Source organism: Brucella tritici (assembly GCF_902825325.1).
Taxonomy (GTDB): domain Bacteria; phylum Pseudomonadota; class Alphaproteobacteria; order Rhizobiales; family Rhizobiaceae; genus Brucella.
In genome coordinates, this window is the sequence record NZ_CADEAR010000009.1 from 115,343 (window position 1) to 173,013 (window position 57,671).

Here is a 57,671-nt window from a genome sequence, read left to right on the forward strand (position 1 = left end):
CTATGTGACAGCTTCCACGAAGCTTCTAGCGCCGATTGCGCGTGCCCATCAGTATGTCACTTTCACCACGCCGCCGGCATTGCAGTCGGCGATTGCCGTTGGGCTTTCGTTACCTAATAGCTACTTCATTGAGCTCAGGGCATCCCTGGCATCGCGACGGGATCTTCTGGTTGATGGACTGAAATCTGCAGGTTTTGATGTCGTGGCGGTCCCTGCCACCTATTTCGTAGTGGCCGATATAGAGGCGCTCGATCCAGAAGGCGATGATCTCGACTTTTGTCGACGGTTGACGCTTGAAGCAGGTGTAACTCCGGTTCCCATCTCATCTTTTTATGGTGCGCGCGATGTGCGCAGCCATGTCCGTTTCTGTTTCGCCAAGCGCGAAGAAACGCTGCTTGAGGCCGTTTCACGGTTGGTTCGCTGGACCAATAAGCACAATTGGCGCGCCGCATCATAGGCGCGTTCGGAAATCACTACAGGGAAAACAAGATGCATTCAGTTTCATTTTTGCGTGGTGCAGTCACCGCAGCACTCTTTTCAGTGCTCGTCGCTTCACCAGCGCTCGCGGAAAAAATCCGGTTTGGTGTGACGTCGGGACCGCATGCGGAAATCGCCGCAGCACTCGCGCCCGTTGCCAAGGCAAAGGGGCTGGATATCGAGATTGTGGAGTTTTCGGACGGCGCACTGATCGACCCGGCAACAAATGACGGCGATCTCGACGCCAATGGCTTTCAGCATACGCCTTATTTCGATCAGCAGAACAAGGATCGAGGTCTCAACCTCGTGTCCGTTGGTGGACGCACGGTGTTGCTGCCGATGGCTGGTTACTCGCGCAAGTACAAATCTCTTGCTGAATTGCCTGAGGGGGCGCAAATTTCTGTCCCCAACGATCCCAGCAATGCGGGTCGCGCCTTGAAGCTTCTTGAAGCAGGCGGGGTTATCAAGCTGACGCCGGGTGTGACTTTCAATGCAACTGAACTCGATATTGTCGATAATCCGAAGAAGGTCAAAATCATTCCGATGGAAACAGCCCAGCTTCCGCGCTCGCTGGAAGACGTGGATTTTTCCGTTATCACTTCCCATTTTGCACTGAGTGCCGGGTTGGTTCCGACCCGTGATGCGATCCTGATCGAAGACCAGCTATCCGATTATTTCTGCCTGCTCGCTGTTGCAGAAAAGAACAAGGATGCCCACTGGGTCAAGACGTTGGTCGAAGCCTATAAGTCTCCTGATGTCAAAGCCTTCATCGAGAAGAAATTCGATGGCAACATCATAGCGGGTTGGTGAGATGAACGTGCTGGTGCGGAGCGAATCTGTGTCGAAAGTGGTGCCGGACGAAACGGGTTCGGTTCCGCCAATTATCGACATACGCTCGCTGACAAAAACCTATGATGAGAAGGCTGGGGCGGTTATCGATGATGTCTCGCTCAAAATCACGAGGGGAACAATCCATGGCATCATTGGTCGTTCTGGTGCTGGAAAAAGTACGCTCGTGCGCTGCCTGAACGGTCTTGTGCATCCAAGCAAAGGAGAAATCTTTGTTTCAGGACGTGAGATCACAACATTGCGTCAAGACGAATTGCGACAAGTTCGTCGTGAAGTATCAATGGTATTTCAGCACTTTAGTCTCCTGTCTTCACGAACTGCTTTTGGAAATATAGCGCTGCCGTTGGAGCTCGCAGGCATTGGTCGTAGCGCCATAAGAACTCGGGTGAACGATCTGCTCGATCTGGTGGGCCTAAAGGGAAAGGCCGGTGCCTATCCATCGGAATTGTCTGGTGGTCAGAAACAGCGTGTGGGTATCGCGCGGGCATTGGCTCTGGAACCGAGCGTTTTGCTGTCCGATGAGGCGACATCGGCGCTTGATCCCGAAACCACAGAACAAATTCTTTCGTTATTGAAAGATATTAATCAGCGGCTGGGACTGACGATTGTGCTCATTACGCATGAAATGGATGTGGTGCGCCAAATCGCAGACCATGTGACGGTTCTTGATGGCGGCAAAGTCGTTGAAAGCGGAGCAACGTTCGACGTATTTGCCTTTCCGCAATCCCCTATCGCCCGGTCGTTTCTGGCAAGCATCGTCGCCCACGATTTACCGCCGGAAGTATCGCAGCGGTTGCTTCTACAACCTGTTGTCGGGTCAGACCCGGTCCTGCGTATCATATTTTCTGGTGAAGCCGCCCATGAACCGGTCGTTGCGACGCTCGTGAGACGCTTCGGGATAAATCCGAACATACTGCATGGGCGCATAGACTATATCGGTGGCAAACCTCTCGGCATCATGACACTCATTGCTGAGGGCGGTTCGGCCGATCTCGCGGACGTCTGCAATTATCTTTCTTCACTCAATCTTCATGGAGAGGTCATCGGTCATGTTGTCCGATCTGCTTCCACCGGCGCTCGTCGGGCTTTTGCTTGAATCGCTGAAGCAGACGGCCACTATGGTGGCCGCATCTGCCATTTTGTCCACTTTGATCGGCCTGCCGCTCGGTGTTGCACTTGTTGTCACCAGTCCGGGGCAGTTTCTTGAGCGCTCGGTTTTCAATCGCGTTGCAGGCACTATCGTCAATTTGGTTCGATCTACACCGTTTATCATTCTGATGGTGGCTATCATTCCGTTGACGCGTCTGATCGTAGGAACAACCGTTGGTACTTATGCTGCCGTCGTGCCGCTGACAGTGGCCATCACCCCTCTCTATGCGCGTCTCGCCGAAACCGCGATGCGTGAAGTAGACCAAAGCCTGATTGAAGCCGCCGAAAGCATGGGCGCTACACCCATTCAGATCATCCTCAAGGTGCTGTTGCCTGAAGCGCTGCCCGGAATCATTGCAGGGCAAACGGTTACACTTGTCAGTCTTGTTGGATATTCTGCGATGGCAGGAACAGTTGGCGGTGGCGGTTTGGGCGATCTCGGAATTCGCTTCGGATATCAGCGCTTTATGCCGGAAGTTATGGTCGCTGTTGTCATCATTCTGGTTGCAATCGTGCAATCCATTCAGATCACGGGCGACCACGCCGCTCGTTTCGTCAATCACCGCGTGGCGCGCAGCCGTCGCTCACGCTGAGAGTTTTTCAGGAGGTTTCAATGACTATACACACCACGCCGATCAATCTGCCCTTGCTTGATTTATCCCGTTTCAACGGAAGTGTGGAAGAGCGCAGCAGTTTCATAGAGGAGCTTCGCCGGACGCTTCACGACCATGGCTTTTTTTACCTGACAGGGCATGGCGTCGATCCGAAACTTGTGGAAGACGTAGTTGCGACTGCAAAGAGATTTTTCGCGCTTCCTGCGGAAGAAAAACTCAAGATCGAAATGGTGAAATCATCCCATTTTCGCGGTTATAATCGTGCTGGTTTTGAACGTACTCGTGGCCAGCAGGATTGGCGCGAGCAGCTCGATATCAACACGGAATCGGAGCCCGCTGAGATTGGTCCCGATAGCCCGGCATGGAAGCGTCTGATCGGCCCGAACCAATGGCCGGAAGCACTGCCCCAACTTAAGCCTTTGCTGCTTGCCTATCAGGCTGAGGTCACGCGCGTTGGCATTGATATTCTGAAGGCCATTGCCGCGGCTTTGGGACAATCGGAAGACTTCTTCGCTCAAATTTATGAGCCGCATCCATCCCAACTCCTGAAGATTATCCGTTATCCGGGGCGCGACGTGGCGGAAAGCGAGCAAGGAGTAGGGGCACATAAGGACGGCGGTTTCGTTACCGTGCTGCTGCAGGATGTCGTCCCCGGCCTGCGTGTTCAGCGGGAAGATGGAGAATGGATTGATGCGCCCCCGGTTCCTGGCACTTTTGTTATCAACACGGGAGAATTGCTTGAACTTGCCACCAATGGGTTCGTGCGGGCGGATGTACACGGCGTTGTTGCACCTCCAGCTGGCGTGGAGCGCTTTTCCGTCGCCTTCTTCCTGGGTGCTCGATACGATGCAACTATTCCGGTTATAGATTTGCCGGATGAGTTGAAGACCAAGGAGCGCGGCGTCACAGTCGATGCGCTGAATCCAATCTTCCGGGAGGTCGGTGCAAATAATCTCAAAAGTCGCCTCCGGTCGCATCCAGATGTTGCGCGCGCTCATCATGCGGATTTACTGACGCCTGAACAATTGGGAGATCGCACAACCGGATCGGCATATTGAGAGATTGATCGTCTTTTCATGGCGTCACGGTCGCGTGATCGTGGCGCATTGTTTAACCCATCCCTTGACGATTAAAGTGCGCTGGTCGCATAAGTCGCCAAGGAACGGGCCGGGGGTATGCCATTGATCCGCGTTTTCGTGGATCAAGCGACACTCTAACGAGTGACGCCGCTTATATTTCGCCGGATTGCAGAGATTTAAAAGCTGCGATTGCTGGCAGGGCGGCGATGAGAGGGGAGGCAGTTCGGTGTCAGTTTTTGACGATTTGTTAGGAAAACGTTACGTCCTCTTTGCAAAAGTTTCGGCAAATTGATCGTACAGTTGTCATTTTGAACAATTTATCCCCTTTAAATTTAACAAATCCACGGCTTGATCAGTCAAAGCATCGATGGAAATCTCCCTTACCTTATATAAGCGTGACGTAGGGAGGGGATCGCTGAAATGCCTGTAATGCCCGAATTGTGTGCCGATACCATAGTATATAACGGTACGATCTGGTGTGGATATGAAGAGGGCACGGTCGAAGCCCTGGCTATCTGGCAAGGAAAGGTTCTTGCAACGGGTACACGGGACCAGATTTGGTCTTTGAAGGGCGATAATACGCGTTTGATCGATCTCAAAGGGCGCTTTGCGACGCCTGGACTGAACGACGCTCACCTGCATCTCATTTCCGTGGGACTGACACTCAAGTGGATCGACGCGACGCCGCAAGCGGCACCCACATTGCAAAGTTTGCTCGATGCCATTCGCGAACAGGCTGCTTCTGCACCTCCGGGGGCATGGATCAGGGCGCGCGGCTATGACCAGACGAAGCTCGATGTCGGTCGCCATCCGCATAAGTCGGAACTTGATGCTGTTGCTCCAAACAATCCCGTCATGGTGGTACGCGCATGCGGCCATGTTTCGATCTTCAATTCAAAGGCATTTGAACTGGCAGGTATTGACGAAAGTTCACCTGTGCCAGAGGGCGGGCTGATCGAGCAGAAAAATGGCACTCTGACTGGTATGGTTGCCGAGAATGCTCAAGGGGCTGTCCGCAAGGCTATCCCCAAGGCAACGACGGAAGAGATGATCGAGGCCATTGAGGCTGCGGGAAATCTGCTTCTTTCCTATGGCATAACCAGCGTCATGGACGCCGCTGTCGGTCAGGTCGCAGGATTCGATGAAATCCGCGCCTATAATCTCGCCAAGCTGGATAAGCGTTTGCCAGTGCGCACCTGGCTCGTGCTGCTCGGCGATCCGGGGCCTTCCATCGTAGAGGAATGCTATAATGCCGGTCTTGTGTCCGGCGTTGGTGATGACATGCTGACGGTCGGCGCTGTCAAGATTTTCCTCGACGGCTCTGCAGGCGGACGAACTGCATGGATGAGCAAGCCGTATCTCGGCGACGATAACAATATTGGTGTCCAGATATTGCCGGACGCGGAACTGGAAGCGCTGGTGCTGAATACCCATAAAAAGGGCTATCAACTGGCGTGCCATGCTATCGGCGACGCAGCCATCGGCCAGTTGATCACGGCGTATGAAAAGGCGCTCGCTGCTTATCCCGATCCAGATCGCCGCCATCGTATCGAACATTGCGGTTTCTCTACGGCGGAACAGCATGATCGGATGAAAAAGGCTGGCATTTATCCATGCCCACAGCAGGTCTTCATCTACGACTTTGGTGATGCCTACATTTCTGTTCTCGGCGAAGAGCGCGCAATTTCAAGCTACCCGCTGAAAACCTGGAAAGATCTGGGCTTCAAGCCTGCGACTGGCAGTGATTCACCGGTTTGTCATCCGAATCCCTACCCGAACATCTATTCAATGCTGACGCGCGAAACGGGCAAGGGAACAGTGATGGATGCTCGCGAATGCGTGACCATTGAAGAGGCCCTGCAGGTCTACACTGAGTTTGGTGCCTTCTCTCAGAAACTGGAGAATGTGAAGGGTAAGCTTGTACCTGGACAGGTTGCTGATATTGCGGTCTTTTCACGCAATATGCTCACCGCGAAGCCGGAAGAGATTCTCAACGACACGCATTGTGTTCTTACCGTGCGTGACGGTGAGGTCGTATTCGAACGGTCATGAAATACATGTTCCCGGTTTCCGGGGGCGATAAAAAGAATTGAAGCTAAACGCTTCGGGGCAATTTCGGGCAGCGAAGTTTCGGCAGAACTGCCCGAACGAACGGTTCATCTGAATCGAAAGAATGATACTTGAAGGGGAACAATATGAGAAAATTTGCATTGCTGGCGGCGCTGTCTGCAGTTCTGTTGGCCGGAACGGCAGCTTATGCTGCGGACGAGCCGCGTTCGGGAGGAGTCATCAATTTTGTCGCACCTTACGGCGACAGCTTCTCGACGCTCGACATTCAGGCTTCGCCTGCCACGCAGGACGAGTTCTACGCCAAGGCTATTCACCGCACGCTCTATGATTGGGATGCCGATCTCAACAAGCCGGTGCTCGGTCTTGCAACTGATGTGACGGTGTCCGACGACAGGCTCGTCTATACCTACAAGCTTCGTCAGGATGCATTTTTCCACAACGGCAAGCCTTTGACAGCCGATGACATCATCTGGAGTTACACCCGGATAATGGACCCGAAAAAGGCGTTCCCACCGGCACGTTACATTGCTGAGATCAAAGGGGCTGAAGAATATACGCAGGGCAAGGCCAAGGAAATTTCCGGTCTGAAGAAGATTGATGACCATACGCTCGAAATCACGCTGAAGCAGCCAATCGATCCGGGCTTCCAGTTTATGCGCAACAATACCGCCATTTACCCGGCGGGTGAGGGCGATAGCGAGGAGTTCCAGCGTCACCCGATTGGTCTCGGGCCATATAAGTTTGCGGAATATGTTCCTGGCTCCCGCCTGACAGTCGAGAAGTGGGATAAGTACTACGAAAAGGGCAAGCCCTACGCCGACAAGATCAACATCATGATCATGGGTGACGCGGCCGCCCGCGACGTTGCGTTCCGCAACAAGGAAATCGACGTAGCAGTGCTCGGGCCGGCACAATATACCGCCTATCTTGCCGATCCCGAACTGGCGAAGAATATGGTCGAGGTGGCTGAGGTATATACGCGTGCTGTCGGCTTTAATCCGGATTTTAAGCCGTTCCAGGACAAGCGTGTTCGTCAGGCAATCAACTACGCCATCGATAGCGATCTCATCATCAAGCGCCTTGTCAAAGATAAGGCTTATCGTGCTGTTGGTTGGCTTCCGAACTCATCGCCAGCCTTCGACAAGGATGCGAAACCTTATCCGTATGATCCTGAAAAAGCAAAAGCTTTGCTTGCTGAGGCTGGGTATCCTGACGGCTTCGAGTTTGAGCTGACGGCAACGCAGAACGAGAGCTGGGGCTTGACCATTGTTCAGGCGATCATTCCAATGCTCGCCAAAGTCGGTATCAAGGTGAAGGCAAAGCCAGTCGAAGCGTCGGTACTTGCGGATGTGGTTCCGGCTGGTAATTTCCAGGCCTATATGTGGTCGCTCGAAAGCGGTCCGGATGCACTAACTGCCATGCAGTGCTTCTATTCCACGACCCCACAATCTGCGTGTAACTACCAGAAATTCTCCAACCCGGAATTCGACAAGATTGTCGATGAGGCAAAGGTGGCGAAAACCGAAGAAGAGAAGAACGAACTTCTGAAGAAGGCCAACAATCTGTTGCAGGAAGAAGCGCCGGTGTGGTTCTTCAACTACAACAAGGCGGTCATGGCACATCAGCCATGGTTGCATGGTCTGCAGCCGAACTCGGCAGAGCTCGCAGTTCAGTCCTATGAAAAGCTGTGGGTTGATGACACGGTTCCGTCCGGTCGCTAGTTCCGGCTGATCTGGATCGGCCCGCTCGTCATCGGGCGGGCCATTGATCCCCTTTGCTCCAGCGTCTTTTGCGCTGATCCGAAAGGAGGACCATGTGCTCTACTTTATTCTTCGGCGCGTCCTGCAGATGATACCGACGGTTGTCGCTGTGTCATTGTTGATCTTCGTCATTTTCAGTGTTGTTCCGGGCAGCATCGCTTCTGGCCTAATTGCCAATGGCAAGGGCATGAACGACCCCAAAATGGTTGAAAAGATCACCCAGGAATTCGGCCTCGACAAGCCAGTCCATGTGCGTTTTGGCAATTATCTGATTCAACTGGCGCAGTTTGATCTCGGTACGTCCTATCGATCAAGGCAGCCGGTTGTCTCGCTTATTCAGGAGCGCATGTGGCCCACGCTGAAGCTTGCTTTTGCGGCCATGGGGTTTGCAATCCTGATAGGCGTACCGCTCGGATTTCTCGCCGCACTGAAACCTGGAAGCATTCTCGATAGCGTGACCATGATTGGAGCGGTCTCGGGCCTTTCGCTGCCGCAATTTTGGCTGGGACTGCTGGCCATGTATCTATTTGCACTGACACTTGGATGGTTGCCGAGCTTTGGCTATGGTGATGGTGGTATCCGAAACATTATCCTCCCAGCGCTGACCTTGGGTGTTGCGCCTCTGGCATTACTTGCAAGGACAACGCGCGCAGCCGTGCTGGAAGTGATGGGCGCTGACTTCATCCGTACTGCCCGCTCGAAAGGTATGAGCAGCTTTCGATTGGTGAAATGGCACGTCATGCGCAATGCGCTGGTGCTGATTATCACGACCATCGGCCTACAGTTCGGATCGATGATGGGGCAGGCCGTGGTGGTGGAGAAGCTATTCTCGTGGCCGGGTCTTGGCTCCTTGCTGATCGATAGCGTTTCTTTGCGCGACATTCCCGTCGTGCAGGGGGCAATTCTCGTAATCGTATTGTGGTTTCTGGTCATCAATACGATTGTTGACATTCTCTACGCGGTTATCGACCCGCGCATAAGCCACGAGTAAGCCCATGAAGCTGCGTTTCAATCTCGCATTCGGCGGGTTCGTGTGTATTGTCATTGTGGCAGCGGCTGTCTTTGCGCCATTGCTGGCACACTATAATCCGGTTCTTGATGCCGACCTGATGAATGCCGAACTTCCGCCTGATGCACAGTTCTGGTTCGGCACGGATGCACAAGGCCGCGATGTTTATTCGCGCATCCTCTATGGTGCGCAAGTATCTTTGACTGTTGGTGTCGTCTCGCAATGCATCAACACTGTTATCGGTCTGTGTTTTGGCATTTCGGCCGGTTATTTCGGCGGATGGTGGGACGATTTCGTCAATGGCCTCACCAATCTGATGCTGGCAATTCCGTCGCTGATCTTTGCGCTGGCAATCATGGCTGTCCTTGGCCCTGGCTTGCCGAGCCTGCTGCTCGCACTTGGTCTGACGAACTGGTCCTGGACTTGCCGCATTGCGCGGAGTTCTACACTGTCGCTCAAAAAGCAGGGCTATATTCAGGCGGCCAAGATGCTCGGTTATAGCGATGTCCGCATCATGATCACGCAGATCGTGCCAAACATGATCGGGCCTATTCTTGTGATAGGCACGCTCGGAATGGGCGATGCAATTCTTGCGGAGGCAGCACTTTCCTATCTCGGACTCGGGATCAGTCCACCTGATCCAAGCTGGGGCAATATGCTCACTGATGCGCGCGAGTTGATCGTTAATGCGCCTTGGGCTGCAGTGTTTCCCGGTCTGGCCATCTTCTTCACTGTACTTGGGCTCAACCTGTTCGGTGACGGTCTTCGCGACTGGCTCGACCCGCATATGAGGACCCGCAAGGTATGAGCGAACAAGCACTTCTTGAGGTAGAAAACCTTCGGATCGATATCGTCTCCGGTTCGAGCAAACATAATGTGGTCGAGGATGTATCGTTCACTATTGGAGCTGGCGAGACATTCGGTCTGGTCGGAGAGTCCGGTTGTGGAAAAAGCATCACCGCGCTGTCGATGATCGGGCTTTTGCGCAAGCCGCTGTCGATAACCGGAGGAGCGATCCGCTTTAAAGGGCAAGACCTGCGATCCATTTCGTCGCGCGAAATGCGCAAGCTGCGTGGCAATCGTATAGCGATGATCTTTCAGGAGCCGATGACTGCTCTCAATCCGTTGTCGCCAGTAGGTCGGCAGATTGCGGAAATGTTCGTGCTGCATCAAGGTGCCACTTGGCACGAGGCTGAGCGCAAGGCGGTCGAAGCGCTTGCGAGTGTTCAAGTTCCTGCGCCAGAGCAACGTGTGAAGAACTATCCGCATCAGATGTCGGGTGGTATGCGTCAGCGCGTGATGATTGCTATTGCACTTGCATGCAACCCTGATCTGCTGATCGCTGATGAACCCACGACCGCACTCGATGTGACGGTTCAGGCGGAAATTTTGCGTCTGATGCAAGAACTTTGCACAGCGCGAGGGACTTCCGTTCTGATGATCAGTCACGATCTGGGAGTCATTGCGAAAATGTGCCGTCGCGTGGGTGTCATGTACGCAGGACATCTGGTCGAAGAACGCATAACAGCAGGTCTGTTCCACCATCCGGCGCACCCTTATGCGCATGGTCTTCTGGCTTCTCTCCCGCACCTCGGTTCGCGTCAGAAGGAGGGGCAGTTGCGGTTACAGGAAATCGAAGGTGTTGTGCCGTCGATTTCCGCTTTTCCAAAAGGCTGCAGATTCGAGCCGCGTTGCACGCGCGCGACCGATGTTTGTCGTGCGCAAAAGCCGGGCTGGACGCCACTTGAGGATGCCGGTGTGGTGAGGTGTTTCCATCATGAATGATATGCATTCAACCAAACTGGTAGAACCATTGGTCCGTATTGACGATGTCTGTGTTTACTTCCCTGTGAGCGGTGGCATTTTCAGTCCTTCCAAGCAATTGTTGCGCGCCGTTAACAATCTCAGCCTGACTCTTAACAAGGGTGAGTGCCTTTCGATTGTGGGAGAATCTGGTTGCGGTAAGTCTACACTTGCACTGTCCATCGTCGGTTTGCAGAAGCCGACCAGTGGGCAGATCTATTTCGAAGGACGTCCGATCACCGGAAAGAACGAACCATCCCGGTTGGAACGGGCCAAGATGGCGCAAATGGTCTTTCAGGACCCATTCGCTTCACTGAACCCGCGGCAGACAGTCTACACGTCGCTGGCCGCGCCTTTGCGACTTCACGGCGTGACATCGCGCAGCGAGGTTGATGGACGTATTGAAGAAATTTTGTGTCTCGTCGGTTTGAAGCCCGAGCAGGCAAAGCGTTTTCCGCACGAGTTTTCCGGCGGCCAACGTCAGCGTATCGGGATTGCGAGAGCACTGTTACTTAACCCGAAAGTTATCGTTCTTGATGAACCGGTTTCGGCGCTTGATGTTTCAATCCGAGCACAAATCATCAATCTGCTGCTGGAGTTGAAAGAGCGACTTGGCCTTTCCTACATCATGATCAGCCATGATTTGAGCGTCGTTGAGCACATGAGTGATCGTGTAGCCGTGATGTATTTTGGCCAGATTGTCGAAAGCGGTCCGTGGGACCGGATTTTCTCAAATCCGACGCATCCTTATACACGGCGACTGATTTCAGCCATCCCCGATCCGATGACGGAATTGGCGGGCGGTCGTCTAATCGACGACACCAACCCGCCTCGTGCACCAGACGGTTATGCGTTTTACCCCGAAAGCTTCGGTACGCACGACGTTCATGAAGTGCCGCCACCGACGCAGTTCATAGATATTGGCGGCGATCAGCGCATTCGAGTTATCGGGAAAAATTAACTTCGAGTAAAAGACTAAAAAGCGCCGCTAAACGGCGCTTTTTTATTGTCATCTTATTGGTTAGCCGCTGATAAGCTTTACTTCCATGAAATCTTCCAGACCCCATTTCCCGCCTTCGCGACCATTACCCGATTGCTTGTATCCTCCAAACGGGCTGCCCGGTGCACGCGATGTGCCGTTGATCTGCACCATACCTGCACGCAATTTGCGGGCCACGCGTTTTGCGCGTTCTGGACTACCAGTCTGAATATAGGCTGCAAGTCCATATGGCGTGTCGTTGGCAATGGCAATGGCTTCTTCTTCCGTATCGAAAGGGATCATTGCAAGCACCGGCCCGAAGATTTCTTCGCGAGCAATCGTCATGTCATTGTTCACATCGGCAAAGACGGTTGGTTTGACGAAGTCACCTTCGGTGAACCCGTCTGGGCGCCCTGTACCACCTGCCACAAGCCGTGCACCTTCATCAATGCCCTTCTGGATCAGCTGTTGAACTTTCTCGAACTGGATCGAGGAAGAAAGCGGGCCAATGTGATCGCCTTCCGTGGCTGGGTCGCCGACCTTGGTGTCTGCGGTCACCTTCTTGGCGATTTCCACGGCCTTGTCGTAAACGGAGCGCTCCACCAGCATGCGCGTTGGCGCATTACAGGACTGTCCGGTATTCTCAAAGCAATGCGCAAGGCTACGTGCCATGGTCTTTTCCAGATCGGTATCCGCAAAAACGATGTTCGGTGACTTGCCGCCAAGTTCCAGCGAAACGCGCTTTACCGTTGCTGCTGCGGCCCGCGAAACTGCCGTCCCCGCGCGGGTCGAGCCGGTGAAGGACATCATGTCGACGTCTGGGTGTTGCGACAACGCTTCTCCAACAACGGTGCCTTCCCCATTGACGAGATTGAAAACACCTTTCGGGAAGCCTGCCTGATCCACAAATTCAGCAAACAGCATAGCCGACATCGGCGCGATTTCGGACGGCTTCAGGATGACGGTGCAGCCAACAGCAAGCGCAGGAATAACTTTCAGCGCGATCTGGTTCATTGGCCAATTCCATGGCGTAATAAGGCCACAAACACCGATCGGTTCGCGCACGACCATCTGGTTGGGGTGTTTCGGAGAAAGGATCTCTTCGAACTCGAAGTTTTCGAAGGCCGCGATGAAAGCCTTGGTATGAGAGAGGCCCGCAGCAGCCTGCGATTCACGTGCAAGTGTGATTGGTGCACCCATTTCGAGTGAAATTGCCTTGGCCATTTCCTCCAGACGGGTTTCGTAAATTTCCACTAACCGCCGGATATAGCCGATGCGTTCTTCAGCTGGCGTTTCGCTCCAGGACGGAAAAGCCTTGCGTGCGGCTGCGACCGCGAGATCAATGTCCTTTGAAGAACCCGCAGAAATGACGGCATAAGGCTTTTCGTTGGCGGGATTGATGACCTCAATGGTCCTGGCGTCTATTGGAGCGCGCCACGCTCCATCAATATAGAAGTCGGTTTTCTGGTCGAGGTTTTTCTGAAGCATCGTGCCGTCCTCCGTCGCACTTAATGTTCAGGGTCAGTATATGCCAACCCGATTTGAACTCGACACTAATGCGCCGATATGGCGGCGTCAAAACAGAAGGGTGCATGGAAACATCAATTTTTCTTATTCATTATCGTAGGCTTCGACATTGAAGCCGAGCGCGACCAATCCTTCCTCCAGATAATCTCCCAGAAGTGGTGTGCCGATGAGATACTTGGCTTCGCGGCCATTGTCGCGATCGGCGGCGGTTGAGAGGGCTTCGTCCCATTCATCGGCGCTGAAGTCGCCGCGACCTACCCACATAAGCGCAAGCAATTCCTGCCGCTCATCGATATTCAGGGAGCGGATAGCCGCAAAAAGTTCTTTGCGAGTTGGGTTTGCTAGAGAGGCATCGAGAATATCAACTTCATTGTCGTCGCTGGCGTTAGAACCGGATTCTTCATCGGTTGCGGGAACCTGAACATCATATTCTCGAGCTTTCGCAATGATAAATTCCAGATTCTCGATATTGTTAACCAGCTCGACCACGCTTGCCTCCTTCACCTTGGTTATTTGGCAAACAACGCTTTCGCAAAGGCTTGGTTCCGGCTTTCTCAGGGAGCTGGATCAGCTTCGCGCAGCCTGTAGCCGACGCCTGTTTCGGTTAGAATATAATGCGGCTGATCCGGGGATTTTTCAATCTTCTGTCGTAGCTGGCGGACATAGATGCGAAGATATTGAACGTCAGCTGCGGGTCCCCAAACCTGATTTAGAATATAATCATGTGTCAGCACTTTTCCAGAATGCTGTACGAGAAGGCGCAGAATGTCATATTCCTTCGGTGACAATTTAACTTCGTCGCCGTTGAGTTTCACAATGCGGCGAACAAGATCGACCGTAAGGCCGCCGCTCTGGAAAAGCGGCTTTTCTCCCTGCTGTTGCAGTCTGTGGCGTAATGCGACCCGTAAACGCGCGGCAAGTTCTTTCATACCGAAGGGTTTCGGGACGTAATCATCAGCCCCTTCTTCAAGTGCACGGACGATCCCCGCTTCGTCGGTGCGGCTTGAGAGGATGAGAATGGGCAAGGTCACGCCGTTCTCTCTCCAGCGTTGCAGCAAAGCGTGCCCGTCAGTATCGGGAAGCCCCAGATCGAGTAGCACGATATCGGGCTTTTCCGTTGCAATGTGCGCGTCAGCTTCGCCGCCGTTCACCGCCTCGACAACGGTATAGCCTTCGGTCGTCAGTCCAACCCGCAGTAACTTCCGGATGGCCGGTTCATCGTCGACAACAAGAATTTTCAATTTCGGATCGTTCATGAGCTTCTGTCAATTTCATCAGCCGGGACGGGCAATGTGATTGTAAAAATGGCACCAGCGCCTTCATGCCGATTGCTTGCCCGAATAGAACCTCCCATTGCTTCGATGAAACCACGAGCGATGGAAAGCCCCAGTCCGGTTCCGGCCTGCACATGGTCACCTTTACGAACACGATAGAATGTATCGAACACACGTTCCAGATCATTCGGGGGAATACCAGGCCCCCAATCGCTGATTTCGAGTGTCATACGAGACGGTCCAGCATGGGCCTTAATCGTAACCGGTGTGTTTTCAGGGGCGTATTTCGCTGCATTGTCGAACAAATTGAACAGGACCTGCTCGAACAGAACGGCATCAAGCTGAACCATGGGCAAATCAGCTGGGACAGAAATATTGACCTGATGATGGGCCAATATTTTGGCCGCACGATTGAGTGCAGCCCCAATGAGGTCGCCAACATAGTAAAGTGACAGATTGGGCTTCATCGTACCCGCTTCGATCCGCGTCATATCGAGGAGGTTTGCGATGAAACGGTTTAAGCGCTCCGATTGGTCCACCACGGTTGCGACCAGATCGGACCGATCGGCATCTGGCAATGAGCTGGAATAATCACGCAAGGTTGTAGCGGCACCAAGAATTGCGGCAAGCGGGGTCTTCAGATCGTGGGAGATTGAAGTAAGGAGAGCTGAACGCAGCTTGTCGGCTTCCGCTGCCAGCTTGGCTCGCTCCACATCACCAACAAGCTGAACGCGTTCGATAGCAATTGCGGCCTGATCGGCCAAGGCTTCTAAGAGGCGTTGTTGTTCTGGCGTGAGGATGGGCCCCATGCGGTCATTGTCGAGGCCGATCACGCCCACGGATGTTCGTGCTGTTTTGAGAGGCAGATAGAGCCGCTTGGCACCCGGCAGCGTATTGGCACCACGTCCGGCCGGGAGATCGTGTTCCCATGTCCAGTGTGCGGCAGCGATATCCGCATCATCAAGCGTGTCATCCGGAGGATAACCGCCCCTGACTGCAATTGTGTTTCCTTCAGGAAGAAGGATCACGACGCGGACCCTGAGCATCGACGCGATCTGGAATGCGGTTGCCCAAAGCACGTCGTCAAGTGAGCCTGTCCCGGCCAGCTTTTTGCTGAAAAGATACAGGTCTTCCGTCATGCGTGCACGCTGGCGCGCGGCTGCGGCTTGGCGCTGTACTCGGCTTGCCAGATTGCTGGCAATGAAACTCACAAACAGAAAGAAAATTAGTGCTACGACGCTTTCGGGATCGGCGATAGACAATGTGTAGAGTGGTGAAAGAAAGAAGAAATTATAGGCAAAGGCGCTAAGCACCGATGAAAAAAGTGCTGGCCAGAGGCCGAGGGTAACTGCAACACCAAGGACGCCGACAACAAATACAAGAGCTATGCTGCGCACGTCCAAAAACTGGTCGAGCAGCAACCCAGCGATAAGTGCTATGCCCGTCATGGCAATACCGATCAGATACGGTCGGATATCGAGCGTTGCCTTCTGCCTGGCTGTGCTGACCTTGCGGCTGGTTCCTCCGTATTCGTGCTCGGCACCTGCCGTAATATGAATATCGATGGCACCGGAAAGCCGGACGAGCTCGCGCGCAATGGAGCCGTCGATCATCTCACGCCAGCGCGACTTTATGGATTTTCCGGCGACGATCTGAGTGAAGTTGTGGGCTGAAGCGTAGCGAACAATATCTTCAGCGACGGACTGGCCCGGAATGATGATTGTTTCCCCGCCAAGCTGTTCGGCGAGCCTTAGTGCTGTCGCGAGCCTGTCCTTAGCTTCTTCAGTAAGCCCAGCGGAACGTGCGGTTTCGATATGAATGGCCGCCCAAGGTGCGCGAAGACGATCTGCAAGCCGACGCGCGTAACGAACCAGCGATACACTACGGGGACGCTCGTCGATGGCAACCAAAATGCGGTCGCCAGCGGCCCACGGCCCTTCGATAGCATGGGCTCGCATATGGCTGAGAAGTTGCTCGTCCACACGCTGGGCGGTACGACGGAGCGCCAGTTCTCGTAGTGCTGTCAGATTTCCCGGAGAAAAATAATTGCGGATTGCCCGTTTTGCAGTTTTCGGGAGATAAATCTTGCCTTCATTGAGGCGCTTGATGAGATCATTCGGCGTGAGATCGATCAATTCGATGTCGTCGGCACGGTCGATGATACTGTCGGGCACTGTTTCGCGTACCCGGATGCGGGTGATTTGCGCCACGACGTCGTTTAGGCTTTCGACGTGCTGGATATTGAGCGTCGTATAAACATCAATTCCATGGGCCAGAATTTCCTCGACATCCTGATAACGCTTAGGATGCCTGCTGCCCGATGCGTTTGTGTGCGCCAGTTCGTCCACAAGAACCAGTTGTGGTCTGCGGGCCAGCACCGCATCGATATCCATTTCATCAAGTTGATGACCACGGTAGGAGACTTGCGCACGAGGCACGATTTCGAGCCCCTCAGTCAGGGCTTCGGTTTCCGCTCGCCCATGTGTTTCCACAACGCCGATGACGACATCTATTTCGTCGGCTTTGCGCGCGCGGCCCGACATCAGCATTTCATAGGTCTTGCCGACGCCCGGCGCAGCACCGAGAAATATCTTCAGGCGGCCACGCGTCTCGCGTTCCGCTTGTTCGAGTAGAGCATCGGGTGAGGGTCTGTTCTCGCCGAAGCGAAGCGGATCCGATGTCAAATAAAGCTCCTGGAGGGAAGGGGCGACAAATCATGCCGCCGCCAGTTATTCTACTTGGTGCTGGTCCTGTCCAGAACAAGGTTCAGCTTTAAAACATTGACCACCGGTTCACCGAGGAAACCGAGTTCACGGGCTTCAACCTGTTTCTTGACGATTCCACGCAGTGCGGCTTCATCAATCCCGCGCGCTTTCGCAACACGAGGCACCTGATAAAAAGCTGCTTGCGGTGAAATATGCGGATCGAGACCGCTTGCGGATGTTGTCACCAGGTCAATCGGCAGTGGCGCAGCGCCTTCGCCTTCTGCCAGAGGAGCGGCGTCGGCTTTAACCCGCTCAATCAGTTTTGGATTAGTTGGGCCGAGATTGGAACCGCCGGAACTCGCGGCATCATAACCGTTTTGTCCTGCGGCAGATGGTCGACCGTGAAAGTAGCGATCGCCGGTAAAACCTTGTCCGATCAATTCGGAGCCAATGATTGTACCGTCCTTTTGGATCAGGCTGCCATTGGCATTGGCAGGAAAGATCGCCTGTGCGATACCCGTCATACCAAGCGGATAGAGCAAACCGGTTATGACGGTAAGGGAAACGATCATGACGAGCGCTGGACGAAGTTGTTTCAGCATTTTCGCTAATCCTTATGCGAGGCCAAGGGCAGTAATGGCCATATCGATGGCCTTTATGCCGATGAACGGAACGATGACGCCGCCGAGGCCGTAGATCAGGAGATTGCGCGAGAGGAGCGCACCTGCGCCGACCGGCTTGTAGGTTACGCCTTTCAACGAAAGTGGGATCAGAGCCACAATGATCAAAGCGTTGAAGATTATGGCTGACAGAATGGCGCTCTGTGGCGTAGCCAGACCCATGATATTGAGCGCCCCAAGCTGGGGATAGAAGGCCAGAAACATCGCCGGAATAATTGCAAAATACTTTGCGATATCGTTGGCGATGGAGAAGGTCGTCAACGCTCCTCGCGTCATCAGCAATTGCTTGCCGATTTCAACGATTTCGATGAGCTTGGTGGGATCGCTGTCGAGATCGACCATATTTCCGGCTTCGCGTGCGGCAACCGTACCGGTATTCATGGCCACGCCGACATCAGCCTGTGCAAGAGCAGGGGCATCATTGGTGCCGTCGCCGCACATTGCAACAAGTTTGCCCTTGGCCTGTTCCTCGCGGATCAGCGACAACTTGTTTTCTGGTGTTGCCTGCGCAAGAAAGTCGTCCACGCCGGCTTCAGCAGCTATGGCTGCCGCAGTCATTGGGTTATCACCGGTGATCATGACCGTGCGGATCCCCATGCGACGCAACTCTGCAAAACGTTCGCGGATACCGCCTTTGACGATGTCCTTCAGATGCACAACGCCGAGAAGATGGCCGTCTTTAGCGACAGCAAGCGGTGTGCCGCCAGCCTTGGCGATTGTGTCAGCGATGGATTGCAGTTCCGAGAGTGTTCTTTCATCCGCGAGGCTGCTCTGTCCTACATAGGCGAGCACAGCATCCACAGCGCCCTTGCGAATGACGGACCCTTCAATGTCGACCCCGCTCATGCGGCTCTGTGCTGTGAATGGTACGAAATGCGCGTGAAGCCCCTGCATATCGCGCCCGCGCAACCCGTATTTTTCCTTGGCGAGAACGACGATGGAACGACCTTCCGGTGTTTCATCGGCAAGAGAGGCCAGTTGCGCTGCATCGGCAAGTTCTTGCTCGGTTACGCCATTGACCGGCACAAAAGCAGTTGCCTGACGATTGCCAAGAGTGATCGTTCCGGTCTTGTCGAGGAGAAGGGTGTCGACGTCACCTGCTGCTTCCACTGCACGCCCGGACATGGCAAGCACATTGAAGCGTACGAGGCGGTCCATGCCTGCAATGCCAATAGCAGAAAGCAAGGCGCCGATTGTGGTCGGGATCAGGGTGACGAAAAGTGCGACCAGTACCGTGACAGAGATATAGCCGCCTGCATAAGTCGCAAAGCTCGGGATCGTAACAACGGCGAGAACGAAGATCAGCGTCATGCCTGCAAGCAGAATATTGAGCGCGATCTCATTTGGCGTTTTCTGGCGTTCGGCGCCTTCCACGAGACTGATCATCTTGTCGATGAAGGTCGAACCTTGCGCGGCTGTGATACGAACCTTGATCCAATCGGACAGGACCTGTGTTCCGCCTGTAACGGCAGAGCGGTCGCCACCGGATTCTCGGATGACCGGCGCGGATTCGCCAGTGATGGCAGCTTCGTTGACGGATGCCACACCTTCGATGACTTCTCCATCTGAGGGAATAATGTCATTCGCTTCTACTAGAACGATATCGCCAACTTTCAAGCTCGTTCCCGGCACGCTTTTCCAGCTTGGGCCTTCGGGATTGTCCATAAGTTTGGCTTGCGTTTCCGTTCGCGTCCGGCGCAACGAATCCGCCTGTGCTTTGCCGCGGCCTTCTGCGACGGCCTCGGCAAAATTGGCAAACAGGACTGTGAACCACAGCCACAATACGATTTGGAATGAGAAGCCGACATTTGGATTGGCGGTGGCCACGTCTTTCAGAAGCAGTAATGTCGTGAGTAGCGAAACGACGGCAACCACAAACATTACCGGGTTGCGTGCAAGGCTTCTTGGGTTGAGCTTGCGAAAGGCATCGCCGATGGCGGGTAAAAGGATGCGGGCATCGAGAATGCTCGCGGATTTGGACTGGCTCATAACAGAGGCTCCAGTAAAATTACGTTTCCGTTCGGAAAGCTCAGATCAATCCGGCAAGCTGAACCGCGAGAAGAAGGACGGTCGTTGCCAGAAGGATCGAGAGAATGCAGCTTGAGGGTTTCAGCATCAAAACATCTGCCCCTTCACCATAGAGAGGTGTTCGGCAATGGGACCGAGTGCCAGCGCTGGGAAGAAGATCAAACCTCCAACCACAAGGATGACGCCGATCAGCAAGCCTACGAAAAGCGGGCCGGTTGTAGGGAAGGTGCCTGCAGATTGGGGAGCTGCTTTCTTGGCGACAAGTGAACCGGCTATTGCCATTGCAGGAACGATCACCAGAAATCGGCCCATCAGCATGGCGAGACCTATGGTGATATTGTACCAGGGCGTGTTGCCGGAGAGGCCGCCAAAGGCCGAACCGTTGTTCGCTGTGCCTGAAGTATAGGCGTAGAGGATTTCCGAGAAACCATGCGGTCCGGGATTGGCGATGGAGGCCAGACCTGTCGGAAGAACCGAAGCGATGGCCGTAAAACCCAGGATTGACAGTGGAAGGCAGAGCACGGCGAGCATCGCCATTTTTACTTCCTTCGCCTCGATCTTCTTGCCGAGATATTCCGGAGTACGTCCAACCATCAGCCCGGCCACGAAAATGGCAACGACGACGAACAGGACGATACCGTAGAAGCCTGCGCCTACACCGCCGATGATAATCTCTCCCAGCATCATATTGATCATGGGGATCATTCCGCCCAGTGCTGTCATGCTGTCATGCATGGCGATCACCGCACCGCATGATGCGGCGGTTGTGACGACGGCGAAAAGTGCGGACATCGCAATGCCGAAGCGTGTTTCCTTGCCTTCCATATTACCGCCATCAATGCCGAGAGCATGGATGAGGGGATTGCCTGCCGTTTCCGCCCAGTAGCAGATAGCAACGCCTGCGACGAACAATATGCCCATGGCAGCAAAAATCGCCCAACCCTGGCGTTCGTTGCCGACCATTCGCCCGAAGACGTTGGTAAGCGAAGCGCCGATTGCGAAAATCGCAACCATCTGGATCATGTTGGAGATGGCATCCGGGTTTTCAAAAGGATGCGCGGAGTTGGCATTGAAGAAGCCGCCGCCATTGGTGCCGAGCATCTTGATGGCAAGCTGCGAGGCAACCGGGCCAAGTGCGATCACCTGTCTTGCGCCTTCCAGCGTCGTTGCTTCAGCATAAGCCCCAATCGTTTGCGGTACGCCGAGGCTGACGAAAGCTAGTGTGAGAACGATGCACAAGGGCAAAAGGACGTAGAGCGTGCAGCGCGTAAGATCGACCCAGAAACTTCCGAGTGTTTTCATGGATTTGCGCGAGAACGCGCGAATGAGCGCTATGGCGATGGCAACGCCAGTAGCGGCTGAAACGAAGTTCTGCACCGTCAGCCCTGCCATTTGTGTCAGGTAGGACATCGTGCTTTCGCCACCGTAGTTCTGCCAGTTGGTGTTAGTCACAAAACTGGCAGTGGTGTTGAAGGCGAGATCTGCCGGAACGTTGCTCATACCCATCGGATTGAAGGGCAGGGAGCCCTGAAACCGTTGCAGTATATAAAGCAGCAGAAAGCCGGCCAAATTGAATAGCAAGAGGGAGACAGTGTAGGTCATCCAATGCTGTTCTTCTCGTTCGCTTGTGCCTGCGAGGCGATAAAGCCCTCGCTCGACTGGAACGAGGACAGGTGAAAGGAAGGTCCGTTCACCGCTGAAAACACGCGTCATGTAACCGCCGAGCGGTTTGACGAGCAAAATGATGATCCCGCAAAAAACGAGGATCTGAATCCATCCATTGAGTGTCATGGTCTTTTCCGAGGCCTGAAAGGCTGCCGGGTACGCGGGCTTGGCCGCAGATTGGCCTAGAACCGCTCCGGTCGTATGAGCGCGTAAAGGAGATAAGCGGCTATGAAGGCTGCAACCAGAGCGCCAGCGATGTATTCAATCATCATGGCGATGCCTCAAAGCCGTTCGCAGATGCGCAAATAGCCGAATATCAGTGCGAAAAAGCCAATCCCAATTGCAAGGACGGCGAAATCCATTGTCATGCCTGAACTGCCCCTTAGGGACTCCCTGTTTCTTACAGGGGCATTATGTTGCCGCACCGCATAGGGTTTCGAGAGTAGGCGCGACACCAAAAAATAAAAAAATCATATATGGAATGAGGCCGCTGAAGGCCGATGTTGCGTCTCATATTTTTCAGGAATGGGAGTCATATTGTGGCTGCTGCTGCACGTCCGGCTGTCCGCCCGGAAAAGATGCAGCCACCGAGAAATGTTCCTTCAAGCGCGTTGTAACCATGATAACCGCCGCCGCCAAATCCCGCAGCCTCGCCTGCTGCATATAATCCAGGCACTTTTTCGCCAGCCGCATTAAGTACCTGGGCATCCATATCGGTATGCAAGCCACCAAGCGTCTTGCGCGTCAAAATATGAAGTTTGACAGCAATAAGCGGACCATTGGTTGGGTCGAGCAGAGAATGCAGTGGCACCGCGCGCGTGAGACGGTCTCCGATATAGGCGCGGGCATTGTGAATTGCTATCACCTGCGCATCCTTGGAATAGCGGTTCGTTATTTCGCGATCCCGCGCTTCGATTTGATCGCGGATATGATCAGGTCTAAGAAGCTTTTCTCCCGTCAAACCATTCATTTTTGCAACGAGTTCGTTCAGATTCCCCGCTGTAATGAAATCTACCCCATTATCCAGAAATGCCTTGACCGGCGGTGGCGGTGCTTTGCCGAGACGGCTTTTGAGCAATAGCTTCCAGTCCTTGCTGGTGAGGTCGGGGTTTTGCTCCGATCCTGACAGAGAGAATTCCTTGTGGATGATCTTCTCGGTCAAAATAAACCAGGAATAGTCGTGGCCGGTCGAAAGAATGTGCTTGAGCGTGCCAAGCGTATCGAACCCTGGAAGATATGGGGCAGGAAGACGATTACCCCTGGCATCGAACCACATGGATGACGGTCCGGGCAGAATGCGAATGCCGTGGTTCGGCCAGATCGGGTTCCAGTTTCGCACGCCTTCCGTATAGTGCCACATGCGATCGGCATTGATGACATGCCCGCCCGCAGCAACGGCAATATCGATCCCGCGCCCGTCGACATGAGCCGGAACGCCCAATATCATTTCTTTCGGAGGAATACCGAGTCTGTCGCGTGGCCACGCCCTTCGAACCTTGTCCGGGTCACCGCCTATGCCGCCGGACGTGACGATTACGCAGTCAGCAAAATAGGCAAATTCGCCAATGGTATCGCGTGACGAAGATTGCCCACGCTCGACAGTCGATGGTGCCAGCACCTCTCCATAGACACCACTGACGCGCCCGCCGGTAGTAGCGATGCTGTTGACCCTATGACGGCATTTTAGGGTTATGAGTCCTTTGCTGATTGCTGCGCGGAGCGACCGTTCGAACGGTGCTACGACAGCAGGTCCTGTTCCCCAGGTCACATGAAAGCGCGGCACTGAGTTACCATGTCCATCTGCTTTTGCTCCGCCACGCTCTGCCCATCCGACAACAGGAAACCAACGCATGCCGAGACCATGAAGCCAGGGCCGCATTTCTCCGGCGGCAAACTCCAGATAGGATTCCGCCCAGCGTTTTGGCCAATGATCTTCGGGACGGTCAAACTGTGCCGATCCGAACCAGTCCTGTCGCGCGAGATCGATATTGTCTTTGATGCCAAGGCGACGCTGTTCGGGACTGTCGACCATGAAGAGCCCACCGAGAGACCAGAAAGCTTGTCCACCGATGGAATTTTCACCTTCCTGTTCGAGGAGAATGACTTTGCGTCCGGCTGCAGCCAGTTCGTGAGCGGCGACAAGTCCCGCCAGTCCTGCTCCAATGATTATCGCATCAGCATCGGCCATCCCCGCTTCCTCTCTCCCAAAAGGCGCTTGATGAAAGCATCGTGACCGAAGGGGTGAAGTGTTGCAAGCGGTGACGGAATGTATTCAACCGAAGAAATAAGGCACAATCCAGTCGGCAATCAGCTTGATGGAAAGTCCGAACAATGTCAGCTGCACCAGCAGGAAAAATGGACCGTCAGGCATGATTCGTGTCAGCTTTGCGCCAACAAAGGTTCCAATGACGGCAGCAGGAACAAGCCAAAGGCCGAGGGATGTATCGAGATTGGAAAATTGCTGCAATTGCCAGTAGGGCACAAGCTTTACGGCGTTGACTATGGCAAAGAGTATAGTCGATGTGCCAGCGAAAACCAGTTTTGGAAGGTGCTGCGGGAGCACATACATCTGAAACGGTGGTGCGCCGGAATGAGAGACGAAACTGGTAAGGCCTGTAAGCACACCCCAAAAGACACCGCCGGGGACGTCCGCCTTGCGCGCCTTCTTGCGATAGCGTGCGCCGAACCACGCGTTGAAACAGAAAAGGATGCCGACCAATCCGACAAGCATTCCGATGAATGTCGGAGACAGATGCGCGCTGAACATCCACCCAATGCCTACGCCGAGAATTGCCGCCGGGGTCAGTATCGCCAGATTACGTGCGGAAAAGTGGTGGCGATAAAGATACAAGCCGAACATGTCGCTGATGACATAGATCGGAAGCAAAAGCGCAGCAGCAGTAACTGGTGATATGACCAATGCCATCAACGGAACGGCAAGTGTACCGACCGACGGCAAGCCACCTTTCGAAAGCCCGACAAGAAATGCCGCAATAACTGCGATTGCGAGAAAAAGGGGCGTATGTTCGATCATGTGATGATGGGGTCAGCTATTGTGGGAGAAGGAACAAACCTCTCCGGTCCAACGACCGGAGACGTTGTGTTTGGATATCAGGCGTGAGCCCACTCCCAATAAAGAGCACGAGCGCGTTTGGTTAGCGGCCCATATTCCAGTTTGCGATCATCGAAACCGATTATCGGCACGACTTTACTCATATTGCCGGAGGAGAAGATTTCGTCTGCCTGGCGGAAGTCTTCGATCTTCAGTGTCGTTTCGTGAACGGTGACGCCCGCTGCGCGCAGCAAATTGATGACACGCTGGCGCGTGATGCCGTTAAGGAATGTGCCGTTGGGAACTGGCGTGAAAACTTCGTCGCCACGCACCATGAAAACGTTCGAGGTAGCTGTTTCGGCAACATTGCCAACAACGTCAGTCACCAATGCATTGTTAAAGCCCTTTGCCTTTGCTTCCCGCAGCATTCGCGCATTGTTTGGATAGAGGCAAGCCGCCTTGGCATTGACGGGCATGACTTCCAGATATGGCCGACGGAACGACGTCGTGGTGATGGTGAAACCCTTCGGCTCAACCATAGGGATCGCTTCAAGGCAGAGTGCGAAATCCGTGGATGATGCAAGTGGAGCGACTGTGCTGGCGTCACCTTCTTCTGCCCAGTACATGGGACGGATATAAACATCTGTTCCGGGCGTGAATTTTTTCAGACCCTCGCGCGCAAGAGCTTCGATATCGTTGGCGGAGAGTGTTGGTTCCAGTCCCAGAGCACAGGCTGAGTCGTTTGCACGTGCTGAGTGACGGTCAAGATCCGGTGTAACACCTTCAAACAAGCGCGCGCCGTCAAATACTAGCGAACCAAGCCAAGTCGCTTGTGATGCTGCACCAAGAATGCGAACATCTCCTTCACGCCATTCGCCCTTGTAATAGGTCCACATCGCCCGTTTATCGGTCATTTCCCTAGTCCTTTGACAGTATATTTCTCGTGCTTCTGCCCGCGTCAGAGCACATCGAAACACAGATCGCTATCGGAAAAATGCTTGGTGCGTCTCGATATGATTGAATCAGGTCAATGTCCTAAGCACTTCTGTTTTAAGTGTTATTCCGTCGATCCTGGACAGGCTGCCTACATCGTAGGAGCAGGCAACGTTAGAGACAAGTGCCAACTTGTCCCTGTTCGCTTTCAGGATTGTTCTACTTTGTCTTCCAAAAGCGCCGGAGTTGGTTCCGACGTGACAACAGCCGGAGGTCCCTCAACGCCGCGTTGTCTCTCTCGGATGAAGGTGAAGAGGCCGGAAATGGTAATGAGAACAATGCCGATCAGCATTGGCGTGTCTATATGATCGTGGAAAACAAAATATCCGAAAAGGATCGCCCAGATCATCTGGCTATACTGTGGAGAGGCAATGGCGCTCGCTGGAGCGCGTTGGGCCGCAAGCATCAAGAGGATATTGGCAAGGGCTGCAAGCAGGCCGTAGCCCGCGAGATAAACCCATTGCTCGGTATTTGGCGCTTCATAGGACGGGGTCATCAAGGCCCCGCAGATGACAGTAGGGCCGATTAGCCCGCTTGTATAAAGCGATATGCGCTTTTCGTGCTTGCCCATAACCCGGAAGATGATGATGCTCATCGCACCTCCCATGCCAGCGGCAAGCGCGCCGAGATGACCGATTGAGAGCTCCCTGAATCCGGGGCGAAGTACAATCAGAACGCCGACAAAACCGATTAGAACTGCAGACCATCGCCGCCAGCCAACCTGCTCCTTCAAGAACACCACTGAAAGTATTGTTACATAGGCCGGGAGCAGGAAAATGAGCGCGAAGGCTTCTGCCATGGAGAGATGCGTGAATGCCGTAACGCTCCCTATCGTGCCCATGGCAGCGGTTACGGTCCGCAACAGCCACATCTTGACGTTGGTGGTGCGAAACATATCGATCCATGCATCGTCAGCTTTCTTTGTAAAAGGAATAGCCAGTAGACCCAGCACTGCACCGAAGAATGCGATTTCGTATGGCGAGAGCGTGCCATCAAGAAATTTGACGCAGGCGTCGCTGACAGCGAATGCCGCATAGGATGCAAACGCGAGAAAAATACCATAAAGCATGACGATGTCCGAAAGAAACGGGGGAGGAGTTCGTTCCTTTCGCTCCTTTAATCGATTAGGAGCCTATTGGCAAAAGACATTTCTGAAATTCTGCATTTAAGTCTATAAGCAAGCCATTGCTTGGGAGAGAAGTAAACTCGGCCTTTTCAAGGTGTTGAGCTCAAGCAAAAACGCATGCCTCATTTGCAATCATATCCGTGGTGGAAATTTGGGCAAACGCCTATTTAGCAATCATCCAAACGAGGAGAAAGCAAATGAACATTCGTCAGAAAGTACAGCAGTTCGTATCTCGCCGCCGCGCTATCCGTGAACTCGGTGCGATGGACGACCATCTTCTTGCCGATATCGGTGTTTCGCGTTCGCAGATCCAGAGCGCCGTTTTCGGTAAGTAATAACTTATGGCGTGTCTCATGAAAGATCGCCCCGTAAGTAAAAATCGAATAAAGTGACAAAGCGTCGGTCTCCAGCCCCGGCGCTTTTGTTTTGTGTATAGCTAATACAATCATTTTTTTATCTTGGATTTCAGCTCCCGCCTGCGAAATTTTGCTTAACATGCGAACAGCAGCGTGAAACCTAGCTTACACTGAAAATGAGACGTAAACCGTACCATTTTGGGACAGATCACGATTGTCGTCCCTTTGATTTTCCGCCAGTCTATTTTTGCGGGGGCAGGCGATGAAGATACGGCCTTTCCGTTGTAGCTGCGGATGGTTTGCCTATCTTCATCGCCCTTATTTCATAGCAGAGTCTATTGCCGATACATGTTATTTATCGTGCGAAGTTCATTGCCAGTAAGTATTACGTGGAATGCAGGAGTGCACGCATATCTATCACTTGCATCATCGGGCGGTCTCAGGCTTATCTGACCGCCCGGTGATGCAGAGGAACAATCAACATGGACATTATTTGGCGTGGAATCCTGGTCGGGATCGGCGCAACGGTCGTAATGGACTTGTGGGCGCTTCTGCTAGCCACAATGCCAGGACAGACGCTTCCGAATTGGGGGCTGGTCGGCCGCTGGTTCTGGCATCTTCGCCATGGGCAAATTTTCCACGATGATATTTCCGATGCTGAACCCTATAAGCATGAAGTAGTGCTTGGCTGGATCGGGCATTATGCGGTTGGCATTCTTTACGGCATCATCTTTGCCATTTATGGTGGCGCCGAGTGGTTTTCCGATCCAATATTTCTGCCAGTTTGGATTTTTGGTGTACTCACTGTGGCGGCAGGGTGGTTCCTGTTGCAGCCCGGCTTGGGAATCGGCTGGGCGGCATCCAAATTGCCGAATGCACGTAACATACGTTTACTCAATCTTGTCGCGCATACGGTTTTCGCTCTTGGCATGTATGGCACGGCTATATTGTTGCAAAGTTCATTGTAAACAATCAGTTAGAACTATCAGAACCGCTCCTGCGAGCTGTCTTTTTTGAATCTGTTTCAAATATTTCCCGACAAATGAGTGACTGGCGCGCGGCGAAATCTCAGTCCACACTAAATCATGTCAACAAACTGGCACTTACACGGCAGAACTGTGCTTTTGTCCGCGATGGGTGTATGGGGAACATGTCCGACTGCAAATCTGCAGCGGCAACTAACATTATGGCAATCGCATAGGTTGCCTCGGTTCGGCATATTACGAAGCGCAACATGTTGCGCGTCGCAATTTCATGCGAACTGAGGAACTGATTGACGGGCGCTTGCCTTGGAGGGACGATGCTCGAAAAGCTGTTCAAATTACAGGAACACGGCACTACGGCGAGAACGGAAATCATTGCCGGCGTGACGACCTTCCTGACGATGTCTTATATCATCTTCGTAAACCCGGACATTCTGTCCACCACGGGTATGGATAAAAACGCCGTTTTCGTTGCCACCTGCCTTGCGGCAGCCCTCGGCTCGATCATCATGGCGCTCGTCGCAAACTGGCCAATCGGTATGGCGCCCGGCATGGGCCTCAATGCTTTCTTCGCTTTCACCGTTGTCGGGGCGATGGGCTTTTCCTGGCAGCAGGCGCTCGGCGCCGTTTTCATTTCCGGCATTATCTTCCTGATTTTGACGGTGACAGGCATACGTCGCTGGTTGGTCGAAGGTATTCCGCATTCTCTGCGTAGCGCGATTGCCGCAGGTATCGGTATGTTTCTCGCGCTGATCGGTTTGAAAAGCGCTGGCGTGGTTGTTGGCAATCAAGCAACCCTGGTCGGTCTTGGGGATCTGACAAAATCAGGTCCGCTGCTGGCAATTGCCGGCTTCTTCATCATCGCTGTATTGGATGCCCTGAAAGTTCGCGGAGCGATCCTCATTGGTATTCTTGTCGTCACTGTGGCATCGATTGCTCTTGGCATCAGTCAATTCGGCGGCATTTTCTCGGCCCCTCCGAGCCTGGCTCCAACCTTCCTTCAGCTTGATGTGATGGGCGCTCTGCATACCGGCATTCTGCACGTGATTCTGGTTTTCGTGCTGGTCGAAGTTTTTGACGCTACCGGCACGCTGATTGGCGTGGCAAAGCGCGGCGGCCTGATCGAACCGGGGAAGCCAAACCGTCTTGGGCGCGCCCTTTTTGCCGACAGCACGGCGATTCTTGGTGGTTCGCTTCTAGGTACGTCTTCCACGACGGCTTATGTCGAAAGCGCATCGGGTGTTCAGGCTGGCGGTCGCACAGGTCTGACCGCTCTGGTTGTGGCACTCCTGTTCCTTGCTGCCTTGTTTATTTCGCCGCTCGCTGGTTCGGTTCCAGCCTATGCGACAGCACCGGCCCTGATCTACGTTGCTTGCTTGATGATGCGTGAGCTGACCGAGATCGAGTGGCACGATGTAACGGAAGCGGCACCTGCAGCGCTGACGGCTTTGGCTATCCCGTTCACCTATTCCATCGCAAACGGTTTGGCCTTTGGCTTCATCAGCTACGTCGTGCTCAAAGCCTTCACCGGCAAGGCGCGTGACGTACATCTGGCTACCTGGCTGGTTGCAGCACTCTTCGTCATCCGCTTCGCATTCTTTGCGGAGTGACAATAGATGCGCCGGGCTAAGACAGCCCGGCGCTTTTCTGCAACATCGGGAGGAATAGAACTGTGCAGACAGATGAACTGAAACTGCTTGAAAAGCTGATCGACGTTATCGAGCAGAATGTTATCCCGCTGACCGAACGAGGCGTGGCAGAGGGCAACAAGGTTTTCGGTGCAGCATTGTTGCGCAAATCGGATCTATCCCTTGTTCTTGCGGAAACTAACAATGAAACTGAAAACCCACTCTGGCACGGTGAAGTGCACACCTTGAAGCGTTTCTACGAAATGCCGGAGAACGGACGTCCGGACACGAAAGACATGGTCTTTCTTTCCACTCATGAGCCTTGTTCCATGTGCCTTTCGGCAATTACATGGAGTGGCTTTGACAATTTCTACTACCTGTTCAGTCACGAGGATTCACGAGATGCTTTCTCGATCCCCCACGATTTGAAGATCCTCAAGGAAGTCTTCACGCTGGAGCCGGGTGGATATAACCGCGATAATGCCTTCTGGCATAGTCACTCGATCCCGAAGATGGTTGCCTCCCTGCCTGATGCCGACCGCCAGCGTCTTGGCAAACGACTTGATGCTATTTTCGCCAAATATGACGAATTGTCCGACACATATCAGGCAAGCAAAGATGGAAACGCTATCCCCCTCAATTGAGGAGAAATCGCTTTTCATAGTCATACGCCTGAAATAGGCGCGTGCCAGAGGGGATGCGCGATGTCGGATATTCGGCTCGCGCATTTTTCATGTCTGACAGGACGAGCATCATGACCTCTGACCACACAATATCAGCGATTGGCTTCTGCACCCCGACGGGTGACGGCAATTTCAGCACGCTTGAGGGCGCAATCCGCAACATCGTCGAACTTGGTTCGGAAGCTGTAGAATTGTCGCTATATGGCGAGGAAATAATCTCGGGCGGTCGTCTCATTCCGCAACGCGTGGATCGTCTTGTCAATATCACCAGACAGTTTGATACGCGCTACAGTGTCCACGGACAGATCGTTTCCAACTTCATGGATCGCGAGCATCTAGAATATCAGAAAGCGGTCGTTCGAGCGATGCTCGAACTTTGCGACCGTGTCGGGGCGGAAATTCTGGTTCATCACTCTGGCCATGCTCCCACGCCAGCGCTTTCTCGTATTCCTGATCTCGATAAGATGGAACGAGATGCGCTCGCTGAAATGGCGGAGCTTGCAAACACCTATGGCGTCCGGATCGCACTGGAGAATATCTTCGCTATGAGCGACGCTGAATATCGGCAGACACCGGCCCAGGTCGCCGAAACGGTTGCCGTGATCAATCATCCGTCCGTATGTGGATTGATCGACTTCAGCCACGCCTATATTGAATGCACACGCTTGGGTCTGGATTGGCGTCCGCAGATTCGCGCTATGGCGCCTGTGACCGGACATCTACATATACACGACAGTTTTGGTCGCCCTTACACGATGAACAAGTTTTATCATCCTGCGGAAGCAACAGCTCTAGGTATTGGCGATCTGCACCTGCCGATCGGATGGGGCGATATTCCGTGGGAAGAAATTTTCGATGAACTGACGTTCCTGCCCGATACGTTCATGATTATGGAAATCGGAGAAGATCGCTTCAGTACCGAACAAGCCGATAGTCTTGTACGGGCTCGCAAGCTGGCTGAACGAGTTAACAATCGTCTGAAAGCGGCTTGATCGAAATGAGATAGGCCGCGCAATAAGCGCGGCCTATTCTTTTTGTTCAGGCTTTTACTATTTGCGGATTTCACCAAGCTGCTTTTGTACCGCATCAATGACATCGTCGCCGATCTGGGACTTGTACTTGGCATAGATCGGCTGGGATTTCTCGAGCATGCGGGCATGCTCTTCCGGCGAGAGTGTGTTTACCTCCAGACCCGCTTCCTTGATCTTCTCGAGCGACTTCTGGTTCAGTTCGCGAATGACCTTGCGTTCAACGTCCCGGCCGACAACTGCACATTCACGCAAGGCAGCTTGTTCTTCCGGTGAATATGTGTCGAAGATCGGCTTGGAATACAGGAACAGAAACGGTGTATAGGCATGTTTCGTTTCTGTGATGTACTTCTGCACTTCGAAGAATTTTGACGTATCGATTGTGACGTAAGGGTTTTCCTGTGCGTCGATAGCTTTTGTTTCCAGCGCCGAGAAAATTTCACCGAAAGCCATTGGCGTCGCGTTGGCACCGAAATTCTGGAATGTGTCGAGGAAGATGTTGTTCTGCATCACGCGGACTTTCATGCCGCTGAAATCTTCCCACTTATTAACTGGATGCTTTGAATTCGAAAGGTTTCGAAAGCCGTTTTCCCAATAAGCAAGATTGACGAGCCCGACAGCAGCAAGCTTTTCGTCCATCATCTTGCCGAAGGGGCCGTCGACGACGGCATCTGCCTCTTCATCGTTGGCAAAGAGAAATGGCAGGTCGAAAACGCCAAGCGCGGGAACGATTCCGACGAGTGGTGATGACGATGTGACGACGCCTTCCTGTACACCGGAACGCAGTGCCTGCGTTGCCTGCAAATCGCCTCCCAATGCTCCACCCCAGAACGCGGTTATCTTCATCTTGCCGCCGGATTTTTCAGCAAGACATTCATTCATGGCCTTGATGCCGTTACCGACAGGATGATCCTCGTTAATGCCGTTCGAAACGCGGATATTGCGATCTTGAAATTCGGCGAATGCAGGTACAATTAGCGCTCCCGCCATGAGGGCGGTCGTTGCCAGCATAATCAGTTTTTTCATAGAACTCTCCTCCCAGAGTTGATGTTAAACTTAATGAAGCCAGTTCATGGGCACCAGAACAAGATTTGGAAACAGAACCAGCAGGAACAAGACAATGACCTGCGAAATCAGGAACGGATTGACGCCGGCGACCACTTTTCCAAGCGGTACCTTTGATACGCCGCTGACTACATTCAGCACCACGCCAACAGGCGGCGTGATAAGTCCGATACTGTTATTCATGATGAACAAAACACCGAAATAGGCCGGGTCGATACCTGCTTGTTTGACAATCGGCATCAGGACTGGTGTCAGGATCAGGATTGTCGGCGTAAGGTCCAGCGCCGTTCCGACCACGAGCACCAGGATCATGATCGCAAACATCAGCAGTTTGGGGCTGTCAATCAGCGGAGCGATATAGCCGCTGATTTCCGCCGGAATGTTTGCTGCTGTTATCAGCCATGACGAAACCAGCGCCGAGGCGACAAGAAACATAATGACTGAGGTCGTTTTTGCGGCCCGTAGAAAGACGCCGTAAAGATCGACAAATCTGAGTTCGCGATAGATGAACATGCCAACAAAGAGGGCATAGGCTGCGGCTACCACGGCTGCTTCTGTTGGCGTCATGACACCCATTCGAATGCCGCCAAGAATGATGATCGGCATACCGAGCGCCCATAGTGCGCGCGCGGTCGCTTGTAGCCGATCTTTACCGGATTGCTTCGGAAGTACTTTTAGATTGTCTTTTCTGACAACAATCTGCCAGGTGAAGAGAAGGGCAATACCCATCATCAGGCCCGGCACGATGCCTGCCATGAAAAGCTGCGTTATGGATACATTTGCAGCGACACCGAATACGATCATTGCCATGGATGGCGGAATGACCGGTGCGATGATGCCGCCGGCAGCCATCAGTCCGGCTGAGCGCGGGATGTTATAGCCTGCTTTCGCCATCATAGGGACGAGGATGGTTGCAAGCGCCGCGGTGTCAGCCGCAGCCGAGCCTGATACGCTGGCCATGATGATGGCCGCAAGAATGGCAACGACCCCGAGGCCGCCGCGAATATGACCGACACAAGCTATGGCGAAATCAATGATGCGGCGGGACAAGCCGCCGGAATTCATCAGTTCACCGGCCAGAATGAAGAAAGGGATTGCCAGAAGGGTGAAGGAGTCGACCCCGGCAATCATATTTTGCGCGATGATCTGCGTATTGAACATCCCCATGTACAACATGAGAACGACACCGCAGAACATAAGCGAGAAGGCAATCGGAACACCAATGGCCATAGCGCTGAGGAGCGAGCCGACAAATACCACAAGCGTCATGTCGTCTACTCCATCAGATGGTCGAGCGAATGTTCGCCCGCAAAGGTGGCAATTTCCTCATCGGTCAGACGACCGGTAACGGCACGAAGGAAACGTTCAGCTGCAATGATGAACATTGCGCCGCCGGTAAATAATCCGACGCCGTAGACCCAGATCATCGAGAGCCCGGTGACGGGTGCGACCATGCTGGCGTTGATGTCGAATTGCTTCCATGTGCCCCAGAAGAAAATGCCCGAGCATAACAAGACGATTAGATAGCTGATTGCCATGCATGTAATGCGGCCCTGTCGCCCAAAACGGGCAACCAGTGACTCAATACCTAGATGGCTGTTCTCTCTAAACGTGAGAACTGCGCCGAGAAATGCTACCCAAACGAAGAAATAACGTGAAAGTTCTTCTGATACGGTCAGTCCGGAATTTGCGGCGTAGCGCAAAATCACGTTGACGAAGACCATGATTGCCATGCCGGCAAGGAGAAAGACGAGAAGTGCACCAAGTATCTTGTAGAAGAAGTCTATGGCTTTCGTCATCTGTCCGCCCTCAGACTTTATCGAGCAGATCGCGGGCCTGCAGGTTCTGTACCAAGGCTCTGATGCCGAAAGTCCATTCAGGACATTTGTCGGTCCGGTCGACCCAGTTGACGAGGCGACCGAGCTTGGGAGTTGATATCTCCACACGGTCGCCGACTTCGTGCGTGAAACCTTGTCCGGCGCCGCGACGGTCCTTGACGGGCGCGAACATTGTACCGAGGAACAATACCGCGCCATCCGGATATTGATGATTGCGGTTCATCATCTGCGATGCGAGGTTTTCGGGATCTCGGCTAATCGCTTCCATCGGGCTTTCGCCGGTCATCTCGAAGCCGTCAGCTCCGTGGACTGTCAGCGACAGCTTCAGCTTGCGTAATACATCCATGGTGAATTCGCCATCAAACAGGCGAATGAAGGGACCGATAGCACAGGAAGCATTGTTATCCTTGGCTTTGCCAAGCAGGAGAGCTGAACGTCCTTCGACGTCCCTGAGATTGACGTCGTTCCCCAGAGTTGCACCGACGATGCGTCCGTCTGAAGCGACGACCAGTACGACTTCAGGTTCGGGATTGTTCCATTGTGAAATCGGCAGAATACCAACGGTCGCGCCGCAGCCAACCGCAGACATAGGCTGAGATTTGGTGAAAATTTCCGCATCAGGGCCAATGCCCACCTCAAGATATTGGGACCAGAGCCCCATTTCCTGCAGGAGTGCTTTAACGCCCGCCGCTTTCTCTGACCCCGCCACGACACCCCGCAAATTGTCGCCGATGACGGGGGCGAGACGTTCGCGAATTTCGCGGGCGCGGGAAGGGTCACCTTTTGCCTGTTCTTCGATCACACGTTCAAGCATGCTGTCAGCAAAGGTGACGCCTGCCGCTTTGATGGATTGCAAATCGATAGGAGCAAGTAACTCTCCGCGTTCACCGGAAAGAAAATCGTCCACAGAGCCGAGATTCGGAAAGCTTTCTGTAGCTTTCAATTCGTTTATTAGTGAACTGCGCTCCAGAAGGCCTGAAACTGTAGCGGACAAGCTGGATAGATCGTACACATGACCGTTTTTCACCAATACTGGACAGGGGCCGTTTTCGGCCTTTGACCACACACGGCCGATCAAAACCGCTGAATGGCTGTCGTCAGGCAAAATTGTCGTTGCTTTCAATTCACGCTTGTCTTGCACAGATACCTCCCAATGCATGACCGTTTCCCACAGGCCATATGTTGTCAGGATGTCTGACAACAATAGTTCTATTGTTATTAGCAGTCTGGAGTTGAGTCCAGCCTTCAGTCCGTGCCCATCTCAAAAATTAGATCGATCTGTTTTTCTGCGACTGACCGAGTAGGCTTTGTCCATTTCTGGATTAAGTTCCATACCGAGCCCGGAGCCGGGTGGCACGGTAATCATACCGTTCTTTACTTCGGGCAAAGCCGTAACCAGATCGCGATACCAGGTCTTGTAGAATGCGCGAACGCTTTCTTGAATAAGTGCGTTCGGTGCATTCAGTGACAGGTGCGTCGAAGCACAGAGGACGACTGGCCCGGTACAGTCATGTGGTGCGACCGGTAGATGCCAGGCTTCTGCCATAGCCGCGATCTTACGCGCTTCTGACAGGCCACCGCACCAGCTCAAATCGAGCATGACAACGCCGGCAACGCCCGTTTCGAGCAGATCGCGAAACGCCCAGCGGCTCCCTAAAGTCTCCGAGGCACAGATTGGCGCAATGCTTGCTTCCGCATAACGTTTCAGGCTGCCAAGACTGTCCATCTTGATCGGGTCTTCATGCCAGAAGGTCTTGAAAGGCGTGAGTTCACGGGCGATCTGCATAGCGGGCAAGAGCTGCCACATTGAATGGAATTCAACCATAATATCCATGCGGTCACCGACAGCCGCACGGATTTTCTCGAAAGGCTGCAATGCGGCCTTCAGATCAGGTTGAGAAATATACTGCCCGCGTGTTTTCTCTGCGGCCATGTCGAACGGCCAAATTTTCATTGCCGTTATGCCTTCGTCCAGCAATGAGAGCGCGAGTTCATCGGCACGGTGCAGGAAGCCATTAAGATCGTCATAACTGGCACCTGCACCAGCAAGACCATAATTGGCGGATTGCTGGCCGGTTGCCTTCTTGATGTATTCCGTTCCGGCACACGTATTATACGTGCGGATGGATTGACGGCTGAAGCCGCCGAGAAGTTGAGCAATCGGGAGGTTGGCAGCCTTGCCATATAGATCCCACAGAGCGATATCGAAGGCAGAGTTACCCCGCACTTCCGCTCCGGTTGAACGGAAACCAAGATATCCCACAAGGTCAGAGGCTAGCAGATCGATCTGCAGCGGATCGCGACCGAGAACGCGCGGCGCAACATATTCGTGCAGATAAGCTTCAACGGTTTCGGACATGAAAAAGGTTTCACCCAGTCCGGTAATTCCTTCGTCCGTATGAACTTCCACCCACAACAGGTTTGGCCGTTCAGCAATGCGAATGGTCTCGATTGCGGTGATCTTCATTGCACCTCCCAAATGCAATTGGATTGCCTGCGTGCTAGCTCTTGTGGCTTTGGTTAAGCTTTTCGAGATGAAGGAGCAGGGCGCTATGATCTTTCTCACCGCCGCCGTCTTCCACAAAAGCGGCGAAGGCTTCGCGTACAGTCTCGGTCAACGGCAAGCTTAACGACAGGTCGCCCGCAGTCTTGAGGATCGAATTGAGGTCTTTTAGCTGAATGCGCGATGTGCCGCCCGGTTCGAAATTACGGTCGATCATCCGCTTGCCGTGCAGTTCGAGAATGCGGCTTTCACAGAAACCGCCGCGGATAGCATCCCGGAATGCAGTGCGCGACCCGCCGCCCTTTTCGACCAAAACCATTGCCTCTGCAATCGCTCCGATGGTAACGGCAACAATCTGCTGATTGGCAAGTTTTGCGAGCTGACCGGCACCTGACGGGCCGACGCGGGTGAGGCGTCCCATTGGTTTGAACACATCGGCTAGGTCGGAGATGATCATTTCGTCTCCTCCGGCCATGATGGCAAGTGTGCCTTCCTGGGCACCTATCACGCCACCGGAAACTGGGGCATCGATATGATTGACGCCAATTGCTTCCAGACGCTTGGCATGTGCGCGTGCGAAGTCTGGTGAAATTGAACTCATGTCAATGACGGCACTGCCTTTTTTCAAGGCGTCAGCAGTTCCTTGGTTGAAAAGAACGTCGCGTACTGCCGGACCATCGGTCAACATCGTGATGACTACATCGGCATTCTCTACCGCTTCGGCGGCGGTTTGAGCGAGTGTGGCACCTTGTTCAGCAAGAGGGGTCGACTTGGCGCTGTTTCGGTTCCAGACTGTTACATCAAAGCCCGCGTCCAGAAGCCGACTGGCCATTGGTGAGCCCATCAGGCCGGTTCCAAGAAAAGCGATCTTGCGTATCAAAGCTTACCTCCCATTTCATCTTCGATGTAAACGCGAATGATCTCATCAAAGGATGTTTCTGCGGTGAAGCCAAGGGCCTGTGCGCGTTTTGCCTCGAAACCAGGCGCCCAGCCTGCAACCATACGCATGATCATTTCATCTGGTTCGCGTCGGATCAAACCGACGGCTTTTTCCCCGGCAATACGGCGCAAAGCCTCAATTTGTTCGCCTACAGTTGCACTGAGACCGGGCATGGAAAGATTGCGACGTGCTCCAACCGCTTCCGTATCGATGGTAGCTCCATGGATCAGAAAGCCGACCGCTGATCGCGGCGAGGCATGCCAATGCCGGACATCTTCCGGAACAGGCAAGACAGCTTCCTGCCCGGAGAGTGGTTCGCGTAGGATGTTGGAGAAAAAGCCGGATGCGGCCTTGTTCGGTTTGCCAGGTCGTATGCAGATCGTTGGCAGGCGAATCCCGATACCGTCAAAGAAGCCGCGACGGGTGTAGTCTGACAACAAAAGTTCGCTGATTGCCTTCTGCGTACCGTAACTTGTCAACGGGGTCGTGTGAAATTCATCGGGGATCGGGTAGGGGAGAGGGGCGCCAAAAACGGCAATGGACGATGTGAAAACCACGCGGGGTTTATAGCGATCGGCAATGTGAGCAAGCCTGATTGCATCGAACAGATGCCGGGTGCCGTCCAGATTGATTCGATATCCTTTATCGAAATCGCTCTCCGCTTCACCTGACACGATTGCCGCTAGGTGAAAGATGACGTCAGGGCGTCCTGAAACGATCTTCTGAGCGGTTTCCGTGGTGGATATATCTGCGGCCAGAACATCAACCGATCCCACAAAGCCGATCGGAGGTTCTGCAGCTATGATATCGATAAGGGTAAGCTTTTCAATGGGTTTTCCCCTGATGTGACCATCGTTTGAAAGGCGCTGCGTTAACATGCGCCCGACCATACCCGCAGCGCCGATGATTGCGATATGCATTTGGAAAACTTCCTCCCTGCCTTGCAGCCACCCCTATTCGAAAACCCGGCGTTGGCTGCCATTACGACACTTATCCAGTCTCCCACCAGATTTGTGTTGTAGGGTTGTCTGATAACCTTATATGTAGGCGTTGAAAACAGTTTTCTCCGTCTTGCCACAGGAATGAAACGGAAAAGCCTGTTGCGTTCCCAAAGCTGTCGTACATCCACGGCAGCCGATTGCGCATCAACCAGGTCTATGAACAAGAGGATATTATGTACGGTTTGGGGGACATGACCGGAGACAAGCAGACTGATCTCGTTACCCTTTTGGGTGATGATCTGGTTATGACCGCGCGAAGCGATATGCTCCGCTATTGTCGGGACTGGCCGGGGGATGTGGAGAATATAGCAGTTGCTGTGATCCGCCCGCGCTCGACAGAGGACGTTTCCGCCGTGGTTAAAGCTTGCGCTTCACTGGGATTGTCCATCATTCCGCAGGGCGGAAATACTGGTCTTGTGCAGGGCGGTGTACCGGATGGTCAAGATAATCTTGTTGTTCTAAGCCTTGAGCGAATGAACCGTATTCGTAAGGTCGATCCGGATGATTTTTCAGCGGTTGTTGATGCCGGCTGCATTCTCTCCGAACTGAAAGACAAACTGGCAGCCGAAGGGATGTTTTTTCCATTAGCCCTCGGCGCACAGGGAAGCTGCCGCATCGGGGGAAATGTCAGCACCAATGCCGGTGGCATCAATGTGTTGCGGTACGGCATGACACGCGAGTTGGTCCTGGGGTTGGAGGTCGTCTTGCCTGATGGCACGATATTCAACGGTCTTTCAACGTTGCGGAAAGACAATCGCGGCATTGATCTGAAACAGCTTTTCATCGGTGCTGAAGGCATTATGGGAGTGGTAACCGGCGTCGCAATCAAACTGACGCCTTTGCCGGACGAGGTGGAAATCGCACTGGTAGGGCTCAATTCGCTCACTGACGCTATTGCGCTTTATCGGCGTGCGCGCGTGCAGTGCTGTGATCTGATGTCCGCTTTCGAATTCATGCCGCCGGTGGCTTTTACCTTGGCGCAAGAGGCGATGCCGGATCTTGCCATGCCGCTTGGACAATATCCTGCCTACGTCTTGATGGAGATTTCAGGCTCTGGGCTGGTCGATATAGCGTCCTTGATGGAACAGTTTCTTGCCGGCGCAATGGAAGATGGTCTCGTTCTGGACGGAACCATCGCGTCATCTCGTGCGCAAGGTCAAAATCTCTGGATGTTCCGCGAGGCGATGAACGAAGGGCAGGCGCTGCGTGGCAAACACCTCCGCACTGACATATCGGTCCCGCTGTCAAAACTGGCGTCGTTCGTCACTGAAGCTGAAACCGAACTGGCTGAGGTTCTTCCGGATTGTCTTGCTGTTTCTTACGGGCATGTGGGTGACGGTAATGTGCACCTCAACGTTATCCCTGAAAGCGGTCTCGATGTTGCGGCGGTAGACAAGAGGATCAAGCTTGCAAAGGAAACGATCAATGGTGTTCTCGATCGTTATGCTGGCAGCATCAGCGCCGAGCACGGCATCGGCCGCCTGAAGCGGGAAGATTTCGAGAAGCGTATTGACCCCGCACGGCGAAAACTGCTTGAAGGCCTCAAGCAAGTCTTCGATCCGGGCAATATCATGAATCCGGGCTGCCAGCTTTCGCTTGACTCTTCGAGAGGCTGACGACACACCACTTGCACGGGTAATCAGGGAGGATTTATCATTTTGTTTGGTGAAATCAGGCGTAATGAGCAGCTTCCCGGACGCATCGCTTCCGAAATTACGCGGCAGATCAGTGAAGGTAGCCTTCTGCCGGGACAAAAGCTGCCGACAGAACATAATCTCGCACAAAGCTTCGGTGTCAGTCGCTCAGTTGTACGTGAAGCGATTGCTCAGTTGCGCAATGAAGGCTTGGTTGAAACTCGACAGGGAGTAGGTGCTTTCGTAACGGAGCCCGATAAACGCCATGCCATCCGAATAGAACCTGAAACACTTGCCAATCGCGATAGTTTCCGAAGCCTGTTCCAGTTGCGAATGGCGTTGGAGATAGAAGCTGCAGGGCTCGCCGCAGTGCATCATGACGAACACGACATGATGCAACTTAACGAAGCACTCGCGGAAATGAGCGGTTCGAAAAAATGGACAGATACCGGTATAGCTGCTGATCTCGCATTTCACCGCGCACTCGCTTCTGCAACACATAATGAGTATTTTCCGTTGGTTCTCGGTTTCATTGCCGAGAGGATCAATCAGGCAATCAATGCGGCGCGTGCACGAGCAGTGCTTGAGCAAATTGTCGAAATCACAATCGATGAGCACACCGCAATCAGGGATGCCATCCATTCACGTGATCCGTTGCGAGCGCGCGAAGTGATGCGCCACCACATTGTGCAGGCGGCAAGCCGCGTGGGTCTCAAGCTGGAAACTTTCTGATGGCTTCTTCTTTTGAACTTTTCAGTCTGGAGGGGCGCATAGCCCTGATTACCGGTTCCAGCCAGGGCATCGGTTTTGCATTGGCGCGAGGGCTTGCAGAACATGGCGCAACGGTAATCATCAATGGTCGTGATCGGACCAAGGTGGATGCGGCAGTCACGCTATTGGAAAAAGAGGGGCATACGATCTTTGCATCCGCATTTGATGTGACGGATGCCGAAGAAGTTCGCGCGGCCATCGATGGGATTGAAGAGGACGTCGGGGCGCTCGATATTCTGGTCAATAATGCCGGGATGCAGTATCGCGCCCCGCTCGAAGATTATCCGATCGAGAAATGGCAACAGCTTCTGGAAACCAATATTTCCAGCGCTTTTTATGCCGGACAGGCCGCAGCACACCATATGATCGCGCGAGGACGTGGCAAGATAATCAACATTGCTTCGGTTCAAAGTGAACTAGCGCGGCCTTCCATCGCGCCCTATACAGCGACAAAAGGGGCAATCCGTAACCTGACACGCGGCATGGCCACTGATTGGGCCCGATATGGTTTGCAGATCAATGCGATTGCTCCCGGCTATTTCAAGACGCCACTGAATCAGGCATTGGTTGATAATCCCGAATTTACGGCATGGCTGGAAAAAAGAACGCCGGCGGGCCGTTGGGGCGATGTGGAAGAGTTGGTCGGCGCTGCGGTATTCCTGAGCGGCGATGCCTCCTCTTTCGTAAATGGACAGGTTCTGCACGTCGATGGCGGCATGACCGCTAGTGTATGAGGAACTGATGCTGCGTATTATCGTTATGGGTGTTTCGGGTTCCGGAAAATCGACCGTGGGTGAGAAGATTGCCGACGCGCTGGCTCTCCCATTTCTTGAAGGCGATTCCCTGCATCCAAAGTCCAATGTCGATAAAATGTCAGCGGGCATACCTTTGCAGGATGAGGATCGCTGGCCCTGGCTCGACAAAATCGGTGAACGTCTAGCGGCCTCGACCGATGGAATTGTCATTTCTTGCTCCGCACTAAAGAAGAGCTATCGTGATCGTCTTCGCTCTGCGGCAGGAGCGCCGGTGCTGTTTGTCTTTCTGGACGGCAGTTTTGAAGTATTGCACGAGCACATGGGACACCGCACCGGCCATTTTATGCCGGTGACAATGCTGGAAAGCCAGATCGCTACGCTCGAAAGCCCAGTTGGGGAACCGCTAGTGTTCCGCGCAGATATTGCCGAAACCGTGGAAAAGATTGTTTTCGACAGTCTCGAATGGATACGCTCAGTTCAGCCCTAGAACTATTTAAGGGGCCAAAAGAACATCAATGTGGGAACCGTCACAATCGCGATAATGATTGATAGCGGTAATCCCAGACGTGGATAATCACTGAATTTATAACCACCTGGCCCCATGACCAGCGTATTGCATTGATGGCCAATCGGCGTGAGGAAGTCACATCCCGCACCGATAGCAACTGCCATCAGAAAGGCCTCCGGCTTAAAGCCGAGTCCAGAAGCAAAACTTGTTGCTATGGGAGCCATGACGAGCACAGTTGCGGCATTGTTGAGAAATGGTGTCACCATCATTGCCGCCACAAGGATGAGCGCCAATGCACCTGCTGGCGGCAATTGATGACCGATTGTGGCGAGTCCTTCTGCTATGAGATCCGTGCCGCCGGTTGTTCTCAGCGCATCCGAAACAGGGATAAGTGCAGCAAGCATGACCAGAATTGGGCCATCAATTTCATCATAGACCTCGTTGAGAGGGATCACTTTGAATAACGGCATAGCGACGGCAGCGGCAAAGAAAGCGATCGCCACTGGCACAAGACTTAAAGCGGTTGCCCCGATGGCAGCAATCAGAATAGCGAGCGGGATCAATCCGCGTCTAACGCTACCGAGCATCAGTTTGCGACGGGCAAGCGGCAGCAATTCGAACTCCGGCAGGAAGGTAGATAGATTTGCTTGTCTGCCTTGCAACACGATCACATCGCCGAAGCGCAGAATGACCTCACTGAGACGTTCTGTAATGCGTTCACCTGGTCTGCTGACTGCCAGCAAGTTGAGGTCATAGCGCGCGAATAGGGCAAGTCGCTGGGCCGTCAGTCCAATGAGGCGCGAGTTCTTTCCTATAACAGCTTCCACGACCTCGATGTCGGTGGAGCCGCTAGTCTCGGAGGGATTTCGGTTTTCGGATAATGTGAGTTTTCCGGCGCTTATGATCGCATCGAGCGCCTTTGGATCTCCTTCGAGAAGGACGACATCTCCTTCGGTCAGCATCGTGTCGGGAAGCGGCGTCAATCGCTGATCGTTGCGTATGATGGAAGTCACCATCGCTTCGCCTTCGGCGGCCTTGATGAGATCGGTCACGCGCTTGCCGGTCATCGTCGAAGCTTTGGTGATGCGTGCTTCAGAGGCGTAATTCTTGATCTTGATTGCCTCGTCCAGCGATACGTTTTCGCGAGTGCGTTGTGGAACGAGCCAATAAAAAAGCGTGAGATAGATGAGCCCTACCGCTGACAGCACGGCACCGACGGGGGTGAAGTCAAACATGGTGAATGGTTCGCCGACCATCTCGCCACGTATACGAGAAACGACGATATTCGGCGAAGTACCTACTTGGGTCATCAAACCGCCGAGCAGTGCACCGAATGCCATGGGCATGAGAAAGGTCGATGGAGAAACGTTGGACCGGCGCGCAAACTGAAAAGCGACTGGGATCATGATTGCCAGCGCACCGACGTTCTTCACAAAGGCGGAAAGAACGGTAACGACTGCTACCAGAACGACGAGCTGTAGTCTGACGCTGTTCATTTCTGGCAAGAACCGTTGGACTGCCGCTTGCATGAGACCTGAACGTGCGACGCCTGCGCTCACCACCAAGGCACTGCCAACAATGATGACAATATCATCGCTGAAACCTGAGAAAGCCTGATCGAAGGGGACGACCCCAACAGCTATAGCCAGGAGGAGCGCACAGAGTGCAACGACATCATAGCGGAATTTGCCCCAGATAAACGCCCCCATCATGAGTATGATTACTGCGAAGGAGAGTATCTGCTGATGCGTCATCTATCGGAATTTCCTCACCGGCGGAAAAATATTCCACCTCTGTGTAGCCGATAAATTCTAAAACAGAAATCGATTATTATAGCGGGTTGCGTCCTTTTGAAGGACGCAACCCGCTATAATGTCAATTATTTAAGCGCTGACCGTCACTGCCGAAAACATGCACATTTCCTGCGAGTGCACCAACTCTGACCGTTTCGTCAATATTATGTGTCGATCGTCCAGCAACGCGGAAAATAAGCGGCTTGCCATCCGGCAAGGCAGCATGGATGTAGCTTTCTGCACCGACAAGTTCGACAGCCTCAATACGGACGGTCGTGTTGAAACCGTCAGCATCTGCCTCCCCGTCTTCCAGGATGCGGATATCTTCTGGACGAACGCCGATGGTGAAATTCCCGGCAGGTGCTTTCACAGCGCTACCGGTTTTCCAGCCAGTGGATTCTCCGCTTTGCAGCAGGTTCATCGACGGTGAGCCGATAAATGTTGCAACGAATGTGGATGCTGGCTTTTCATAAAGTTCAATCGGCGTGCCGACCTGTTCGATGTGGCCAGCATTTAGCACGACGAGGCGGTCAGCCATGGTCATGGCCTCCATCTGGTCATGGGTGACATAAACGCTCGTAGTGCCGAGCGAACGCTGCAGACGCTTGATTTCAACACGCATCTGAACGCGTAATTTTGCGTCCAGGTTAGAAAGCGGTTCATCGAAGAGGAACGCTGCTGGTTCACGTACAATGGCGCGCCCCATGGCGACACGTTGGCGTTGGCCACCAGAAAGTTGACGCGGCTTGCGCTCAAGAAATTGTTCAATTTCGAGTGCCTTAGCAGCCTTCGCTATGCGACGTTCAATTTCGTCTTTTGGCGTTTTGCGGTTTTTCAAGCCGTAAGCAAGATTTTCGCGAACCGTCATATGCGGGTAGAGCGCATAATTCTGGAACACCATGGCGATATCGCGTTCAGCAGGTTCAACATCATTGACCACCCGGTCGCCAATAGAGATGGTGCCGGATGTAATACCCTCAAGACCAGCTATCATACGCAGGAGTGTGGATTTACCGCAGCCCGATGGGCCTACCAGTACTACAAATTCGCCGTCGTTGATCTCTAGCGATACGCCTTTGATGACTTCGACATTGCCGCCATAGCTCTTGCGGACGTTATCAAGAACGATTTTGCTCATTACTTTTCCGTTTCAACGAGACCTTTGACGAACCAGCGCTGCATCAGCACCACAACGAGGATCGGTGGGATGATGGCCAGAATGGCTGTTACCATGACGTAATTCCACGGCGTGGACGCATCGGCCCAGTCAACCATGCGGCGCAAGCCGATGATGATCGTGTTCATCTTGGCGTCATTAGTAACAAGCAGCGGCCACAGATACTGGGTCCATCCATAAATGAAGAGGATGACGAAAAGTGCTGCAATATTCGTCTTCGAAAGGGGAAGCAGGATATCCCGCATGAAACGAAATGGTCCCGCATTGTCGATACGCGCTGCTTCAACCAGTTCACCGGGAATGGTGAGGAAAAACTGACGGAACAGGAAAGTCGCGGTCGCAGACGCCATCAGCGGTAGCGTAAGCCCGGCATAGGTATCGATCAAACCGAGATCCACAATCACCTTGTAGGTCGGCAGGATACGAACCTCTACCGGCAGCATCAAGGTTATGAAGATCATCCAGAAGAAAAACATACGTAGCGGAAAGCGAAAAAACACAATCGCGAAGGCCGACATGAACGAGATGATGATCTTGCCGACGGCGATGGCCATGGCGACCACAAACGAGTTCCAGAGAAGCCGCTCGAGACTGACGCCGACAACGCGTTCCACGCCACCGAAGATGGCCTCGCCGTAGTTTTCTACGAAATGGTCGCCTGGCAACAACGAAATCGGCGGGCGAATGATCTGTGTCGAAGTCATCGTCGAAGCGACGAAGGTATAGTAGATCGGAAAGGCGACGATAATAATGCCTACGATCAGGATGAGGTGGCCGATCAGGTTTGAGACTGGGCGTTTTTCTATCATTGTCGCCTCACTCACGAATAATGTACGCGCTTCTCGACGAAGCGGAACTGGAAGGCGGTCAAGGCAATAACGATTGCCATCAAAATGACGGACTGTGCCGAAGAGGAACCTAGGTTCAAGTTGACGAAGCCATCATTGTAAACTTTGTAGACCAGCGTTTCGGTGGCTCTGGCTGGTCCCCCGCCAGTCACGGCATGGATGATGCCGAATGTGTCGAAGAAGGCGTAGACAGTGTTCACGACCAGCAGGAAGAATGAAGTCGGTGCAAGAAGCGGAAATACAATAGACCAGAATCGTCGCGATCCTCGCGCGCCATCGATGGCGGCTGCTTCGATCAACGATTTAGGAATTGCCTGTAACCCTGCAACAAAGAACAGGAAGTTATAAGAAATTTGCTTCCATGCAGCTGCCACGACGACTAGGCCCATGGCCTGATTGCCATCAAGCAGCGGGTCCCATGCGATGCCATTACGGCGCAAAATATAGGCAAAGGTGCCCATCGCCGGGTTGAACATGAAGAGCCACAACATGCCTGCGACGGCGGGAGCCACAGCATAAGGCCAGATCAGGAGCGTACGATAAAACGTCTTGCCGCGGATAACGCGATCTGCCGCCGTTGCAAGTAATAGTGCTGCACCCATCGCAAGCAGTGCGGTCAGGACATTGAAGACAATCGTTACTCTGAACGAGTGTAGATAGTTGGGGTCGGCCAGAACGGTTGTGAAGTTGGCCAGTCCCACAAAGGTAGACTTCAATCCGAATGCGTCTTCACGCATGAAGGACTGATAAATTGCCTGACTGGCTGGCCAGAAGAAAAACACCACTGTCAGAACGATCTGTGGGGCCAGCAGGAAATAGGGCAAGATTTTATTCGGAAAGGTAACTTTCTGCACGGGGAGCGTCCTCGTGGGTAACAAGGCCGCCTGCCACAGAGACAGGCGGCGTTGTGTCAATGTGATCGATTACTGAGCTGCGGCAATCGCGTCGTTAGCGCGCTTGACGCCGTTTTCGAGCGCCGTTTTCGCATCCTGCTTGCCGCCGAGCATGGCTTCGAATTCTTCGTTCAGAATATCGCGAACCTGCGGCAGGTTGATGAGGCGAACACCCTTTGAATTTTCGGTCGGTGCCTTGCCCATCATCTGGAGGATAGGTGTCTCACGGCCCGGATTTTTTTCATAGAAATCCGACTTTTTGGTTTCTTCGTAAGCAGCCAGTGTTACGGGTAGATAGCCGGACTTTTCGTGCAGCTTGACCTGGATTTTGGTCTGCGAAAGGAAGTTGAAGAATTCTGCAACACCCTTGTACTGTTCGTCGCTGAGACCGGCGAAGACCCAGAGGGCCGCACCGCCAGGGATCGTGTTCTGCGGGCCGTGACCTTCATAATAAGGCAGCTGGCCGATACCGTAATTGATGCCGGACTTTACGACATCTCCGAGGCCGCCGGAGGATTCGGTCAACATTGCGCATTCACCGGAGGTGAAAAGCTGCTTGGCTTCCGATGTGCGGCCGCCATAGCGGAACGTGCCGTCTTTCGCGAGATCGGCAATCGACTGGAAGTGCTGGATGTAAAGCGGTGAATTGATTTCAAGCTTTACATCGGTTCCACCAAGGCCGTTTTCATTGGTGCCATAAGGGACGTTGTTCCAGGCAGCGAAGTTTTCGGTCTGAATCCAGGTCAGCCATGTGGAGGTGAAACCGCAGGGTGCTCCGCCGCTAGACTTGATCTTCTTGGCAGCTTCGAAAACTTCCGGCCAGGTCTTTGGCGGATTGTTTTCATCAAGGCCAGCCTTCTTGAAAGCGTCCTTGTTGTAATAAAGGATTGGCGACGAGGAATTGTACGGGAAAGACAGCATGGTGCCATCCGGCTTCGAATAGTAAGCGACGATGCCGGGCAGATATTGCGACTTGTCGAACTTGAAGCCGCCCTTTTCCAAAACTTCAGCAGCAGGAACCACAGCACCTTCAGCAGCCATCATGACACCGCTGCCAGCATCGAAGACCTGAAGGATTGCAGGCGGCTGCTTGGAACGAAACGCGGCGATGCCGGCATTCAACGTTTCGGGGTAGGTTCCCTTATAGACGGGAACGATTTTGTATTCGCTCTGGCTTTCGTTGAACTCTTTCGAAAGCTCATTGACCATTTCGTTGTTGGCACCGGTCATGCCGTGCCACCATGCCAGTTCCGTCTGGGCGAATGCCTGCGAACCGATGGTGAGGGCGAGGGCGCTCGTCAGCGCCGAAGTCGTAAACAGACGGATAAGCATGTTTCCTCCTCGAGTGTGAGATTGCGTGAACATTCGAGCTCCTTGGTGAGGGTCTCAAAGTTCCGACATCTGCGATATATTCGTTGCACTTATATGAATGCAATTTTTGCCAAAGGATCAACCTTCGATTCTCCCAATGGCAGAATAAATACGAAAACGATAGCATTCGAAATGAAAAAAAACGAAAGGCAAGTGATAATCGTGGGGAGAACGTGCGTATAATTGAGGAGTTGGGAAAGTTGCCCTATGCCATTCTCATATGATGATTGCAGGTTTGCTGGCCGGCGGATTGACCAACGCCGCAGAGTGAATTGATATATGCCTTTCGAATCTGGCCGACGGTTTTATTGAGTTTTGCCTTCAATCGGATCGGACATTACCCAACTTGCTGACAGGTGAACTTATGCCGAGTGACGATCGCAGGAAAAGTCGCGTTACGCTTCTGGATGTGGCACGCCACGCCAGTGTATCACGTGCAACAGCTTCCCTCGTCATCCGCAAAAGCCCGTTGGTGGGAGCGGCGACGCGCGAAAAGGTGGAAAAAGCCCTAAAGGAGTTGGGCTATGTCTACAACATGGGAGCCGCTAGTCTCCGGGTAGAGCGATCGAATACGGTTGGCGTCATCGTGCCTACCCTCGGCAATCCATTTTACGGCGAATTGCTTTCGGGAATAGACAGTGTTGTGGGTGAAGCGGGGCTGGTCGTCCTTCTGGCAAACAGTCACGAGAACTTCGCTAACCAAAGTATTCTCATGCAGCGCATGCGTGAGCACGGCGTTGATGGCGTAATCATGTCGCCGACTGCAGAAACAGCACCGGAATTCATCGAACAAATCGCTGACTGGGGCTTGCCTGTGGTGCAGGTGCTGCGCCATGTGACTGATCGAATTGACTATGCAGGCGTTGATTACGCAGGCGGTATGCGACAGGCGGTCAATCATCTTGCCAGGCTTGGGCACAGAACAATCGCATTTGCTGTACATGGCCCGATTCATTCAGCATATCGCGAGCGTGTCGAAGGTTTTCGTGATGCGATGCAACGACAAGGTCTTGATGCAGGGATGATTGTTCGTTTTCCGCATACAATGCCGGAAATTGCCAAAGCTGCTCCGATACTCTTTCAGGAAGGCCGCGAGCCGACGGCGGCGATCTGCTTCAATGATGTGATTGCGCTGGGCCTTTCTGCGGGACTTTATGATTGCAGGAGAAAAGTCGGTGAGGACTTCTCACTGATAGGCTTCGATGACGTAAGCGATGCGGAAGCGACGCGTCCGCGCTTGAGTTCTGTATCAACTCGACCTGTTACAGTGGGCCAGAATGCCGCTAGATTGCTTCTGTCCCGTTTGGCAAGCCCAAAAACCGAAGCGCAACGTATTGTTAGTGAAACATATCTGCAGGTAAGGCAGTCCTGCGGACCGGTAAAAGCGTCTGTCATCTAATCCGAATTAATGATTGACGACTGAGGTCAAACACATTTAGATCGATCTAAATTTATTGCCGTCGGGAGGAAAAGTCGGCATAATTCGTGTACCGGGAGGTTCAGCATTGTATAATTTCAACTTCGCGCCCGTTTTCGCGTCGATGGATAAGCTGCTTGTCGGCGCATGGCAGACAATTGAGCTTTCCTGCGCCGCTATGGTGCTCGGCCTCATAGTCTCGATTGTCTGCGCGGTCGGCAAGACTTCCGGACCAAAGCCGGTGCGCTTCATTATCGATGCTTACATCGAAATTATCCGCAATACGCCGTTTCTGGTGCAGATTTTTTTCATCTTTTTTGGGTTGCCTTCCGCTGGTTTGCGATTGTCGCCCAACAGCGCAGCGCTGCTTGCGCTGGTGGTGAATTTTGGTGCCTACGGCACGGAGATTATTCGCGCAGGTATTGAATCCATTCATAAAGGTCAGGTGGAAGCGGGAACGGCACTTGGCCTCTCCAAACTGCAGGTCTTTCGCTATGTCATCATGAAACCGGCTTTGCGAACGGTTTATCCGTCACTGACCAGCCAATTCATCTATCTGATGCTGACTTCGAGTGTTGTCTCTGTGATCTCCGCCAACGAGCTTGCGGCCGCCGGTAACGATCTCCAGTCGGCAACCTTTGCGAGCTTCGAGGTCTATATCGTTATCACGCTCATGTACCTTGTCATGTCCATCGGTTTCTCGGCCATTTTTGCGCTGATCGAGAAGGTGGCATTCAAATATCCGTTGAGCCGATAGGAGCAGGCTATGATAAGACCTTTCGGTTGGAACGAATTCCTCATTATCGTCTATGCAGCGCAATGGACTATCGCTCTTTCTGCTATTGCTTTTGTCGGTGGCGGAATCGGTGGATTGCTTGTCGCGCTGATGCGCGTCTCTGACGCTCGGGTTCCACGTTACATCGCACTCGGCTTCATACGGCTGTTTCAGGGGACGCCGCTTCTCATGCAGCTATTCCTGGTGTTTTTCGGCCTGAATATTTTTGGTCTGGGCATCAATCCGTGGATTGCAGCGACGATTGCGCTGACATTGCACGCCAGTGCTTTTCTTGGAGAGATTTGGCGTGGTTGTATTGATGCAGTGCCGCCCGGCCAACGTGAAGCGGCTACGGCGCTGGGGCTGCGCTACTATAATCGTATGCGCTACGTGATCCTGCCACAAGCCGCGCGCATTTCTGTCGCGCCGACAGTGGGCTTTCTCGTGCAGCTCATCAAGGGCACGTCGCTTGCCGCTATCATTGGCTTTACGGAACTGACACGACAGGGGCAGATCATCAACAACGCAACATTCAGCCCATTCATGGTGTTCGGTACTGTGGCGGCTGTTTATTTTGTCCTTTGCTGGCCGCTATCTATTTTGGCGCGCCGTATGGAAATGAGGTTTTCTCGCGCTACAGCTCGGTAATTTGGGGGGCTTGGGAAAGACAAACGGCACTTCCGACTGAATGTGGCACGATACTGCGTCAGCGAATGTGCCGAGAGATAATGAAACGATGCCGGTGAGGAGACCGGCTATTAATAGGGAAGGAATAAGCATGACTATCACCAGACGTTTGGCAATGGCCTTGATTGGTGCGGGCGCTCTCGCAACGGTGTTGGCACCGACAGCTTTTGCGCAGACCGTTGACGGCATCAAGTCTGCTGGCAAAATCAAGATCGGTATGCTGGTCGATTTTCCGCCATTCGGCATCATGAATACCAGCAACGAACCGGATGGTTACGATGCCGATGTTGCGAAGTTGCTGGCTAAGGAACTAGGCGTTGAAGCTCAAATCGTTCCGGTTACCGGTCCAAACCGTATTCCATATCTGCAGAGCGGACAGGTCGATGTTTTGGTTGCTTCACTCGGTATTACTGAGGAACGTGCAAAGAGCGTTGATTTCTCGCAACCCTATGCGGGAATTTCGATCGGAGTGTTTGGACCCAAAGATATTGCTGTTGCAAAGCCGGAGGATCTTTCCGGTAAAACCATCGGCGTAGCGCGCGCGTCCACACAGGACACGGCAGTAACCAAGGTAGCACCGCAGGACGCAAACATTCGTCGCTTTGACGATGATGCCAGCGCAGTGCAGGCCCTGCTCTCGGGGCAGGTTGAGCTTATTGGTCTTTCTAATGTTGTAGCAGCTGAGATCGAAAAGGCTGCTCCAGGCCGCTATGAGCAGAAAATTCAGCTCAGTCAGCAGGTGCAAGGCATCGCAGTTCGCAAAGGTTCGACTGAAATGCTCGATTTCGTCAATAAGTTTATCGAGAAGGCGAAGAGCGACGGCGAGCTGAACAAGATCCATGAGAAGTGGCTCGGTACGCCTCTGCCAGATTTTGTTTCTCAGGCAAAGTAAGCTCTCGAATTTTGTCATGCCCGCCGAATGGACGGGCATGACGACCCAGTCCACGAAAGTGAGTTTCTCAACATGAACCAGACGGCTCAGGGAAAAGCGAACCGGCTTCCGCAGGATGTTTCCGATCCTGCAGTACTCATGCAGGGTGTGAATAAGTGGTATGGCACTTACCATGCTCTCAGGGATATTGATCTGAATGTCGCTCGCGGCGAGCGCATTGTGATTTGCGGTCCGTCTGGCTCGGGAAAGTCGACCCTTATCCGCTGCATCAATCAGCTGGAGACCATTCAGGAGGGCCGCATCATTGTTGACGGCCATGATCTGACGGCGGGTGGAAAGAATGTGGATATTGTCCGACAGGAAACCGGCATGGTTTTCCAGCAGTTCAATCTCTTTCCGCATATGACGGTTCTTGAGAATTGCACTTTGGCTCCGATGAAAGTGCGTGGTGTTTCCAAGTCTGAAGCCGAAAAGACAGCACGCAAATATCTGGAGCGTGTTCGCATTCCTGAACAGGCGAATAAATATCCGGCACAGCTATCCGGCGGTCAGCAACAGCGTGTGGCGATTGCACGTGCACTCTGCATGAATCCCAAGATCATGCTTTTCGATGAACCGACTTCGGCACTTGATCCTGAAATGGTCAAGGAAGTTCTCGACACCATGATCGATCTCGCCAAGGAAGGTATGACCATGCTCTGCGTTACCCATGAAATGGGCTTCGCGCGACAGGTGGCAGACCGTGTCATCTTCATGGATCAAGGGCAAATTCTTGAGATGGCGGAACCGGAGGAATTCTTTGGTAATCCGAAGCATGAGCGCACGAAGGCATTTATTGGTCAGATTTCCTGATCATCTCCAATAGTTTAGTAATGGAGTTTGAAGTGACGAACGAAGTTCTGCTCATAGAACCGATGATGCCGCTGATCGAAGAACGATTGGATGCAACATACAAGGTTCTCCGCCTGTACAAGCCGGAAGACAAGGCGGCCATTGATACGAGCCTCGGCACAATTCGTGCCGTTGTTACCGGCGGTGGAACGGGGCTTTCCAACGAATGGATGGAGCGTCTGCCATCGCTTGGCCTGATCGCCATCAACGGTGTCGGGACAGACAAGGTCGATCTTGACTTCGCGCGGGATCGGAATGTGCATGTCAGCACCACACCGGGTGTCCTGACCGATGATGTTGCCGATACGGGAATTGCCCTCATGCTGGCCGTTATGCGCCATGTTGTTACGGGCGACCGGTTTGTGCGGGAAGGCAAATGGGCGCGTCGTGAAGGGTTTCCTCTCGGCGTTAGTCCTAAAGGCAAGCGGGTTGGCGTTCTAGGGCTCGGCCAGATCGGAAAATCCTTTGCGCGACGTGCGGAAGCGTTCGGCATGGAAGTGCATTATTGGAATCGCTCGCCTGTCGCTGGCACAAACTGGATTGCGCATGCGACGCCGATGGAACTTGCGCAGCAGAGCGACGTGCTCGCGGTTTGCGTCGCTGCCAACCCATCGACGGCCAATATCGTCAACGCTGATGTTCTCGCAGCGCTTGGAAGTAAAGGCTTTCTAGTTAATGTGGCCCGAGGCAGTGTGGTCGATGAGGATGCGCTTCTAGCTGCTTTGAATAGCGGAACCATCGCTGGTGCCGGTCTTGATGTTTTTGTCAACGAGCCGACGATCAGGGAGGCCTTTCTGACCGCGCCAAATACGGTGCTGATGCCGCATCAGGGTAGTGCAACGGTAGAAACACGTGTCGGAATGGGCGAACTGGTACTCGCCAATCTTGCCGCGTATTTTTCCGGCGACGTCCCGCCTACCAAGGTAAACTGAGTTACTTCGATGATTGTCAGACAGGCCTTTTTTGAAGGTACTATTCATGCTGGGCGCGAGGATGCGTTCAAAGCTTATGTTGCCGATACTCTCATGCCGATGTGGCTCGCTTTTCCGGGTATCAGGGAAGTTCGTGTTCTTTACGCTGTCGAACGTGACGAAGGGGCGCCAGACTACCCGATGGTGCTTTGGACGATGTATGACAGTAGGGAGGCTTTGACGGAAGCGCTTGCTTCACCTGTTCGATATGAAAGTCGAGAGGCCACGAAGGGCCTCTTGGAAATGTTCGATGGTCATATCCATCATCACGTTTTCGATCTCACCCTTGAGGGGTGAGATCTTTCTTGTTTAAGCGCCCCATGTCCGCTCAAGGACATTGATCCAGTTTCCGTGGGCCAGCTTAACGATGGAAGCATCATCATAGCCATGTTTGCGGAAGGCTTCTATGACGAGCTGGAGATCGCTCACATCGCGAAGTGTCGAAGAAATCGTGGTGCCGTCAAAATCGGAACCCAGAGCCAGATGGTCGATCCCAATGCGATTGACGATATAATCGGCATGGCGAACAAGCTCCGTCAAATCCGTGTTTGGATCGCGTTTTCCGTCTTCACGCAGGAATGAAACGCCGAAGTTAAGTCCGACAAGGCCGCCAGTATCGCGAATGGCATCCAGTTGTTTGTCGGTCAGATTGCGGCTTTGCTGGCAAAGAGCGTGAGCATTGGAATGCGAAGCCACCAGCGGCGCATCGGAAATCGCCGCGATGTCCCAAAACCCTTTCTCATTCATATGGGAAAGATCGACCATGACTTTGAGTTCATTGCAGACGCGAATGAGTGCTTTGCCATGATCTGTGAGGCCGGGGCCAATGTCCGGCGACGCCGGAAACCGGAACGGGATACCATAAGCAAATATATTCGGACGGCTCCATACCGGTCCGAGCGTTCTCAGGCCGGCCTCATACAAAACATACAGGGCGTCAAGGTCTTCGCTAAAGGCCTCAACACCTTCGATATGGTACACTGAAGCGAAAATGCCCTTGGCAAAAGCATCGCGTATATCGGCAGCCGTGCGGCAGATGCGGACCGTGCCTTCCGATGCCCGTTCGATCTTCAGCAAGATCGCCGACATGGCGAGCGTTGCCTTCATCGCATCCGTCTGGCTTGGCGTTGCCAGATTGCCATTGGCATCCAGTTCTCGTGAAGGCGAGGGCACATATACTGCGCAAAGACCGCCGCCCAGCCCACCCTTCTGGGCGCGTGGAAGGTCGATATGTCCGACTTGCTCGCCTTGAAGAAAACGCTTTTCCGGCGCGGAAGCATCAGATGACCATAGGCGCAGCAGCACGTCGTTGTGGCCATCGAAAACGGGGATTTTCTGTTCTGTCGCCATGGGGGAGCCTTCTCAAATCAAATCCAGGATTCAAAAAGGGGTGATGGACCCAAGCGAGAAGAATTGCAAATGCGATTTCGGTCAATCGCTATGACCACACTGCATGAGCAGCGATTCTTTCAAGCAAAAGGTCTCTTTTAGTTTGTCCTCATGCAAACTCTGCATAGGGAATGCAAAATTCTGCATTGGCCCCTGCCTCCGCCGACGTGATAGCGGGAAGCTGGAAAAATGTATCCAGAGATAGAACGCTGTCGATATGGCTCCCGATAACTGGGAGCCTTTCAGAAAGTGTTGCAAGAGGAGCTCTCAATGATTTCAAGACGCGGTTTTCTGGCGGGCGCAGCCGCCGTTCCTTTCCTGTCCTATGCCAGCATTTTGCCTGCAATAGGAGCCGGGCGTCAGGACATTCTGGTTGTGGCCCAGCAGCTCGACAACATGACCAGTCTTGATCCGCATGAGAGCTTTGAAGCTGTCGGCAGCGAAATCTGCAACAACATGTATCAGCGTCTGGTACATCCAAGTCTTTCCAATCCGGATCAGGTGGAAGGCGGCGTTGCTGTTTCCTGGGAAGCCGACGCTGACGGAAAAGTCTTCACCTTCAAGATCGATCCGAATGCAAAATTTGCAAGCGGCGCACAGATCACAGCTGAGGATGTTGCCTTCTCGCTGCAACGCGCGATCAAGATGAACAAGGGCCCGGCTTTCATCATTGGCCAGTTCGGTTTCACGCCTGAAAATGCGGAGAAGAACATCGTTGCAACTGATCCGTCGACATTGACTCTGACGGTTGAGCAGTCAACGTCGCTGCCTTTCCTGCTGTACTGCCTGTCGGCCAGTGTCGCCAGCATTGTGGAAAAGAAGACTGTTCTGGAGAATGCCTCCGGTGACGATCTCGGTAACGGCTGGCTTCAGAAGAACAGCGCCGGTTCGGGTGAATGGGTTCTCGTTTCCTGGAAGCCGAGCGAAAGCATTATGCTGAACGTTAATCCGCATGGCGCATACAAGGGCAATGTGAAGCGCATCCTTTTGCGTCACGTTGCGGACCCGTCCTCGCAGCTTCTCATGCTCCAGAAGGGGGACGTCGATATTGCACGTAACCTCACTACCGAGCAGCTTCGCGTTCTGGATGGCGATGAAAGCTATAATCTGGTGCGCAAGGGTGTCGGCGGTTTGATGCTGATGTCGCTCAACCAGAGCGTGGAAGTTCTTGCCAAGCCGAAAGTCTGGGAAGCAATCAAGTGGGCCGTGGACTATGATGGCATCCAGAAGAATATCGTGCCGCTGAATTACAAGGTTCACCAAAGCCTCGTTCCTGAAGGTTTTCCAGCAGCACTGAATGAGAATCCGTTCAAGAAGGATATTGCCAAGGCGAAGGCTCTGCTTGCCGAAGCTGGTGTTCCCGATGGCTTTTCGATCAAGATGGATCACTATTCGGCACAGCCGAGCCCCGATATCGCACAGGCGATTCAGGCAAGCCTTGCCGAAATCGGTATCAAGGTAGAGCTGCTGGCTGCTGAAAATCGTCAGGTTCTGACGAAGATGCGCGCTCGTGAACACCAGATGGCATTGACTGTATGGGGGTCGGACTATTTCGATCCAAACACCAATGTCGATGTCTTCTGCAACAATCCGGATAATTCTGATGATGCGAAGACGAAGCCTTTTGCATGGCGCTCGCACTTCCAGAATGAGGATTTCTCCAAGAAGTCCCTTGCTGCGCGTGATGAACAGGACCCGGCAAAGCGCGTGAAGATGTATGAAGATCTGCAGCGCGAATTCATGAACAACAGCCCGTTCATCATCATGATGCAGAAGTTCGAGACGGCCGCCTGCCGCAAGGATGTTACCGGAATGCGTCTTGGCGTCCTGTCCGATTCTCATTCCTATGCAGGGATCGCCAAGGCGTGAAGAAAAGCCTCAAGAACCTGACCGGTATCCTGAGCAGCGTGTTGATCACGCTGTTCGGGCTTATGGTTATTACTTTCATGATCGGTCGCGTCATGCCGGTCGATCCTGTTATCGCTGCCGTGGGCGACAACGCACCCGAGGCTGTTATTCAGCGTGTCCGTGCGGA

General features: G+C 53.3%; 54 protein-coding genes (2 of these 54 running past the window's edge). 29 read left to right on the plus strand and 25 right to left on the minus strand.

What is annotated here, in order from left to right; genetic code table 11:
* From HWX93_RS14645 to HWX93_RS14695, 11 genes are all read left to right on the plus strand, one after another.
* On the plus strand, positions 1 to 457 hold the 3' end of the coding sequence (locus HWX93_RS14645) for an aminotransferase (RefSeq protein WP_176037750.1). 719 nt of this gene lie to the left of the window's left edge; only the last 457 of its 1,176 coding nucleotides appear in the window; its start codon lies beyond the left edge, outside the window; the stop codon is at positions 455 to 457.
* 32 nt (positions 458 to 489) lie between these two features.
* The gene (locus HWX93_RS14650) at positions 490 to 1,287 is read left to right on the plus strand and encodes a MetQ/NlpA family ABC transporter substrate-binding protein (protein WP_109986478.1); all 798 of its coding nucleotides are present in this window, start codon (positions 490 to 492) and stop codon (positions 1,285 to 1,287) included.
* Between the two features lies 1 nt (position 1,288).
* Positions 1,289 to 2,422 carry a methionine ABC transporter ATP-binding protein gene (locus HWX93_RS14655; RefSeq protein ID WP_210267223.1) on the plus strand — a complete coding sequence of 378 codons (1,134 nt, stop codon included), beginning with the start codon at positions 1,289 to 1,291 and terminating at the stop codon, positions 2,420 to 2,422.
* Positions 2,376 to 3,068, plus strand: a complete 693-nt coding sequence (locus HWX93_RS14660; RefSeq protein WP_176037751.1) for a methionine ABC transporter permease — start codon at positions 2,376 to 2,378, stop codon at positions 3,066 to 3,068. The genes HWX93_RS14655 and HWX93_RS14660 overlap by 47 nt, the downstream gene beginning before the upstream one ends.
* Positions 3,069 to 3,088: 20 nt before the next feature.
* Positions 3,089 to 4,147, plus strand: coding sequence for an isopenicillin N synthase family dioxygenase (locus HWX93_RS14665; protein WP_176037752.1), 1,059 nt, complete (start codon positions 3,089 to 3,091; stop codon positions 4,145 to 4,147).
* Positions 4,148 to 4,597: 450 nt separating this feature from the next.
* Positions 4,598 to 6,220 (plus strand): amidohydrolase, encoded by a 1,623-nt coding sequence (locus HWX93_RS14670; RefSeq protein WP_419190986.1) that lies wholly within the window; start codon positions 4,598 to 4,600, stop codon positions 6,218 to 6,220.
* Between the two features lie 143 nt (positions 6,221 to 6,363).
* Positions 6,364 to 7,959, plus strand: coding sequence for an ABC transporter substrate-binding protein (locus HWX93_RS14675; protein ID WP_176037754.1), 1,596 nt, complete (start codon positions 6,364 to 6,366; stop codon positions 7,957 to 7,959).
* A 94-nt stretch (positions 7,960 to 8,053) separates the two neighbouring features.
* On the plus strand, positions 8,054 to 8,989 hold the full coding sequence (locus HWX93_RS14680) for an ABC transporter permease (RefSeq protein WP_176037755.1): 936 nt from the start codon (positions 8,054 to 8,056) through the stop codon (positions 8,987 to 8,989).
* A 4-nt stretch (positions 8,990 to 8,993) separates the two neighbouring features.
* Positions 8,994 to 9,815, plus strand: coding sequence for an ABC transporter permease (locus HWX93_RS14685; RefSeq protein ID WP_109986484.1), 822 nt, complete (start codon positions 8,994 to 8,996; stop codon positions 9,813 to 9,815).
* A complete protein-coding gene (locus tag HWX93_RS14690) occupies positions 9,812 to 10,792 on the plus strand; it encodes an ABC transporter ATP-binding protein (protein ID WP_176037756.1) in 981 nt (326 codons plus the stop codon). The genes HWX93_RS14685 and HWX93_RS14690 overlap by 4 nt, the downstream gene beginning before the upstream one ends.
* Positions 10,785 to 11,771: an ABC transporter ATP-binding protein gene (locus HWX93_RS14695; protein WP_176037757.1), complete on the plus strand. Its 987-nt coding sequence runs from the start codon at positions 10,785 to 10,787 to the stop codon at positions 11,769 to 11,771. The genes HWX93_RS14690 and HWX93_RS14695 overlap by 8 nt, the downstream gene beginning before the upstream one ends.
* 60 nt (positions 11,772 to 11,831) lie before the next feature.
* Here HWX93_RS14695 and HWX93_RS14700 read toward each other — a convergent pair whose 3' ends face one another.
* The 12 genes from HWX93_RS14700 to HWX93_RS14755 all read right to left on the minus strand — a co-directional run bounded on the left by HWX93_RS14700 (position 11,832) and on the right by HWX93_RS14755 (position 26,782).
* On the minus strand, positions 11,832 to 13,277 hold the full coding sequence (locus tag HWX93_RS14700) for an aldehyde dehydrogenase family protein (RefSeq protein ID WP_176037758.1): 1,446 nt from the start codon (positions 13,275 to 13,277) through the stop codon (positions 11,832 to 11,834).
* Between the two features lie 123 nt (positions 13,278 to 13,400).
* Entirely contained in the window at positions 13,401 to 13,805 is a 405-nt protein-coding gene (locus HWX93_RS14705) for a DUF3775 domain-containing protein (protein ID WP_176037759.1), read from the minus strand.
* A gap of 65 nt (positions 13,806 to 13,870) precedes the next feature.
* Positions 13,871 to 14,572, minus strand: coding sequence for a response regulator transcription factor (locus HWX93_RS14710; RefSeq protein WP_176037760.1), 702 nt, complete (start codon positions 14,570 to 14,572; stop codon positions 13,871 to 13,873).
* The gene (locus HWX93_RS14715) at positions 14,569 to 17,274 is read right to left on the minus strand and encodes a sensor histidine kinase (protein ID WP_176037761.1); all 2,706 of its coding nucleotides are present in this window, start codon (positions 17,272 to 17,274) and stop codon (positions 14,569 to 14,571) included. The genes HWX93_RS14710 and HWX93_RS14715 overlap by 4 nt, the downstream gene beginning before the upstream one ends.
* A 50-nt stretch (positions 17,275 to 17,324) precedes the next feature.
* The gene (gene kdpC / locus HWX93_RS14720) at positions 17,325 to 17,897 is read right to left on the minus strand and encodes a potassium-transporting ATPase subunit KdpC (RefSeq protein WP_176037762.1); all 573 of its coding nucleotides are present in this window, start codon (positions 17,895 to 17,897) and stop codon (positions 17,325 to 17,327) included.
* 12 nt (positions 17,898 to 17,909) lie between these two features.
* Complete coding sequence (gene kdpB, locus HWX93_RS14725; protein ID WP_176037763.1) at positions 17,910 to 19,964, minus strand: potassium-transporting ATPase subunit KdpB; 2,055 nt, start codon at positions 19,962 to 19,964, stop codon at positions 17,910 to 17,912.
* Between the two features lie 126 nt (positions 19,965 to 20,090).
* Positions 20,091 to 21,794, minus strand: a complete 1,704-nt coding sequence (gene kdpA, locus HWX93_RS14730) for a potassium-transporting ATPase subunit KdpA (RefSeq protein WP_176037764.1) — start codon at positions 21,792 to 21,794, stop codon at positions 20,091 to 20,093.
* A 56-nt stretch (positions 21,795 to 21,850) separates the two neighbouring features.
* On the minus strand, positions 21,851 to 21,940 hold the full coding sequence (gene kdpF, locus HWX93_RS14735) for a K(+)-transporting ATPase subunit F (RefSeq protein WP_081104515.1): 90 nt from the start codon (positions 21,938 to 21,940) through the stop codon (positions 21,851 to 21,853).
* Positions 21,941 to 22,200: 260 nt separating this feature from the next.
* Positions 22,201 to 23,856: an FAD-binding dehydrogenase gene (locus HWX93_RS14740; protein WP_176037765.1), complete on the minus strand. Its 1,656-nt coding sequence runs from the start codon at positions 23,854 to 23,856 to the stop codon at positions 22,201 to 22,203.
* Positions 23,857 to 23,940: 84 nt separating this feature from the next.
* Positions 23,941 to 24,702, minus strand: a complete 762-nt coding sequence (locus tag HWX93_RS14745; RefSeq protein WP_176037766.1) for a sulfite exporter TauE/SafE family protein — start codon at positions 24,700 to 24,702, stop codon at positions 23,941 to 23,943.
* Positions 24,703 to 24,779: 77 nt separating this feature from the next.
* Complete coding sequence (locus HWX93_RS14750) at positions 24,780 to 25,634, minus strand: branched-chain amino acid aminotransferase (protein ID WP_109986496.1); 855 nt, start codon at positions 25,632 to 25,634, stop codon at positions 24,780 to 24,782.
* A 227-nt stretch (positions 25,635 to 25,861) separates the two neighbouring features.
* Positions 25,862 to 26,782, minus strand: coding sequence for a DMT family transporter (locus tag HWX93_RS14755; RefSeq protein ID WP_176037767.1), 921 nt, complete (start codon positions 26,780 to 26,782; stop codon positions 25,862 to 25,864).
* Positions 26,783 to 27,036: 254 nt separating this feature from the next.
* Between HWX93_RS14755 and HWX93_RS14760 the strand changes: the two genes are divergently transcribed.
* The 5 genes from HWX93_RS14760 (at position 27,037) to HWX93_RS14780 (ending at position 31,481) form a co-directional block, all read left to right on the plus strand.
* Positions 27,037 to 27,174, plus strand: coding sequence for a DUF1127 domain-containing protein (locus HWX93_RS14760; RefSeq protein WP_006471330.1), 138 nt, complete (start codon positions 27,037 to 27,039; stop codon positions 27,172 to 27,174).
* Positions 27,175 to 27,677: 503 nt separating this feature from the next.
* Positions 27,678 to 28,163, plus strand: coding sequence for a DUF2938 domain-containing protein (locus HWX93_RS14765; RefSeq protein ID WP_176037768.1), 486 nt, complete (start codon positions 27,678 to 27,680; stop codon positions 28,161 to 28,163).
* A 332-nt stretch (positions 28,164 to 28,495) separates the two neighbouring features.
* Positions 28,496 to 29,788, plus strand: a complete 1,293-nt coding sequence (locus HWX93_RS14770; protein ID WP_109986499.1) for an NCS2 family permease — start codon at positions 28,496 to 28,498, stop codon at positions 29,786 to 29,788.
* Between the two features lie 62 nt (positions 29,789 to 29,850).
* A complete protein-coding gene (locus tag HWX93_RS14775; protein WP_109986500.1) occupies positions 29,851 to 30,450 on the plus strand; it encodes a nucleoside deaminase in 600 nt (199 codons plus the stop codon).
* Positions 30,451 to 30,560: 110 nt separating this feature from the next.
* Positions 30,561 to 31,481, plus strand: coding sequence for a sugar phosphate isomerase/epimerase family protein (locus HWX93_RS14780; protein ID WP_176037769.1), 921 nt, complete (start codon positions 30,561 to 30,563; stop codon positions 31,479 to 31,481).
* Between the two features lie 57 nt (positions 31,482 to 31,538).
* Here the strand turns inward: HWX93_RS14780 and HWX93_RS14785 are convergent, their stop codons facing one another.
* The 7 genes from HWX93_RS14785 to denD form a co-directional block, all read right to left on the minus strand.
* Positions 31,539 to 32,543 (minus strand): TRAP transporter substrate-binding protein, encoded by a 1,005-nt coding sequence (locus HWX93_RS14785; protein WP_176037770.1) that lies wholly within the window; start codon positions 32,541 to 32,543, stop codon positions 31,539 to 31,541.
* Positions 32,544 to 32,573: 30 nt separating this feature from the next.
* Positions 32,574 to 33,851, minus strand: a complete 1,278-nt coding sequence (locus HWX93_RS14790) for a TRAP transporter large permease (protein ID WP_109986502.1) — start codon at positions 33,849 to 33,851, stop codon at positions 32,574 to 32,576.
* Positions 33,852 to 33,856: 5 nt separating this feature from the next.
* A complete protein-coding gene (locus HWX93_RS14795) occupies positions 33,857 to 34,381 on the minus strand; it encodes a TRAP transporter small permease (RefSeq protein WP_176037771.1) in 525 nt (174 codons plus the stop codon).
* Positions 34,382 to 34,391: 10 nt separating this feature from the next.
* A complete protein-coding gene (locus HWX93_RS14800) occupies positions 34,392 to 35,561 on the minus strand; it encodes a fumarylacetoacetate hydrolase family protein (protein WP_176037772.1) in 1,170 nt (389 codons plus the stop codon).
* A 120-nt stretch (positions 35,562 to 35,681) separates the two neighbouring features.
* Complete coding sequence (locus tag HWX93_RS14805; RefSeq protein WP_176037773.1) at positions 35,682 to 36,887, minus strand: mandelate racemase/muconate lactonizing enzyme family protein; 1,206 nt, start codon at positions 36,885 to 36,887, stop codon at positions 35,682 to 35,684.
* Between the two features lie 34 nt (positions 36,888 to 36,921).
* Positions 36,922 to 37,803 carry an NAD(P)-dependent oxidoreductase gene (locus HWX93_RS14810; protein ID WP_176037774.1) on the minus strand — a complete coding sequence of 294 codons (882 nt, stop codon included), beginning with the start codon at positions 37,801 to 37,803 and terminating at the stop codon, positions 36,922 to 36,924.
* The gene (gene denD, locus HWX93_RS14815) at positions 37,800 to 38,783 is read right to left on the minus strand and encodes a D-erythronate dehydrogenase (protein WP_176037775.1); all 984 of its coding nucleotides are present in this window, start codon (positions 38,781 to 38,783) and stop codon (positions 37,800 to 37,802) included. Before denD ends, HWX93_RS14810 begins: the two co-directional genes overlap by 4 nt.
* A gap of 254 nt (positions 38,784 to 39,037) precedes the next feature.
* Between denD and HWX93_RS14820 the strand changes: the two genes are divergently transcribed.
* The 4 genes from HWX93_RS14820 to HWX93_RS14835 are packed head-to-tail and all read left to right on the plus strand — an operon-like array spanning position 39,038 to position 42,511.
* On the plus strand, positions 39,038 to 40,480 hold the full coding sequence (locus HWX93_RS14820) for an FAD-binding oxidoreductase (RefSeq protein WP_176037776.1): 1,443 nt from the start codon (positions 39,038 to 39,040) through the stop codon (positions 40,478 to 40,480).
* 42 nt (positions 40,481 to 40,522) lie between these two features.
* Positions 40,523 to 41,230, plus strand: coding sequence for a FadR/GntR family transcriptional regulator (locus HWX93_RS14825; RefSeq protein WP_109986508.1), 708 nt, complete (start codon positions 40,523 to 40,525; stop codon positions 41,228 to 41,230).
* A complete protein-coding gene (locus HWX93_RS14830; protein WP_176037777.1) occupies positions 41,230 to 42,003 on the plus strand; it encodes an SDR family oxidoreductase in 774 nt (257 codons plus the stop codon). The genes HWX93_RS14825 and HWX93_RS14830 overlap by 1 nt, the downstream gene beginning before the upstream one ends.
* Before the next feature lie 7 nt (positions 42,004 to 42,010).
* Entirely contained in the window at positions 42,011 to 42,511 is a 501-nt protein-coding gene (locus HWX93_RS14835; RefSeq protein ID WP_176037778.1) for a gluconokinase, read from the plus strand.
* A 2-nt stretch (positions 42,512 to 42,513) separates the two neighbouring features.
* Here the strand turns inward: HWX93_RS14835 and HWX93_RS14840 are convergent, their stop codons facing one another.
* From HWX93_RS14840 to ugpB, 5 genes are all read right to left on the minus strand, one after another.
* Positions 42,514 to 44,286: an SLC13 family permease gene (locus HWX93_RS14840; protein ID WP_176037779.1), complete on the minus strand. Its 1,773-nt coding sequence runs from the start codon at positions 44,284 to 44,286 to the stop codon at positions 42,514 to 42,516.
* 121 nt (positions 44,287 to 44,407) lie between these two features.
* On the minus strand, positions 44,408 to 45,463 hold the full coding sequence (locus tag HWX93_RS14845; RefSeq protein WP_176037780.1) for a sn-glycerol-3-phosphate import ATP-binding protein UgpC: 1,056 nt from the start codon (positions 45,461 to 45,463) through the stop codon (positions 44,408 to 44,410).
* A complete protein-coding gene (gene ugpE / locus HWX93_RS14850; RefSeq protein WP_061347105.1) occupies positions 45,463 to 46,311 on the minus strand; it encodes a sn-glycerol-3-phosphate ABC transporter permease UgpE in 849 nt (282 codons plus the stop codon). The genes HWX93_RS14845 and ugpE overlap by 1 nt, the downstream gene beginning before the upstream one ends.
* Positions 46,312 to 46,322: 11 nt before the next feature.
* Positions 46,323 to 47,204: a sn-glycerol-3-phosphate ABC transporter permease UgpA gene (gene ugpA, locus HWX93_RS14855; RefSeq protein WP_176037781.1), complete on the minus strand. Its 882-nt coding sequence runs from the start codon at positions 47,202 to 47,204 to the stop codon at positions 46,323 to 46,325.
* Between the two features lie 69 nt (positions 47,205 to 47,273).
* Positions 47,274 to 48,575, minus strand: coding sequence for a sn-glycerol-3-phosphate ABC transporter substrate-binding protein UgpB (ugpB, locus tag HWX93_RS14860; protein WP_176037782.1), 1,302 nt, complete (start codon positions 48,573 to 48,575; stop codon positions 47,274 to 47,276).
* A gap of 403 nt (positions 48,576 to 48,978) precedes the next feature.
* Between ugpB and HWX93_RS14865 the strand changes: the two genes are divergently transcribed.
* The 7 genes from HWX93_RS14865 to HWX93_RS14895 all read left to right on the plus strand — a co-directional run bounded on the left by HWX93_RS14865 (position 48,979) and on the right by HWX93_RS14895 (position 54,544).
* A complete protein-coding gene (locus HWX93_RS14865; RefSeq protein ID WP_109986514.1) occupies positions 48,979 to 50,013 on the plus strand; it encodes a LacI family DNA-binding transcriptional regulator in 1,035 nt (344 codons plus the stop codon).
* A 106-nt stretch (positions 50,014 to 50,119) separates the two neighbouring features.
* On the plus strand, positions 50,120 to 50,788 hold the full coding sequence (locus HWX93_RS14870; protein ID WP_176037783.1) for an amino acid ABC transporter permease: 669 nt from the start codon (positions 50,120 to 50,122) through the stop codon (positions 50,786 to 50,788).
* A gap of 9 nt (positions 50,789 to 50,797) precedes the next feature.
* Positions 50,798 to 51,454, plus strand: coding sequence for an amino acid ABC transporter permease (locus tag HWX93_RS14875; protein ID WP_109986516.1), 657 nt, complete (start codon positions 50,798 to 50,800; stop codon positions 51,452 to 51,454).
* A 130-nt stretch (positions 51,455 to 51,584) separates the two neighbouring features.
* Positions 51,585 to 52,385, plus strand: coding sequence for a transporter substrate-binding domain-containing protein (locus HWX93_RS14880; RefSeq protein WP_176037821.1), 801 nt, complete (start codon positions 51,585 to 51,587; stop codon positions 52,383 to 52,385).
* Positions 52,386 to 52,457: 72 nt separating this feature from the next.
* Positions 52,458 to 53,237: an amino acid ABC transporter ATP-binding protein gene (locus HWX93_RS14885; RefSeq protein ID WP_176037784.1), complete on the plus strand. Its 780-nt coding sequence runs from the start codon at positions 52,458 to 52,460 to the stop codon at positions 53,235 to 53,237.
* Positions 53,238 to 53,257: 20 nt separating this feature from the next.
* The gene (locus tag HWX93_RS14890) at positions 53,258 to 54,208 is read left to right on the plus strand and encodes a 2-hydroxyacid dehydrogenase (RefSeq protein ID WP_176037785.1); all 951 of its coding nucleotides are present in this window, start codon (positions 53,258 to 53,260) and stop codon (positions 54,206 to 54,208) included.
* A gap of 9 nt (positions 54,209 to 54,217) precedes the next feature.
* The gene (locus HWX93_RS14895; RefSeq protein WP_109986518.1) at positions 54,218 to 54,544 is read left to right on the plus strand and encodes a hypothetical protein; all 327 of its coding nucleotides are present in this window, start codon (positions 54,218 to 54,220) and stop codon (positions 54,542 to 54,544) included.
* Between the two features lie 12 nt (positions 54,545 to 54,556).
* On the opposite strand, the gene HWX93_RS14900 is transcribed toward HWX93_RS14895, so the two are convergent.
* Positions 54,557 to 55,597 carry a dipeptidase gene (locus tag HWX93_RS14900; protein ID WP_176037786.1) on the minus strand — a complete coding sequence of 347 codons (1,041 nt, stop codon included), beginning with the start codon at positions 55,595 to 55,597 and terminating at the stop codon, positions 54,557 to 54,559.
* A 309-nt stretch (positions 55,598 to 55,906) separates the two neighbouring features.
* Here HWX93_RS14900 and HWX93_RS14905 point away from each other — a divergent pair, with 309 nt between their 5' ends.
* Positions 55,907 to 57,505, plus strand: coding sequence for an ABC transporter substrate-binding protein (locus HWX93_RS14905; protein WP_176037787.1), 1,599 nt, complete (start codon positions 55,907 to 55,909; stop codon positions 57,503 to 57,505).
* Positions 57,502 to 57,671, plus strand: partial view of an ABC transporter permease gene (locus HWX93_RS14910; protein ID WP_176037788.1) — the 5' end (the start) only. It continues 844 nt past the right edge of the window; only the first 170 of its 1,014 coding nucleotides appear in the window; it begins with the start codon at positions 57,502 to 57,504; the stop codon falls past the right edge of the window. The genes HWX93_RS14905 and HWX93_RS14910 overlap by 4 nt, the downstream gene beginning before the upstream one ends.

Excerpts from the sequence above, each read along its gene's own strand:
- HWX93_RS14795 (WP_176037771.1), bottom strand. The coding sequence starts at position 34,381 with ATGACGAAAGCCATAGACTTCTTCTACAAGATACTTGGTGCACTTCTC.
- ugpB (WP_176037782.1), bottom strand. The coding sequence starts at position 48,575 with ATGCTTATCCGTCTGTTTACGACTTCGGCGCTGACGAGCGCCCTCGCC.
- HWX93_RS14780 (WP_176037769.1), top strand. The coding sequence starts at position 30,561 with ATGACCTCTGACCACACAATATCAGCGATTGGCTTCTGCACCCCGACG.
- HWX93_RS14880 (WP_176037821.1), top strand. The coding sequence starts at position 51,585 with ATGACTATCACCAGACGTTTGGCAATGGCCTTGATTGGTGCGGGCGCT.
- HWX93_RS14875 (WP_109986516.1), top strand. The coding sequence starts at position 50,798 with ATGATAAGACCTTTCGGTTGGAACGAATTCCTCATTATCGTCTATGCA.
- HWX93_RS14885 (WP_176037784.1), top strand. The coding sequence starts at position 52,458 with ATGAACCAGACGGCTCAGGGAAAAGCGAACCGGCTTCCGCAGGATGTT.
- HWX93_RS14675 (WP_176037754.1), top strand. The coding sequence starts at position 6,364 with ATGAGAAAATTTGCATTGCTGGCGGCGCTGTCTGCAGTTCTGTTGGCC.
- HWX93_RS14670 (WP_419190986.1), top strand. The coding sequence starts at position 4,598 with ATGCCCGAATTGTGTGCCGATACCATAGTATATAACGGTACGATCTGG.
- HWX93_RS14830 (WP_176037777.1), top strand. The coding sequence starts at position 41,230 with ATGGCTTCTTCTTTTGAACTTTTCAGTCTGGAGGGGCGCATAGCCCTG.
- HWX93_RS14760 (WP_006471330.1), top strand. The coding sequence starts at position 27,037 with ATGAACATTCGTCAGAAAGTACAGCAGTTCGTATCTCGCCGCCGCGCT.
- HWX93_RS14805 (WP_176037773.1), bottom strand. The coding sequence starts at position 36,887 with ATGAAGATCACCGCAATCGAGACCATTCGCATTGCTGAACGGCCAAAC.
- HWX93_RS14665 (WP_176037752.1), top strand. The coding sequence starts at position 3,089 with ATGACTATACACACCACGCCGATCAATCTGCCCTTGCTTGATTTATCC.
- HWX93_RS14685 (WP_109986484.1), top strand. The coding sequence starts at position 8,994 with ATGAAGCTGCGTTTCAATCTCGCATTCGGCGGGTTCGTGTGTATTGTC.
- kdpA (WP_176037764.1), bottom strand. The coding sequence starts at position 21,794 with ATGACACTCAATGGATGGATTCAGATCCTCGTTTTTTGCGGGATCATC.
- kdpC (WP_176037762.1), bottom strand. The coding sequence starts at position 17,897 with ATGCTGAAACAACTTCGTCCAGCGCTCGTCATGATCGTTTCCCTTACC.
- HWX93_RS14840 (WP_176037779.1), bottom strand. The coding sequence starts at position 44,286 with ATGACGCATCAGCAGATACTCTCCTTCGCAGTAATCATACTCATGATG.
- HWX93_RS14710 (WP_176037760.1), bottom strand. The coding sequence starts at position 14,572 with ATGAACGATCCGAAATTGAAAATTCTTGTTGTCGACGATGAACCGGCC.
- HWX93_RS14790 (WP_109986502.1), bottom strand. The coding sequence starts at position 33,851 with ATGACGCTTGTGGTATTTGTCGGCTCGCTCCTCAGCGCTATGGCCATT.
- kdpB (WP_176037763.1), bottom strand. The coding sequence starts at position 19,964 with ATGAGCCAGTCCAAATCCGCGAGCATTCTCGATGCCCGCATCCTTTTA.
- HWX93_RS14890 (WP_176037785.1), top strand. The coding sequence starts at position 53,258 with ATGGAGTTTGAAGTGACGAACGAAGTTCTGCTCATAGAACCGATGATG.
- HWX93_RS14695 (WP_176037757.1), top strand. The coding sequence starts at position 10,785 with ATGAATGATATGCATTCAACCAAACTGGTAGAACCATTGGTCCGTATT.
- HWX93_RS14845 (WP_176037780.1), bottom strand. The coding sequence starts at position 45,463 with ATGAGCAAAATCGTTCTTGATAACGTCCGCAAGAGCTATGGCGGCAAT.
- HWX93_RS14785 (WP_176037770.1), bottom strand. The coding sequence starts at position 32,543 with ATGAAAAAACTGATTATGCTGGCAACGACCGCCCTCATGGCGGGAGCG.
- HWX93_RS14755 (WP_176037767.1), bottom strand. The coding sequence starts at position 26,782 with ATGCTTTATGGTATTTTTCTCGCGTTTGCATCCTATGCGGCATTCGCT.
- kdpF (WP_081104515.1), bottom strand. The coding sequence starts at position 21,940 with ATGATGATTGAATACATCGCTGGCGCTCTGGTTGCAGCCTTCATAGCC.
- denD (WP_176037775.1), bottom strand. The coding sequence starts at position 38,783 with ATGCATATCGCAATCATCGGCGCTGCGGGTATGGTCGGGCGCATGTTA.
- HWX93_RS14655 (WP_210267223.1), top strand. The coding sequence starts at position 1,289 with ATGAACGTGCTGGTGCGGAGCGAATCTGTGTCGAAAGTGGTGCCGGAC.
- HWX93_RS14660 (WP_176037751.1), top strand. The coding sequence starts at position 2,376 with ATGTTGTCCGATCTGCTTCCACCGGCGCTCGTCGGGCTTTTGCTTGAA.
- HWX93_RS14745 (WP_176037766.1), bottom strand. The coding sequence starts at position 24,702 with ATGATCGAACATACGCCCCTTTTTCTCGCAATCGCAGTTATTGCGGCA.
- HWX93_RS14820 (WP_176037776.1), top strand. The coding sequence starts at position 39,038 with ATGTACGGTTTGGGGGACATGACCGGAGACAAGCAGACTGATCTCGTT.
- HWX93_RS14835 (WP_176037778.1), top strand. The coding sequence starts at position 42,011 with ATGCTGCGTATTATCGTTATGGGTGTTTCGGGTTCCGGAAAATCGACC.
- HWX93_RS14905 (WP_176037787.1), top strand. The coding sequence starts at position 55,907 with ATGATTTCAAGACGCGGTTTTCTGGCGGGCGCAGCCGCCGTTCCTTTC.
- ugpE (WP_061347105.1), bottom strand. The coding sequence starts at position 46,311 with ATGATAGAAAAACGCCCAGTCTCAAACCTGATCGGCCACCTCATCCTG.
- HWX93_RS14750 (WP_109986496.1), bottom strand. The coding sequence starts at position 25,634 with ATGACCGATAAACGGGCGATGTGGACCTATTACAAGGGCGAATGGCGT.
- HWX93_RS14770 (WP_109986499.1), top strand. The coding sequence starts at position 28,496 with ATGCTCGAAAAGCTGTTCAAATTACAGGAACACGGCACTACGGCGAGA.
- HWX93_RS14765 (WP_176037768.1), top strand. The coding sequence starts at position 27,678 with ATGGACATTATTTGGCGTGGAATCCTGGTCGGGATCGGCGCAACGGTC.
- HWX93_RS14650 (WP_109986478.1), top strand. The coding sequence starts at position 490 with ATGCATTCAGTTTCATTTTTGCGTGGTGCAGTCACCGCAGCACTCTTT.
- HWX93_RS14900 (WP_176037786.1), bottom strand. The coding sequence starts at position 55,597 with ATGGCGACAGAACAGAAAATCCCCGTTTTCGATGGCCACAACGACGTG.
- HWX93_RS14700 (WP_176037758.1), bottom strand. The coding sequence starts at position 13,277 with ATGCTTCAGAAAAACCTCGACCAGAAAACCGACTTCTATATTGATGGA.
- HWX93_RS14740 (WP_176037765.1), bottom strand. The coding sequence starts at position 23,856 with ATGGCCGATGCTGATGCGATAATCATTGGAGCAGGACTGGCGGGACTT.
- HWX93_RS14895 (WP_109986518.1), top strand. The coding sequence starts at position 54,218 with ATGATTGTCAGACAGGCCTTTTTTGAAGGTACTATTCATGCTGGGCGC.
- HWX93_RS14690 (WP_176037756.1), top strand. The coding sequence starts at position 9,812 with ATGAGCGAACAAGCACTTCTTGAGGTAGAAAACCTTCGGATCGATATC.
- HWX93_RS14865 (WP_109986514.1), top strand. The coding sequence starts at position 48,979 with ATGCCGAGTGACGATCGCAGGAAAAGTCGCGTTACGCTTCTGGATGTG.